At 46.8% G+C, this 57,671-nt stretch carries 55 protein-coding genes and 1 pseudogene (1 of these 56 running past the window's edge); 44 read left to right on the top strand and 12 right to left on the bottom strand.

Annotated features, from left to right (window positions below):
- Positions 1-139: 139 nt before the first annotated feature.
- Complete coding sequence (locus OGH69_RS16450; protein WP_265175585.1) at positions 140-1,723, bottom strand: hypothetical protein; 1,584 nt, start codon at positions 1,721-1,723, stop codon at positions 140-142.
- A 206-nt stretch (positions 1,724-1,929) separates the two neighbouring features.
- Here OGH69_RS16450 and OGH69_RS16455 point away from each other — a divergent pair, with 206 nt between their 5' ends.
- From OGH69_RS16455 to OGH69_RS16475, 5 genes are all read left to right on the top strand, one after another.
- Positions 1,930-2,355: a hotdog fold thioesterase gene (locus OGH69_RS16455; protein ID WP_265175586.1), complete on the top strand. Its 426-nt coding sequence runs from the start codon at positions 1,930-1,932 to the stop codon at positions 2,353-2,355.
- A gap of 71 nt (positions 2,356-2,426) precedes the next feature.
- Positions 2,427-3,470 carry an isochorismate synthase gene (locus OGH69_RS16460; RefSeq protein WP_265175587.1) on the top strand — a complete coding sequence of 348 codons (1,044 nt, stop codon included), beginning with the start codon at positions 2,427-2,429 and terminating at the stop codon, positions 3,468-3,470.
- Between the two features lie 71 nt (positions 3,471-3,541).
- Positions 3,542-4,063 carry a C40 family peptidase gene (locus tag OGH69_RS16465; protein WP_265175588.1) on the top strand — a complete coding sequence of 174 codons (522 nt, stop codon included), beginning with the start codon at positions 3,542-3,544 and terminating at the stop codon, positions 4,061-4,063.
- A 54-nt stretch (positions 4,064-4,117) separates the two neighbouring features.
- The gene (locus tag OGH69_RS16470; protein ID WP_265175589.1) at positions 4,118-5,011 is read left to right on the top strand and encodes an OmpA family protein; all 894 of its coding nucleotides are present in this window, start codon (positions 4,118-4,120) and stop codon (positions 5,009-5,011) included.
- 66 nt (positions 5,012-5,077) lie between these two features.
- Positions 5,078-6,220 (top strand): M23 family metallopeptidase, encoded by a 1,143-nt coding sequence (locus OGH69_RS16475; RefSeq protein WP_265175590.1) that lies wholly within the window; start codon positions 5,078-5,080, stop codon positions 6,218-6,220.
- Between the two features lie 2 nt (positions 6,221-6,222).
- On the opposite strand, the gene OGH69_RS16480 is transcribed toward OGH69_RS16475, so the two are convergent.
- Positions 6,223-6,639, bottom strand: coding sequence for a hypothetical protein (locus tag OGH69_RS16480; RefSeq protein WP_265175591.1), 417 nt, complete (start codon positions 6,637-6,639; stop codon positions 6,223-6,225).
- Positions 6,640-6,786: 147 nt separating this feature from the next.
- On the opposite strand from OGH69_RS16480, the gene OGH69_RS16485 reads away from it, so the two are divergent.
- From OGH69_RS16485 to OGH69_RS16510, 6 genes are read left to right on the top strand one after another with little or no spacing between them, the layout of a single operon-like run.
- The gene (locus tag OGH69_RS16485) at positions 6,787-7,410 is read left to right on the top strand and encodes a tetratricopeptide repeat protein (protein WP_265175592.1); all 624 of its coding nucleotides are present in this window, start codon (positions 6,787-6,789) and stop codon (positions 7,408-7,410) included.
- A gap of 6 nt (positions 7,411-7,416) precedes the next feature.
- Positions 7,417-8,754 (top strand): 2TM domain-containing protein, encoded by a 1,338-nt coding sequence (locus OGH69_RS16490; RefSeq protein ID WP_265175593.1) that lies wholly within the window; start codon positions 7,417-7,419, stop codon positions 8,752-8,754.
- 51 nt (positions 8,755-8,805) lie between these two features.
- Positions 8,806-9,114, top strand: coding sequence for a 2TM domain-containing protein (locus OGH69_RS16495; RefSeq protein ID WP_265175594.1), 309 nt, complete (start codon positions 8,806-8,808; stop codon positions 9,112-9,114).
- Positions 9,098-9,421 carry a 2TM domain-containing protein gene (locus OGH69_RS16500; protein WP_265175595.1) on the top strand — a complete coding sequence of 108 codons (324 nt, stop codon included), beginning with the start codon at positions 9,098-9,100 and terminating at the stop codon, positions 9,419-9,421. Before OGH69_RS16495 ends, OGH69_RS16500 begins: the two co-directional genes overlap by 17 nt.
- Before the next feature lie 3 nt (positions 9,422-9,424).
- Entirely contained in the window at positions 9,425-9,745 is a 321-nt protein-coding gene (locus tag OGH69_RS16505) for a 2TM domain-containing protein (protein WP_265175596.1), read from the top strand.
- A 6-nt stretch (positions 9,746-9,751) separates the two neighbouring features.
- Positions 9,752-10,072 (top strand): 2TM domain-containing protein, encoded by a 321-nt coding sequence (locus OGH69_RS16510; protein WP_265175597.1) that lies wholly within the window; start codon positions 9,752-9,754, stop codon positions 10,070-10,072.
- 39 nt (positions 10,073-10,111) lie between these two features.
- Here the strand turns inward: OGH69_RS16510 and OGH69_RS16515 are convergent, their stop codons facing one another.
- The 6 genes from OGH69_RS16515 to OGH69_RS16540 all read right to left on the bottom strand — a co-directional run bounded on the left by OGH69_RS16515 (position 10,112) and on the right by OGH69_RS16540 (position 15,149).
- Positions 10,112-11,044: a transglutaminase-like domain-containing protein gene (locus OGH69_RS16515; RefSeq protein WP_265175598.1), complete on the bottom strand. Its 933-nt coding sequence runs from the start codon at positions 11,042-11,044 to the stop codon at positions 10,112-10,114.
- Between the two features lie 26 nt (positions 11,045-11,070).
- A complete protein-coding gene (locus tag OGH69_RS16520; protein ID WP_265175599.1) occupies positions 11,071-11,916 on the bottom strand; it encodes a substrate-binding domain-containing protein in 846 nt (281 codons plus the stop codon).
- Positions 11,916-12,788, bottom strand: coding sequence for a nucleoside phosphorylase (locus OGH69_RS16525; protein WP_265175600.1), 873 nt, complete (start codon positions 12,786-12,788; stop codon positions 11,916-11,918). Before OGH69_RS16525 ends, OGH69_RS16520 begins: the two co-directional genes overlap by 1 nt.
- A 91-nt stretch (positions 12,789-12,879) precedes the next feature.
- Positions 12,880-13,230 carry a translation initiation factor gene (locus tag OGH69_RS16530; RefSeq protein WP_265175601.1) on the bottom strand — a complete coding sequence of 117 codons (351 nt, stop codon included), beginning with the start codon at positions 13,228-13,230 and terminating at the stop codon, positions 12,880-12,882.
- Positions 13,231-13,413: 183 nt separating this feature from the next.
- A complete protein-coding gene (locus OGH69_RS16535) occupies positions 13,414-14,364 on the bottom strand; it encodes an isopenicillin N synthase family dioxygenase (protein ID WP_265175602.1) in 951 nt (316 codons plus the stop codon).
- Between the two features lie 548 nt (positions 14,365-14,912).
- The gene (locus OGH69_RS16540) at positions 14,913-15,149 is read right to left on the bottom strand and encodes a hypothetical protein (protein WP_265175603.1); all 237 of its coding nucleotides are present in this window, start codon (positions 15,147-15,149) and stop codon (positions 14,913-14,915) included.
- Between OGH69_RS16540 and OGH69_RS18260 the strand changes: the two are divergent.
- From OGH69_RS18260 to OGH69_RS16575, 8 genes and pseudogenes are all read left to right on the top strand, one after another.
- A pseudogene (locus OGH69_RS18260) lies at positions 15,106-15,462 on the top strand (PKD domain-containing protein); the annotation flags it as partial. The gene OGH69_RS16540 and the pseudogene OGH69_RS18260 overlap by 44 nt on opposite strands.
- A 915-nt stretch (positions 15,463-16,377) precedes the next feature.
- Complete coding sequence (locus OGH69_RS16545; protein WP_265175604.1) at positions 16,378-24,921, top strand: PKD-like domain-containing protein; 8,544 nt, start codon at positions 16,378-16,380, stop codon at positions 24,919-24,921.
- A gap of 11 nt (positions 24,922-24,932) precedes the next feature.
- Positions 24,933-25,919: a PorP/SprF family type IX secretion system membrane protein gene (locus OGH69_RS16550; RefSeq protein WP_265175605.1), complete on the top strand. Its 987-nt coding sequence runs from the start codon at positions 24,933-24,935 to the stop codon at positions 25,917-25,919.
- Positions 25,920-26,150: 231 nt separating this feature from the next.
- Positions 26,151-27,356 (top strand): sensor histidine kinase, encoded by a 1,206-nt coding sequence (locus tag OGH69_RS16555; RefSeq protein WP_265175606.1) that lies wholly within the window; start codon positions 26,151-26,153, stop codon positions 27,354-27,356.
- A gap of 27 nt (positions 27,357-27,383) precedes the next feature.
- A complete protein-coding gene (locus OGH69_RS16560; protein WP_265175607.1) occupies positions 27,384-30,959 on the top strand; it encodes a response regulator in 3,576 nt (1,191 codons plus the stop codon).
- A 3-nt stretch (positions 30,960-30,962) separates the two neighbouring features.
- A complete protein-coding gene (locus OGH69_RS16565; protein ID WP_265175608.1) occupies positions 30,963-31,325 on the top strand; it encodes a response regulator in 363 nt (120 codons plus the stop codon).
- Positions 31,326-31,344: 19 nt separating this feature from the next.
- Positions 31,345-32,154, top strand: a complete 810-nt coding sequence (locus tag OGH69_RS16570; protein WP_265175609.1) for a CheR family methyltransferase — start codon at positions 31,345-31,347, stop codon at positions 32,152-32,154.
- Positions 32,136-32,711, top strand: coding sequence for a chemotaxis protein CheB (locus OGH69_RS16575; RefSeq protein ID WP_265175610.1), 576 nt, complete (start codon positions 32,136-32,138; stop codon positions 32,709-32,711). Before OGH69_RS16570 ends, OGH69_RS16575 begins: the two co-directional genes overlap by 19 nt.
- A gap of 93 nt (positions 32,712-32,804) precedes the next feature.
- On the opposite strand, the gene OGH69_RS16580 is transcribed toward OGH69_RS16575, so the two are convergent.
- On the bottom strand, positions 32,805-33,533 hold the full coding sequence (locus OGH69_RS16580) for a helix-turn-helix domain-containing protein (protein ID WP_265175611.1): 729 nt from the start codon (positions 33,531-33,533) through the stop codon (positions 32,805-32,807).
- A 454-nt stretch (positions 33,534-33,987) separates the two neighbouring features.
- On the opposite strand from OGH69_RS16580, the gene OGH69_RS16585 reads away from it, so the two are divergent.
- From OGH69_RS16585 to OGH69_RS16620, 8 genes are all read left to right on the top strand, one after another.
- On the top strand, positions 33,988-34,203 hold the full coding sequence (locus OGH69_RS16585; RefSeq protein WP_265175612.1) for a hypothetical protein: 216 nt from the start codon (positions 33,988-33,990) through the stop codon (positions 34,201-34,203).
- Positions 34,203-34,454: a hypothetical protein gene (locus OGH69_RS16590; RefSeq protein WP_265175613.1), complete on the top strand. Its 252-nt coding sequence runs from the start codon at positions 34,203-34,205 to the stop codon at positions 34,452-34,454. The genes OGH69_RS16585 and OGH69_RS16590 overlap by 1 nt, the downstream gene beginning before the upstream one ends.
- Positions 34,455-34,782: 328 nt before the next feature.
- On the top strand, positions 34,783-35,235 hold the full coding sequence (locus OGH69_RS16595) for a sigma-70 RNA polymerase sigma factor region 4 domain-containing protein (protein WP_265175614.1): 453 nt from the start codon (positions 34,783-34,785) through the stop codon (positions 35,233-35,235).
- Positions 35,236-35,571: 336 nt separating this feature from the next.
- Positions 35,572-35,922, top strand: coding sequence for a hypothetical protein (locus OGH69_RS16600; RefSeq protein ID WP_265175615.1), 351 nt, complete (start codon positions 35,572-35,574; stop codon positions 35,920-35,922).
- Between the two features lie 496 nt (positions 35,923-36,418).
- Entirely contained in the window at positions 36,419-36,769 is a 351-nt protein-coding gene (locus tag OGH69_RS16605; RefSeq protein ID WP_265175615.1) for a hypothetical protein, read from the top strand.
- A 291-nt stretch (positions 36,770-37,060) separates the two neighbouring features.
- Positions 37,061-37,609, top strand: coding sequence for a terminase small subunit (locus OGH69_RS16610; protein WP_265175616.1), 549 nt, complete (start codon positions 37,061-37,063; stop codon positions 37,607-37,609).
- Between the two features lie 361 nt (positions 37,610-37,970).
- Positions 37,971-38,837, top strand: a complete 867-nt coding sequence (locus OGH69_RS16615; RefSeq protein ID WP_265175617.1) for a phage terminase large subunit — start codon at positions 37,971-37,973, stop codon at positions 38,835-38,837.
- A gap of 1 nt (position 38,838) precedes the next feature.
- Positions 38,839-39,330, top strand: coding sequence for a hypothetical protein (locus tag OGH69_RS16620; protein ID WP_265175618.1), 492 nt, complete (start codon positions 38,839-38,841; stop codon positions 39,328-39,330).
- 154 nt (positions 39,331-39,484) lie between these two features.
- On the opposite strand, the gene OGH69_RS16625 is transcribed toward OGH69_RS16620, so the two are convergent.
- Complete coding sequence (locus tag OGH69_RS16625) at positions 39,485-40,213, bottom strand: DUF3307 domain-containing protein (protein WP_265175619.1); 729 nt, start codon at positions 40,211-40,213, stop codon at positions 39,485-39,487.
- Positions 40,203-40,826 (bottom strand): sigma-70 RNA polymerase sigma factor region 4 domain-containing protein, encoded by a 624-nt coding sequence (locus OGH69_RS16630; RefSeq protein WP_265175620.1) that lies wholly within the window; start codon positions 40,824-40,826, stop codon positions 40,203-40,205. The genes OGH69_RS16625 and OGH69_RS16630 overlap by 11 nt, the downstream gene beginning before the upstream one ends.
- A gap of 197 nt (positions 40,827-41,023) precedes the next feature.
- Here OGH69_RS16630 and OGH69_RS16635 point away from each other — a divergent pair, with 197 nt between their 5' ends.
- The 4 genes from OGH69_RS16635 (at position 41,024) to OGH69_RS16650 (ending at position 43,626) form a co-directional block, all read left to right on the top strand.
- Entirely contained in the window at positions 41,024-41,668 is a 645-nt protein-coding gene (locus OGH69_RS16635) for a hypothetical protein (RefSeq protein ID WP_265175621.1), read from the top strand.
- 112 nt (positions 41,669-41,780) lie between these two features.
- Entirely contained in the window at positions 41,781-42,236 is a 456-nt protein-coding gene (locus OGH69_RS16640) for a hypothetical protein (RefSeq protein WP_265175622.1), read from the top strand.
- Positions 42,237-42,441: 205 nt separating this feature from the next.
- Positions 42,442-43,452, top strand: coding sequence for a hypothetical protein (locus OGH69_RS16645; RefSeq protein WP_265175623.1), 1,011 nt, complete (start codon positions 42,442-42,444; stop codon positions 43,450-43,452).
- Between the two features lie 3 nt (positions 43,453-43,455).
- On the top strand, positions 43,456-43,626 hold the full coding sequence (locus tag OGH69_RS16650) for a hypothetical protein (RefSeq protein WP_265175624.1): 171 nt from the start codon (positions 43,456-43,458) through the stop codon (positions 43,624-43,626).
- Positions 43,627-43,642: 16 nt separating this feature from the next.
- On the opposite strand, the gene OGH69_RS16655 is transcribed toward OGH69_RS16650, so the two are convergent.
- On the bottom strand, positions 43,643-43,783 hold the full coding sequence (locus OGH69_RS16655) for a hypothetical protein (RefSeq protein ID WP_265175625.1): 141 nt from the start codon (positions 43,781-43,783) through the stop codon (positions 43,643-43,645).
- Positions 43,784-43,793: 10 nt separating this feature from the next.
- Here OGH69_RS16655 and OGH69_RS16660 point away from each other — a divergent pair, with 10 nt between their 5' ends.
- From OGH69_RS16660 to OGH69_RS16720, 13 genes are all read left to right on the top strand, one after another.
- Positions 43,794-44,024, top strand: a complete 231-nt coding sequence (locus OGH69_RS16660) for a hypothetical protein (RefSeq protein ID WP_265175626.1) — start codon at positions 43,794-43,796, stop codon at positions 44,022-44,024.
- A gap of 671 nt (positions 44,025-44,695) precedes the next feature.
- A complete protein-coding gene (locus OGH69_RS16665; RefSeq protein WP_265175627.1) occupies positions 44,696-46,978 on the top strand; it encodes a hypothetical protein in 2,283 nt (760 codons plus the stop codon).
- Complete coding sequence (locus OGH69_RS16670) at positions 46,975-47,190, top strand: hypothetical protein (RefSeq protein ID WP_265175628.1); 216 nt, start codon at positions 46,975-46,977, stop codon at positions 47,188-47,190. The genes OGH69_RS16665 and OGH69_RS16670 overlap by 4 nt, the downstream gene beginning before the upstream one ends.
- Positions 47,169-49,328, top strand: coding sequence for a hypothetical protein (locus OGH69_RS16675; RefSeq protein WP_265175629.1), 2,160 nt, complete (start codon positions 47,169-47,171; stop codon positions 49,326-49,328). Before OGH69_RS16670 ends, OGH69_RS16675 begins: the two co-directional genes overlap by 22 nt.
- Before the next feature lie 153 nt (positions 49,329-49,481).
- Positions 49,482-50,513 carry an XkdF-like putative serine protease domain-containing protein gene (locus OGH69_RS16680; RefSeq protein WP_265175630.1) on the top strand — a complete coding sequence of 344 codons (1,032 nt, stop codon included), beginning with the start codon at positions 49,482-49,484 and terminating at the stop codon, positions 50,511-50,513.
- Between the two features lie 6 nt (positions 50,514-50,519).
- The gene (locus tag OGH69_RS16685; RefSeq protein WP_265175631.1) at positions 50,520-51,440 is read left to right on the top strand and encodes a hypothetical protein; all 921 of its coding nucleotides are present in this window, start codon (positions 50,520-50,522) and stop codon (positions 51,438-51,440) included.
- Between the two features lie 120 nt (positions 51,441-51,560).
- Positions 51,561-52,088, top strand: coding sequence for a hypothetical protein (locus tag OGH69_RS16690; RefSeq protein ID WP_265175632.1), 528 nt, complete (start codon positions 51,561-51,563; stop codon positions 52,086-52,088).
- Positions 52,089-52,203: 115 nt separating this feature from the next.
- Complete coding sequence (locus tag OGH69_RS16695) at positions 52,204-52,512, top strand: hypothetical protein (RefSeq protein ID WP_265175633.1); 309 nt, start codon at positions 52,204-52,206, stop codon at positions 52,510-52,512.
- Positions 52,509-53,717, top strand: a complete 1,209-nt coding sequence (locus OGH69_RS16700; protein WP_265175634.1) for a phage portal family protein — start codon at positions 52,509-52,511, stop codon at positions 53,715-53,717. Before OGH69_RS16695 ends, OGH69_RS16700 begins: the two co-directional genes overlap by 4 nt.
- Complete coding sequence (locus OGH69_RS16705) at positions 53,702-54,067, top strand: DUF6712 family protein (RefSeq protein WP_265175635.1); 366 nt, start codon at positions 53,702-53,704, stop codon at positions 54,065-54,067. The genes OGH69_RS16700 and OGH69_RS16705 overlap by 16 nt, the downstream gene beginning before the upstream one ends.
- A gap of 98 nt (positions 54,068-54,165) precedes the next feature.
- On the top strand, positions 54,166-54,717 hold the full coding sequence (locus OGH69_RS16710) for a hypothetical protein (RefSeq protein WP_265175636.1): 552 nt from the start codon (positions 54,166-54,168) through the stop codon (positions 54,715-54,717).
- On the top strand, positions 54,717-56,777 hold the full coding sequence (locus OGH69_RS16715) for a hypothetical protein (protein ID WP_265175637.1): 2,061 nt from the start codon (positions 54,717-54,719) through the stop codon (positions 56,775-56,777). Before OGH69_RS16710 ends, OGH69_RS16715 begins: the two co-directional genes overlap by 1 nt.
- Before the next feature lie 14 nt (positions 56,778-56,791).
- A protein-coding gene (locus OGH69_RS16720; RefSeq protein WP_265175638.1) for a hypothetical protein crosses the window boundary here: on the top strand, positions 56,792-57,671 show its 5' portion. The gene runs 242 nt beyond the window's last position; 880 of the gene's 1,122 nt are visible here — the first part of the coding sequence; the start codon lies at positions 56,792-56,794; its stop codon lies off the right edge, out of view.

The following is a 57,671-nucleotide window of genomic DNA, read 5'->3' on the forward strand; positions in this document are numbered from 1 at the left end:
TTTTAAAACGTATAACCTTTTATGGGCTAAAAAGGAGACTTTAAAATGTCAAAATCAGCATGCAAAGAAAAGTAAACTTAATTAAAATGAAAAAGGGGCTATCCTTTTGAGACAGCCCCATTAATTTATAAATCCGGCATTACTCCGGCATCACTGTGCTTTCATAAGCCCCAATATCCGGTGCATTCGTACGGCTTACACCATTAATGTCAAACGGTACTGAGTTGGCTACAGCCTGCCCGGCTACACCCTCTGCGGCCGATTCGCCCTGTATGATGTTGAGATTGTTCCTGTTTGGAGCGAAAAATTCAGGGTTATTTTCTGTTGAAGTTTTCGCATACAGGCATTGGTTATAGAATACCATATCGAATTCTGTGCTGTTTTCAAATTTGTATAATTCCTTACCGGTAAACTGGTTGCTGTAATCGCTGAACTTGATGAGGCAATGGTCAAGGTCTACATTAAATGAGGTCGGCGGGTTTGTATCGGCACCCTTCCTGTCAAAAAGGATTCCGTAGTTTGATGATCCGTAAAGAATGCAGTTTTCAAACTTTGCATCCACATCGGCTACCAGTGTGCCCTGTTCGGTATCAAGATAGTCTACTACCAAAACGGGCACCTGGTTGAAAGTACTGTAATGATTTCCAAAAGTACAGTGCCTGAACCTGTACGTTCCGCCAAGCGAGCAGGCGAGCCCGGCTTCCCCTGCGTTATTGATTACAAGGTTATCGCCATTAACCACGGAGCGTTGCGCAAGCATGCCATATACCGAACTGTTATATATCTGAGAATTGGTAATATTCAATTTTGGAGTTGCCGGCTGGTCTTCATTGGCACGTTCTACCAACAGCCCAATGACTGCATTTTTTATAGTAAGGTGATTGATTTGGTTATCGTTGCCGGACATGAGGAAAACGGTCCCCCATTGCCCCGGTACATCGGCAAAACCCGGTTCAAGCCTGTCGCCTTCAAAAATTACTTCATTTTCAAGAGTTTCTGGATCAGAGGACAAAGTGCCGTTCACATTCAGTGTGCCGCTACTATCTACGATCAATCCCGAATCGGCATGGAAATGTACCCGCGTTCCCGGGTCGATGCTGAGGGTGCGGCCGTTGGGCACAAGGGCATATCCGTAGACCACATACGGTTTATCATTGGTCCAGTGCAGTTCTTCAGGTGTAGTGAGTTCGTGGCCCAAAATATCATCATCCAGCCCGTTGACATTCAGTGTTTCCTTGGCGTCGGTAGGCAGCGGCCTGTCGGGCTTTATAAATATGGCATCCTGTACCAGGGTTACAAGTTCCACTTTTTGCTCGTTAGCCCCATTGTCAAAATAGATCTTATCGTTATACAGGAAAGTGGTAGTGTTGTTTGCATATTCATTGTAATCGATAGTAGTTTCAATGAATACGAACATACTGTCCTTTGCCAACAGTTCGATGTTGTTGAACACCTTGCCGGGAATGCCGTCGACCATCAGGCGGTATTTTGATGCTTCGCCTTCGCCAAGCCTTATGCTTGGGATATTGATGTTTTTATTACTTCGGTTGTAAACTTTAAGAGTATAGGTGCTCGAGCCTATATTAGTGAAAACAGTATCCAGGTACACAGTGTCCTTAGAGAAACGGAGGTCGCCCGTGCTGGGTTCAAACTCAAAGTCGTTACGGCAGGAAGTAAGCGATACGGCAAAGCCTATGAAAAGCAATAGTAAAATTCGGCGCATGCGAAACAATTTTTTGTAAAAGTAGCTATTAATTTGAAATTTATGAAAGCGATTTAACGTATAACGCAGCATTGGTTTATTTAGTTTATCGGTTTATCTGTTGATATGTTTATTTTGGTTTGAGTGAAGCTCCGTTTGTTATTTGGGATTTGTCTTTTGGAATTTGTATCAGACTCTTTGTACTTTTACAAACCTAAATCATACTTATGCCTTTCGATAGAGAAAAAGCACTGAAAATGTGCAACGACTTTGCCAAAAATACCCTGATGGAAACCCTCGAAATAGTCTATACCGATGCCGGTGAAGGCTTCCTGGAAGCTAAAATGCCGGTCAATCCGCGCGTACACCAACCCATGGGGCTATTGCACGGCGGGGCTACAGTGGCATTGGCCGAAAGTGTGGGCAGTGCGGCATCGCTCATGTTTGTCAACCCTGAACTGCAGGAAGTGCGAGGTATCGAGATATCGGCCAACCACCTGCGCAGTAAGCGTGAAGGCGTTGTCACAGGCACTGCAAGAATAATACACCAGGGGAGGAGCCTGCACCTGTGGGAAATAAAAGTAACCGATGAGCAGGGAAGATTGATATCGCTTTGCAAGATTACCAATATGGTGCTTCCCAGAAAGCGTTAAATCGGTGATTTGTTGATTTGATTGTTCTGAGTTACAAATAACCAAATTAGCGTATCCACAAATCCACAGAAATGAAAGAACTTTTTTCCAAAATAACATCGCACCTCAGCCTGCAGCTGCCTTTTGCGGTTTTTTGCAAGCCTGGACAAATGGAAGTTACCGGGTTTTTCCAAAGAGAACCGGGAGTGCATTATGTTGAAAGTTATGAAGATGCCGGATTTGTATTCGCGCCATTCTCGGGAGAAAAGCGTATGTTTATCCCGTTGGACAAGGCCGATACCATCGCTGCTGTTTATAACGGAAATCCGGACGTGCAGCCGGCAAACCAACCGGAAATCGACCTAAGTGCCAAAAGAGCTTTTGAGGCGCTAGTAGCTAAAAGCGTAGCCGAAATACACTCGGGTGAATTTGAGAAACTGGTATGCTCGCGTACGGAAAAGGTGCCGTGTGATGCAGATGTAACGGCGATTTATGAAAGGCTGCTTGCTACGTACCCGAATGCCTGCCGCTACTGCTTTTATACGCCCGAAACGGGATTATGGATGGGCGCAACGCCCGAGCAATTGCTAAGATTTGATGGTAAAACACTACATACTGTTGCCCTCGCCGGTACACAGTCGTATGCTGGAGGGGAAGTTGTTTGGGAGGACAAGGAAAAACAGGAACAAAAATTTGTTACCGATTACATATTAAGCGAACTGGATAGCCTAGCAACCGATGTACAAATTACCGGGCCGTACACCTTCAGGGCAGGCAACATTGTGCATATAAAGACCGACATCAAGGCGACAGTAGAGGCCTCCGGCTTAAAAGAAATTATCGATACACTGCATCCGACGCCGGCAGTATGCGGCTTGCCAAAGCACGAAGCCATGCAGTTCCTTTTGCATAATGAAGGTTATGACAGGGAGTATTATTCGGGTTTTTTGGGTGAAATGAATATGCATGATGCGGACGGAAAACAAACTGACCTGTTTGTCAATCTACGTTGCATGAAAGTAAAGGATAGTACAGCACAGCTCTTCATAGGCTGCGGCATTACCAAAGACAGCAACCCACAAAAGGAATTTATAGAGACAGTCAATAAGAGCATGACGATGCGCAGGGTGCTGTAATCCTGTTAATGTGCGTTAAAAAGTGGTAGGCACGGCATGGTAATTGTTAACTTGTCCTTTAAATCTGAGATATGAAGATAATATCCATACCTTTTTTAGCGCTGTTTTTTCTTGCATGTGGTAAAGAGAAGCCGGGGCCGGCGGTTGCAGTACAGACACCCGTTATTGAAACCCCGGTAACGGGTAGCGATGAAATTAAGCGCGCCGAAATTATCGCTTTTGCCAAAAAATACCTCGGTACCGCCTATTGCTATGCCTCTTCCGATCCAAAAAAAGGTTTCGATTGTTCCGGATTTGTAAATTTTGTCTTCAATAATTTCGAAATTGAACTGCCACGCAGCTCTTCGGGTTTTGCCAATATTGGTAAAACGCTGAAACCCGATGAGTTCAGGGTTGGCGATGTGCTTGTATTCTATGGCTACCGTGACCGTAATTCCATTGGTCATGTAGGCATCATCTGCGAAGCCAATGGGATGAAATCCAAATTCATACATTCTTCATCGGGCAAAGAAATGGCGGTCATTATCAGCGACCTGGATTCTGACCAATATACAAAGCGCTTCTACAAATGTGTCGATGTGATAAGCGAGTAGCATTTTGCGGTCATAATAAAAAATCCCTATTTTCGTTTACCTAAACAAAAAACCATGAAAAAGCTGTTTTTATTTATAGCGTTCACCTTATTGCCCTTAGCCACTTCAGCTCAGGAACAGTTCTCTATTTTTTTTGACACCAATAAGCACGAACTTACCAAAATCCAGCAGGACAGGCTTGCCGAATGGATTGCAGCGAATAAAACCTCCAAGATACTTGCCATTAATGGCTATACTGATGAAGACGGAAGCATCGGCCTGAACGATACACTCGCCCAACGCCGTGTGACGCATGTGTTTGGCATGGTAAAAGGCAAAGTGAATACCCGTGAAGATTTCAAGACACGCAGCTTTGGGAAACTTCATAAAATGTCGCCGGTAAAAGCTGAGAATCGTAAGGTTACGCTGTACTATCTGCAGCAGAAGGATCTTGCATTGGAAAATGAAATACTCGGCATTGCCGAAGCGCCAAAACCTGCGCCGAAAGTAAAAAAAGCGGCTGAATATCCTTCAGAAATTACTGTACGCAATCCTGATGGAAAAGACGAAACCCTCAAGTTGGATGTAGCTTTCATGAAAAAAGTAGGTAATGCCAAAAAAGGTGATGTCATAATTATCAACAACCTCAACTTTTACGAAAATACCTTTGGGGTCGTAAAGGAATCACGCAACCGTATGCATGAGCTGCTTGAGATCATGAATGCCAATCCCGACCTGAAAATAAAACTCCAGGGCCACGTATGCTGCATGAAGGCCGATCGCCAGGACCTTTCTACTAAAAGGGCTAAGGCCATTATGCAATTCCTCAATACCAATGGAATAGAGAAGGATCGCCTGTCATTTGAGGGCTTTGGCGTTTCCAGGCCGCTTCACCCAATACCTGAAAAAACTAAAGAACAAGCAGCCGAAAACAGGAGGGTAGAAATACTGATCGTGGAAAATCCGTAATTCTCGATTTTTACCAGTATCATTTTTGGCATAGTTACTGCATAAGTATCTGTGGAGAAAATGATTATGAAGAAGAGATATATACTGGTTATATCAGTCACAACCACATTATTATTGCTGACATTCACCTGCAACAGCTGTTCCGGTTTGTCAACGGGCCTGAATAAAATTACTGATGCAATCACCAATCCGACGGCCCGTGAAGTATATGCCCGTGAACTCAGGCACAACCAGGCCCTTTACGATGCGTGGGATTCAGCTTACCTGGCTTCATTGAATGATAGCCTGGAGGTAGCATTACCTTACGGTGAAAGAGGTAATTTTAACGGCAGGGATAACAGGGTATATTCGTATTTGATCGACATGCAGGAAGGCGAAGTACTGTCGTCTTCGGTCACTTTCGATTCGGTACACCAGCGCATCTTCATGGATGTCTATAAATGGGATGGCCTGGCCTGGCAAAAAGCTGACAGTAGCGACCCTTCGCATCCCATTATAGAATTGCCAATAGAAACATCGGGAAGTTATAAGCTTATTATTCAGCCTGAAATAGAGGTGATTAGTGATTTTTTTATTGGCATCAGCAAAAAACCAAGGTATGGATTTCCCGTAGCGGGAAAGGGGAATTCAGTTGTCATGAGTTTTTGGGGTGTAGACCGCGATGGCGGCAAACGCAGGCACGAGGGCATTGATATATTTGCGAAAAAAGGCACGCCTGTTGTCGCTGCCACTGATGGTACAGTAGGATTTACCGGAGAACGCGGCATTGGAGGCAAACAGGTCTGGCTGCGTGAGGGGTTATTAGGCAACTCACTATATTACGCCCATCTGGATAGTATAGCGGTTGAAGGTGGCACACGCGTAAAGGCAGGCGATACACTTGGATTTGTAGGCAATACAGGAAATGCGCAATTTACGCCCCCGCATTTACACTTCGGTATATATAAAAACGGCGCTGTAAATCCACTCCCTTTCGTTTACAAAACAGAAAATATTTCCGAAATGCAGTTTCCAAAGACCTTTAATTCAGGCATTCAAAAAGTAAAGGGCAGGGCTAATCTGCGCAAAGGACCAGCCACAACGTTTGCTGCTATAGGATCGCTTGGTACAAACGATAGTGTATATATATTAGGCCAGGCTAAGGATTGGCTTCACATTGAAACGTTAACAGGGCAAAAGGCATTTTTGCACAAAAGCCTTCTCAGATAGGTTTACATCTCTCCAAGGCGGCTGTCAATAAATTCATAGTTTTCCACTTCAAGAGGGAATGCCATTTTATGGGCCCTGAATTTTACATGGTCAGCATCGAGCACCTCATAGGTATAGATGTCCGTTTGCCCCGAATTGTAGTGAAGTTCGTGGAATTTGCCGCCTTCAATCCACCATTCTCCCTTTTCGGTGAATTTATCCACTTCACCATCTTCAGTAACCGACATAAACAGTAATACAAAGGTACCGTCAGCAAAACGGTGCATTACCCAGTGCTTCTGCATGCCCTGTACCTGCTGGTCTTTTTCGGAACCTTCCCATGTGCCTGCAAGCTTCGGATCTATTGGTTTGGCATTTTTCTTCTGAGCAGCTACTGACAGAGAAAACAATATTGTAATAACTAGTATCAACTTCTTCATTACCGGTGGTTTTCGGCAAAGCTAGCAAAAATTATCTATTACAACTCATCCTCTAAATTCTACAATTCGGTAAAAGACTTTTTTCAGGGAAAGTAAAACAATGCACCTTTGCTTCATCAAAATACAACAACCTAAAAATTATAAATTATGGTACGAGTTATTTCAGCATTAGTCCTTTTGGTTTGCACAACGCTAAGTGCACAGTCAAAATTTGAAACCGGCATGCAAAAAGCATTTGCCCTTTGGGGAGAAAACAAGAGCACCGAAGCAGCAGCAATGTTCGAGAGGATTGCGGCCGCAGAGAAAACCAACTGGCTTCCGTATTATTATGTTGCTTTGGTAAATACCACCGATGCTTTCCAGACGCAGGATAAAGAAAAAATTGCCGCCCTTTTGGCAAAAGCACAGGAAGCGACAGACAATGCTCTTGACCTTTCGCCTGATAATGCAGAGCTCCTGGTGATGCAGGCTATGATACACACTGCATGGATCGTGGCCGACCCGATGACCAACGGTATGAAGCTTTCAGGTACGGTAAACGAAATTTACGCTAAAGCCATGAAAATTGCGCCCGACAATCCAAGGGTCGTATTCCAAAAAGCTGAGTTTGAGATAGGCGGTGCGCGATATTTTGGTAAAGACATTAAGCCTATGTGCGCCGAAATTGAAAGAGCTGTAGGACTTTTTGCTAACTTTAAGCCGGAAACACAGTTCCACCCGAATTGGGGAAAGGAAAGGGCTGAGCAGGCGCTCGCCGAATGTAAAAAATAACAGGCAATGAATATTTATAAGGAATTAGCAAAGGCAGCGGGAATAGGTGTAATCATTTACCTGGTATTGCTGTTCGGGGTGTGGGGAGGCAGGTTTGAATGGAGCTATCTGTACCTGATACAATTCCTTTATGTGGTTGTCGGCTACTCAATGAGCCTGTATATGGCCAATAAGCTGGTTTTTGTGTGGCTGGACAGGAAGTATGGGCCGGCAGGTCTGAGGCCAAAACGTCTCATAGCGGGTTTTCTGATGTCCTTCGCTGTGTCACTTTTCATCATTTTCCTGCTGAGGATTTTTGAGGATGTTGTGATTGAAGGGGAGACCTTTATAAAGTTCTTTGAGGAAGAGAAAATAGAGAACTATTACGTTGCAACAATCATAACGCTTACCATAAGCCTGTTGGGTCATGCCATTGCTTTTTACAAGCGTTACCAGGAGAATAGGGTTAAGGAACAGAAAATCATTGCCGGTACTGCATCGGCTAAGTTTGAAACGCTTAAAAACCAGATTGACCCGCATTTCCTCTTTAACAGCCTGAATGTACTAAGCTCATTGATAGAAGAAAACCCCGACAGCGCCCAGCGGTTTACCACATCGCTCTCAAAAGTATACCGTTATGTGCTGGAGCAGAAGGATAAGGAATTGGTGAGCATACAGGAAGAACTGGACTTTGCCAAAACTTATATGAACCTGCTCAAAATGCGGTTTGAGAATAGTGTTTTTTACGAATTGCCGGCAACCATTTCAAGTGCTGATGCCCGCGTGGTTCCGTTGTCGCTCCAGCTATTGCTGGAGAATACGGTAAAGCACAATATAGTGAGCCAGCAGAAACCCCTATATATCAGGATATTTGAGCAGGATGGATATCTCGTTGTGCAGAACGACTATCAAAAGAAAGAGGTTTTGCAGGACAGGAAGGGAGTGGGGCTGCAAAATATTGTGAGCCGGTACGCCATCATTACTGCACGCAAAGTGCTTATAGAGCAGACAGAACAACACTTTACGGTGAAATTACCGGTATTGACAAAACAGGTTACCATAATGGAAACAAGTTATAACGAAACAGAAAGCAGCTACCTTAAGGCACAGAAAAAGGTAGAGGACATAAAAGGGTTTTACGGCAACCTGATGTCATATGTTATTGTAATTACAGGATTGGCGGTGCTCAACCTGGTTACATCGGCGGAGCACCTGTGGTTCCTTTATCCGGCAATAGGCTGGGGGATTGGGGTAGTAATCCACTTTTGCAGCGTATTCAATTACATACCTTTTCTTGGCCGTGACTGGGAGGAACGCAAACTCAATGAGCTTATGGAGCGGGAACGAAGCAGCAAATGGAAATAATTTATTTAAGGAGGTTCAATCATCAATCAAAATCATCTAACAATAAAAGTCATGGAACCTAATTTCGAAGAACGCAGTTACATCAGGGCAAAGAAGAGGGTAAAAGAACTTAAGGCCTTTTACGACCATGTTACCAGTTATATCATAACTGTGCCTGTACTGGCAATGATAAATTATTACATCACTCCCGGACATTTTTGGTTTTGGTCAACTGCAGGAGGCTGGGCTATTGCCATTGTAATACATGCACTTATGACATTTACGCCACCCTTTTTAGGCACTGATTGGGAAGAGCGAAAAATTAAGGAAATCATGAGTAAGGACAATAGTAAAATATATAGCCATGAAAAGCAGATTTGAAAACAGTGATATTGAGCGTGCCCGCAAAAGGGTTAAGGAAATAAAGTCATTTTATATAAACCTTGCCCTTTATTGTACCATTATACCCATCCTGATCATCATCAACCTCACTTTTACACCGGGGTTTTACTGGTTCTTTTTTTCGATGGCCGGATGGGGGCTGGGGCTGCTTTTTCATGGTATGGCTGCTTTTAACTATGTACCTTTCCTTAGTAAAGACTGGGAAGAGCGAAAACTGCAGCAGTTTATGGAAGAGGACCGAAAGGCAAGGGAGAAATTCAGGAATAATGATAATCAAAACCTCTGATTTATGGAAGAGTTATTTGAAAAGGCCAGTTATGACAGGGCGAGAAAGAGAATCAATATGCTCAAGGACTTTTACAGGCACATCCTGACATTTATTACAGTAAATGTATTGACATTCGTAGCCGGCCTCATTGGTTTTGGCCTGCATCCTGCGGTTTGGTACAATTGCCTTATCGGGACGCTCCTGGTAGGCTCATTGACGGTTTTTGCCAACGCAGTAGTACTATTTGGACCCCAACTTATCTATAAGAAAGGCTGGGAGCAACAAAAAATGCTGGAAATCATTGAGGAAGAGGAACGTAAAAACAAAACCAACAAAAAATAAACCATCATGGAAGATTTATTTGAAGAACAGCAGCGGCTCGACAAAGCCCGTAAGAAGGTGGAAGACATCAAAGGTTTTTACAAACATCTTGCAGCCTATGTGCTCGTAAATATTTTCCTGCTCGTAATACACGCTATCAATCTAGGACCGGACGAGAGCTTTTGGTCATGGGGCAGCTTCATAACACCGCTTTCATGGGGAATAGGACTTTTGGCGCATTGGCTTACCGTATATAATCGACATGTCTTTTTCAGCAGGGACTGGGAAGAGCGCAAAATACGTGAGTATATGGAGAAAGAGAAGAGCCGTGCGAACAAATGGGAATAGCCCATCATATTTAGGAACTAATCAATTGAAGTAAAAATCTCAATTAAAAGTAAGTGCCCCCAAAATTTCTTCGCTCATGAATGGCCCGCCCGGAAACCTTGCAGTATAATCCAGGTTTAACCATATCTGCCCGCGTTCATCAATATGGTAATGAATTTCTTTTCCGCGGCTCTCCTCCACAAAAAGCACTTCCTTTATCAGGTAGTTTGCTGTTTCAAGATCCGTTTTGTCGCCTATAAGCATTTCAGGATATAAATGCCCACCGGTGTGTATGATCCTTGGGATGCCGCCTACAGCCCTTATGCATGCCGACATAAGTATCGCATGGTCATCGCAATCGCCCGAAAAATGCTGAACCGATTCGCTGGCGTTAGCTATGTATTCCCTGTGCCTGGGGTCATCTACATAGTTCCAACGGTTCCTTATTTCCTTGAATACTGCAAAGCACTGTATCATTTGCCGCTCTTTTTTGTATCCGGGCACATTCCTAAAGTATTTTGTGGTGGCCATAAGGGCAAAATTCCTGACATCAGGATTGTTGTAATCTACAGCATCGATGATTAGTGATTTATTAGGGAAAGGAAGGAGTTTGGATATGATTATATCCTGCGGGTTGGGGTCATCAGCCATGGTATAGACCATTGAACGATAGTCTTCATAAACGGCATTAAATCCATAATTGCCGAATAATGTACCCCATACCAATGCCAAGAGGTAAAGTGCTATGCATACAATCAGTATAGTCTTCATTAAGCGCAGCACAAGCTGTATCCCAACTATAAGAACAATCCCGATCAATATCCTGTCAAGATGGAAAGGCCATTCAGGATCTATCAGGTTTTGGTGTATGATGATGAAAAGCGGAATAGCGATCAGAACATTCAGCGCAAAAATGATAATAGAATCCCATGGCTTCTTTACCTGAAGCTTAGCTTTTATCCTTTGTATTTTTGCGAGGTACGGCTTTATCATCGTGCATAAAAATAAAACAAAATGTTTTATTCAACTGCACTCTCAAATGCAGCCTTTTTTTCAATAATGTTTAATTCAAACAACTGTTCCTGTACTTTGTCAAACGTATTTTCATCCAGTTTCTTTTGTGACCATTCTGTCAGCGCCAGCCATTCATTAATGTCTTCCTCCTTTTGTCCGTAAGAGTAGGCAAGCTTAGTATTAATCCCCGCAATGTCTTTAAATCGGGCAGTCATGTTATTGATGATATCCAAAAGCGTACCGATTTCATCAGGGTGCGCTTCAAGCACTTCATTTCTTACAGCAATCACAAAGCATGGCCATGGGGTAGGGCAGTCGCCAATGCGGCGGAATATGCCTGCATCAACAATGGGTTTGGTCATGAAGCGCTCCCACATGAAATAATCGGCTTTGCCTTCTGTAAGTGACTCAACCGCTCCGTCGAGCGTATTTACAATTTCAAATTGGAGGTTTCCGGTATCCCAGCCCTGCTGTTTAGCATTCACAATTGCCATAAGGTGCGATCCTGATCCGTAACGGCTTATGGCAATTTTACCACTCCTTACATCTTCAAGGTTTTGGAAACCCGATCCGGCCGCAACATGTATCCCCCATATCAACGGCGATTCTACATATACCTGTACTATTTTGCTATCGTTGCCCGCAGTAATATCTTTTATGATTCCCTCTGTCAGTATAACGGCAATATCGGTACTGCCGTCACGAAGCATCTGGCAAAGCTTGCCGGTACCTTCCGGCACATTTGTCCATTGGGCATCAATGCCGGACTGTTCAAACCTTCCTTCTTCAATGCATAAGTGCCAGGGCAGGTTAAAATGCTCCGGCACACCGGCTATCTTTAATGTTGTCATTAGCTGTTGGCAATTTTATCAAGCGTATATTCAATCAGTTTGTTCACTGCTGCATAAGGGTCTTCGCTAAAGGTACCGTTGGCGCGGTTGGCTATGATGGCATTCAGCGAAAGCGCCTCGTGTCCCAGCAGTGCCGAAAGCCCATAGATGGCAGCTGTTTCCATTTCAAGGTTGGTTATCCTGTCGCTTTTGTATGTAAAGCTGTCCATTTTGGAGTTCAGTTCTGTGTCCTGTAAGGCAAGCCTCAAAACGCGTCCCTGTGGGCCATAAAACCCTCCCGATGTTGCTGTTATGCCCTTGTGCATTTCATTGCTAAAGATTATGTCTTCAAGTTTTTTACTGCAACGCACCACGTATGGATGGCCTTTACGTAAGTCCCAGCCGGTATGTTTTATAAAGGCTTCTTCCACAGCGTGGTCGCTAATGGTGTCTACGGCATACGAACGCATCATGTTATCCAGCCCCAGGCCATATTCCGAAAGGACAAAGCTGTTTACAGGGATGTCAGGCTGCAACGCACCGGAGGTGCCTATGCGGATAATGTTGAGCGAAGTATGCTGCTCTTTTATTTTCCTTGTCTCCAGATCTATATTTACAAGTGCATCCAGTTCGTTGATAACGATGTCAATGTTATCCGGCCCAATACCGGTAGACATAACTGTCATGCGTCGGCCTTTATATTGGCCTGTTTGCGTTTTGAATTCCCTTTTTTGTTTGGTGAATTCGATGCTGTCAAAATGTTTTGTGATTTTTTCCACACGGTCCTGGTCACCTACAAATATGATATCATGCGCAATGTCTTCCGGTCTCAGGTTGAGGTGGTAAATGCTCCCGTCGGGATTGAGTATAAGCTCTGATTCTTTTATTTTCATTGGTTTATGTATGTCGGAGGTTCGATTTCCGAAGCCGGATGCACGTTTCCCCGATGTTGGTAATTTGTGATTTGTCTTTTGGGGTTTAAAGCTATCCGCCAACACGTTTTACTTTATATCCTTCTTTGCTCAGGAAATCCATTATCTTATCCCTGAAGTTACCCTGAATGATGATTTCGCCATCTTTGGCTGAACCACCGACTCCGCAAAGGGTTTTCAACTGCTTTGCCAGGGCTTTCAGGTCATCGTCGCTTCCCTCAAACCCTTTGATTACCGTTGCGATTTTTCCGCCGCGGTTCTTTTTATCAAGGTGTGCCTCCAGCCGCTGTTCGTTGTTAGGCAGGGTTTCCTGTTGTTCCTCATTATTTTCAAACTCGAAGTCTTTATTTGTAGAAAACACAAATCCTCCGAGGTCTTCCAGGCTGTTTGATTTTTTTGCCATAGTTTATCCATCATGTTTTTATGCGGACTGTCATTGCGAGCGGAGAGAAACGGAGCGCGGCAATCTCAGGAAAGATTGCTTCGCCGTGCCTCCTCGCAATAACGGACCGCGGGAATGTTCCCATCAATAAAAAAAGCATCAGGCTTTTACACCCAATGCCTTTAAACGGTATAAAAATAATGATTATTTCTTTATCAACCCCAAATCTACCAAACGTTCGTGAAGGAAATCGCCGGCCGTGATGTCATCATACAATTTCGGGTGGTTTTCATCGATGCAATTCTCCAGGCAGTCCAGCTTCATTTCGCTTACGGGGTGCATGAAAAAAGGTATGGAATAGCGGGAAGTGCCCCACAGTTCCCTTGGCGGGTTTACCACCTGGTGTATGGTGCTTTTCAGCTTGTTGTTAGTATGCCGCGACAGCATATCGCCTACATTAATTACCAGTTCATCAGGCTCGGCAATAGCGTCAATCCATTCGCCGTTATGGTTTTGCACCTGCAGTCCTTTACCCTGTGCACCCATCAGGAGGGTTATCAGGTTGATGTCTCCATGCGCTGCCGCACGTACCGCATCTTTAGGTTCTTCAGTAATGGGAGGGTAGTGGATCGGCCGGAGAATGCTGTTGCCCTCTTTGGCATAGTTGTCAAAATAAAATTCGTCCAGGCCAAGGTACAGGGCGAGTGCCCTAAGTACATAAATCCCCGTTTTTTCAAGCATTTGGTAGGCTTTTTTACCTACTTCGTTGAACTTAGGGAGTTCTTTTACCTCCACATTGTCAGGGTACTCTCCCTTGCGTTTTGAGCCCTCTTCAAGATACTGTCCAAAATGCCAGAACTCTTTAAGGTCGCCCGCCTTACGGCCTTTGGCGTGCTCCTTGCCAAACGACACATAGCCGCGCTGGCCGCCTATGCCGGGAATTTCATATTGCTCCTTCACCTCAAGCGGGAGGCTAAAGAAGTTTTTAACTTCGGCATACAGGTCGTCAACAAGCTTGTCGTCGAGAAAATGCCCTTTTAATGCTACAAAGCCAATATCTTCGTAGGCTTTACCGATTTCATTTACAAATTTCTGTTTGCGTTCCGGGTCACCCGAAAGGAAATCACGCAGGTCCACACTTGGGATGTTTTGCATAAAAATTGGTTTTTGTTACTGCCCCGCGGGGCTGTCACAAAGGTAAAAATTAATTTTCACCCGTAGTTACCTAAACGTTACCAACTGATACGTTGCAGATAGGTAGCGGTACGATTAAAATTATTTGCCGATAGATGAATGTTAATAAAATAGAGTAGACTTTATTAAGAATTTACAAAAAATTAGTAGGTTTACACTCTTTATCAAACCACTACCAACTTACTAATCAATTATATGAGAAAAATTTATTTTCCTCTGGTTTTTTTGTTATTTCTTGTGAATTTCAGTGCCTTTGCAAAGAAGTCGTGCTCGAGCTTACTTTTTGAAGCCACGGCTTGGGTTCCCTCGGCAACGATATCGGGTACCACAGAAGTTTGTCAGGGAAGCGGCCCACAGCAGATTACTTTTACAGGTTCCGGGGGTACAGCGCCTTATACTTTTACGTATAAAATCAATGATGGCGCCAATCATACTGTTACGACTACAAATGGTAATACAGTAACTGTGGATGCTCCCTCAAATATTGCGGGCACTTTTGTTTATACACTTCAAAGCGTCATGGATTCATCAGCTGATGCTATTGAGGAAACGGCTTCAGGGAGTGCGACAATAACCGTAAATGCCCTGCCGGTTATAACAGGTGCCAGTGCACTCTGTGTAGGTACCACTATAGATTTAGATGGTTCCGGACAGCAGGCGCCAAACCCGGCGTGGTCGTCTTCCAACCCGGCAGTAGCAACAGTGAATAATGCTGGTATTGTAGATGCACAGGCACCGGGAACCACGACAATAACCTATACCAATAGTAATGGTTGCCAGGAAACCAAAGTAATTACGGTTCACGCATTGCCGGTTGCAAATTTTACTTTTAACCCTTCTGTAACCTGCGCTAGTCAGGCCAAAGCATTTACAAATACTTCAACAGGAGCGAACCTTTCCTATCTTTGGAACTTTGGCAACCCTGAATCAGGCAGTCTGAATACATCTACAGTTCAAAATCCACAACATATTTTTGAAGCACCGGGTAATGGGACTCAAACATTTAATGTAACATTAACAGTAACCAATACAGTAACGAATTGTCAAGATGTTCAAACACATTTAGTAACAGTCAATCAGGTACCTAATACTAATTTGTTTGGTACAGGGTCAACTGTTTTCAATAGCATAACAACTTTTCGTGTATGTCAGAATGCCCCATCTCCACTTAGTTTTGGTAATTTGTCTACAACTCAACCAACTAATACACATTATCATATTGATTGGGGTGACAATTCTACGGCATATGATTCTGCAACTTTCACGGGTACTATTCAACACACTTATGCAGTTGGTTTATGGACATTGACCTATACTATTACTGGGCAAAATGGCTGTACAGCGACTAAAGAATATAAAGTTTTCGTTGGGTCGAATCCTGCTGTTGCACTTGGAAACCCAGGCAATACAGATATTTGTATAACAGGGAATATCGCAGATGATACGCTCACATTTCCTATAACTGGAACCTCGAACAATGCGCCAGGCACGACCTACACCGTTACATTTAGCGATGATCCTTCAAATCCACAAGTATTTAATCACCCTCCGCCTGCATCGGTTTCACACCGATTTTTAGATACCTCATGTGGTGAAAATCTACCGAATTTTCCAAATTCCTTTTCAGCGACTATCGTTGCAAGAAATCCATGTTCACAATCAGTTGTTTCAGTAGTTCCAATTTATATTTCAACGAAGCCTGAGGGAGACTTTTCAGTACCTACAGAAAATGAATGTGTAAATGAAACAGTTTGTTTTACAAATACCACAGAAAACTCAAATAGTATTGACAGCTCTAATGGATCATGCTCAACAGGGGCGCCTATTTTGTGGACAATCATCCCTGCTACGGGTCATGTTTTAATGAGCGGCAATATGGGTTTTGCCTTTGATATGACAGACACTTCAAGTTGGAGTTCTGGGTCTGATGAGTTATGTGTTAAATTTACTGTTCCGGGTACATACACGATAAAAATGCTCGTTGGAAATAAATGCGATATTGATGATGAAGTTGTTAAAACAATCTGCATAGAAGCACCACTTTCCGCACCCTCATTTACCCTTAGCAGTACTACAGGCTGTGCACCTTTTGCAGCAACAGCGACTAATACCAGTAATGTTTCGGGTAGTTGCGATCCAATTTATCAGTGGAGTGTAATTAACTATAATGCGACCAATTGCGGTACGGCACCGGCAAACAATTATAATTATTTTACAAACGGCACTACAGCATCTTCCGAAAATCCGTCATTTAATTTTCCCAATGCAGGTACCTATACCATACGCCTGCGCGTAACCAACAGCTGTGGCACAGTTGCTACAACACAAAATGTAATAGTAAAGCAGCCGCCAACAGTTAACATTAGCCCTATAGCTGACCTATGCGGAGCCGACCAGGTAACCTTTACACCACAGCTTAATGTCACTAACTGCGGTGGCGACCCGCTTACTTACCTGTGGAGTTTTCCCGGTGGCACACCTTCAACGTCAACAGATCCGCAGCCATCTGTTATCTATACTACATCCGGCAGCCATACTTTTAGTGTCGAAGTGACTAACGAATGCGGGAGCACGAGCGATAGCGAGACCTTCAGCATATCGCCAACAGTTATCGCCGATGCGGGTGATGATATTACCATCTGCAATGGCACTTCAACGCAACTTAATGGACAGGCATCCGGGGGAGTACCGGGATATACCTACCAATGGTCGCCTACACAGGGACTTAGCAGCCCGTCAATTGCCAATCCTGTGGCCAGCCCCACAGTTACCACCACATATACCCTTACGGTGCGCGATTCCCAAAACTGCCCGAAAACGAGCCAGGTTACAGTGTATGTAAATACGATTAACCAAGGTTCTATAGGTAATGGACAAACGATATGCAGTGGTGGCGACCCGGTAGCCTTTACCTCCGGGGCAGCCAGTGGAACCGGAACCATTACCTACCAATGGGAAGTATCAACAACGGGCGCTACCGGTACTTATACAGACATTCCGGGTGCCACAGATGCCATATACGATTCGCCGCCGCTTACAGAAAACACCTGGTTCAGGCGAAAGGTAATCAGCACACTTAACGGCCTTGAGTGCATTAAAACTACCAACTTTGTCGAAATTATAATTAATGATGTAGAGCCGGGCGAGGTTTCAGCTGACCAGCAGATATGCCCGGGAGGCATCCCGGTTGCCTTTAACCAGGTAACTGCCGCCTCGGGGACCGGAACGCTTACTTACCAATGGCAAAGTTCGACCGACAACAGTAACTGGAATAACATAAGCAGTTCGCCAAACCCAACGTATAGCTCAGGGCCGTTAACGCAAACCACTTATTTCCGCCGCAGGGTAACAAGCAGCCTCAATAATGTTTTCTGTACTGAATACAGCAATGTGGTTACCGTTACTGTTGTACCCGATCCGGTAGTTGACGTACAGCCGCTTCCTACGCAAACAGTATGCCTTGGCGCACCGGTTTCAGAACTTACTGTTACTGCTTCGGGAGGCATTGGTACGTATAGCTATCAATGGTATAGCAATAGTATCAACAGCACAACAGGAGGTATACCGGTGTCGGGCCAGGTGAATGATAATTTTACACCTGTACCTTCAGTAGCGGGCACTTATTATTACTATGTAGTGGTTACTGCAACCGGTCCGGGCTGTAGCGTAACGAGCAACATAGCCCAGGTTATTGTTATGCCTGCACCAACCATTACCACCCAGCCGGTTTCGAGCTCGGTGTGTGTTGGAGGGACTCCGGCATTGCTGAATGTTTCTTATGCTAACGGTATTGGCACGCCTGCCTATCAATGGTATTCCAATACTACAAACAGCACTGTTGGAGGAACAGCCATACCATCGGCCACAGGCACATCATATCAACCATCAGCCACAGCGGCAGGGATTACTTATTATTATGCCGAACTTACATTTGCCTCAGGAGGTTGTAATGCCATCGTTTCAAATGTTGCAACGGTTGAGGTAAACCCTGCGCCATCTATAACTACTCAGCCCGAACCGGTACAGGAGATTTGTGTTGGCGGATCGTCAGTCGCATTGTCTGTTGCCTACACAGGAGGATCGGGAATGGCATCCTACCAATGGTATAGCAATGCTACGGCAAGTAATTCCGGAGGTACACTCCTTCCGTCTGCTACATCTGCTACCTATACTCCGCCTGTTTTTGCCATTCCCGGAACTTATTACTATTATGTGGTAGTAACGCTTAGTGCCGGTGGCTGTGATCCTGTAGAAAGCGAAGTAGCCCAGATAAATGTTGTGGCGGACCCTGTAGTTGACACCCAACCGCTTGCCACCCAAACCGCCTGCCAGAATGGTACACCGCTTGATCTTGAAGTGACCGCATCGGGTGGGGTGGGAGCATTGTCCTACCAATGGTACAGCAATGCAACAAACAGCAATACAGGAGGAACTTTGCTGCCGGGACAGACTGCTTCTGTCTATGAGCCATCTACAGCTACTTTAGGTACAGTCTATTATTATGCAGTAATTACGGCCCAAGGTTCGGGATGTTCGGTTACCAGCGCTGTTGCAAGGGTAATTACCGTAGAAGCACCTTATGTAACCACGCAGCCCGCTTCAGGTTCAGTATGTTTAGGCGGTACCCCGGTACTTCTTAATGTGGCCTATGCTAACGGAACGGGTACTCCATCATACCAATGGTTCAGCAATGCCACCAACAGCAACTCGGGCGGCACTGCCATAGCAACGGCCACAAGTGCAAGCTACCAGCCAATGGCCAGTGCTGTAGGCACAACCTATTATTATGCAGAAATAACCTTCTCATCGGGCGGATGCAGCCTGATAAAGTCGAATACGGCAGCAGTAGAGGTAGTGCCAATGCCCACCATAACTACACAGCCAACAGCATTACAGGAAATATGCGCAGGAGGTTCAGTTCCTGCCTTTACGGTTGCCTCGAGTGGAGGAACTGGATCAGTTTCCTACCAATGGTACAGCAACAGCACAGATGCCAATAGTGGTGGTACCATTATCCCGTCAGCAACATCTGCAACCTATGCCCCGCCTGTTTTTGCAACAGTGGGCACCTATTACTACTACGCTGTGATAACCATTAGCGGAAGCGGCTGCGGTACGCTGTCCAGCGAAGTGGCACAGGTAAATGTAGTGGCAGACCCAATTGTAGACACACAGCCTTTAGCAACCCAAACGCTTTGCGAGGGCAGCACACCTGCCGTACTTAGCGTGGCAGTATCGGGTGGTTCAGGTACGCCGCAATACCAATGGTATTCAAACACTGCAAACAATACTACAACGGGCACTATGCTCACCGGCCAGACAAATTCTACATATACGCCATCTACCGCGACGGTAGGTACCATATATTATTATGTAGTAGTAACCACGCCTGTTTCGGGCTGTTCTGTTACCAGTAGCACAGCCGCGGTAGTGGTTATAGAATCGCCGGTGTTCACAGCCCAGCCCCAAGATGAAACGCTTTGCCATGGCGAAAATCCTGCGCAGCTTTCTGTAGCCTACGCCAACGGGACCGGTACAGCATCGTACCAATGGTATTCCAATACTGTAGATAATGCTGACACAGGTGCTGCCACACTCATATCCGGTGCACAATCGGCTACTTATCAGCCCTCCGGCGCAGATGCCGGTACATTGTACTATTTTGCTACCATCAGTTTCACTTCCGGAGGATGCCTTGTTATCACCTCGGATACAGCCCGGATTACTATAAATGAGCTTCCGCAAATAAACTCCCCACAAGCAACAGAGGTATGTAATAATGAAGCGATGAGTTTTGCTCCCGCTGACGGAGGAGGTAACACCATACCTACAGGAACTAAATATACCTGGACATTGCCCACAGGTACCGGGTTTACGGGAGCTACATCGCAGGCTGTTCCCCAGAATGAGGTAATGCAGACATTGATCAATACAACTAACGCTTCTGTGACGGCAACCTATACAGTGACTCCTGTTTCTAATGGGTGCCCCGGCACAGCGTTCACTTTGGAACTAACGGTAAAACCGGAACCTCAAATTCCTGCCATAACACAAACTATATGCAGTGGGCAGGCCTTTACAATAAATCCGGAAACGGTTGCAGGTGCAATTGTACCTGCCGGTATAACCTACAGTTGGAGCGCTCCTACAGTAACGGGAGGCATTACGGGCGGTACGGCAGGAACAGGCGAAACATCTATCGGCGGCACTCTTGTGAACCCAACCAACATAGCCCAAACCGCAACCTATACTGTAAACATAGTATCGCCTGAAGGTGTATGTGCAGGTGATGCATTTGTAATTACCATTACTGTTAATCCAAAACCATACGTCGACGCTTCACAAACGGTAACCATCTGTAGCGGCGCATCTTTTAGTGTAATACCAACAGATGGAGGTGGAAACAGCATTCCTGCGAATACAACCTATACATGGACCATACCGGCAATAAACCCGGCGGGATCCATAACAGGAGGCACGGCTCAGAATTCACCACAAACTGCCATTTCACAGGCATTGAACAACACAACAAGCGATGTGGCGACAGCTACTTATACAGTAACGCCAACATCGGGTAACTGTGCAGGCGAAACCTTTGAGATTATAGTAACCGTCAACCCTGTGCCTACTGTAGATGATATAGCTGCACAAACGCTTTGCGGCGGTTCGCCAACCGATGCAATAACCTTTACTGGCGCTACCGGTGGTACGGTTTACAGCTGGACTAACAACACGCCTTCAATAGGGCTGGCAACAAATGGTGTTGGCAATATACCACCTTTTATTGCTGTAAACAGCGGTACAGCACCGGTTACAGCAACCATTACGGTTACTCCTGTTTATGCCGGCTGTCCGGGTGCGGCCAAGACATTTACCATAACAGTAAACCCGGCACCAACAGTGAGCTTTTCACAAGCTTCGCAGTCCATATGTTCGGGTACTGCAAGTACGTCTGTGACGCTTTCCAGCGCTACGGTGGGGGCATCCATAAGCTGGACGGCTGTACAGCCTGCAGGGCTTACAGGTGTGGCGACAAGTGGCACCAATACCATTCCGGCACAAACGCTGACAAATGCTACCAGCAGCCCTATAACGGTGACTTATACTGCTGTGGCTGCCACGTCGGATGCTTCGGCATGTCCCGGGCCGTTGGCAATCTATACCATAGTGGTGAATCCGGTACCGTTTGTAGGGGCACCAATCGCCGAAGCGATATGCAGTGGCGGTACGGTTACGGTTACTCCTCCGGATGGCGGATCGAACAATATTCCGGCAGGCACAACATTTACATGGACAGCGCCAACCGGCACAGGCTTTACAGGTGGGACAGCGCAGCCTGCACCGCAGCCGTCGTTTAGCCAGACACTTGTTAATACAACAGTATCTCCGGTAACTGCAAACTATATGGTTACACCATCGGCTAATGGCTGTACAGGCGTACCGTTCCAGATAACGGTAATCGTAAACCCAACTGCGGTTATAGGCAATGCCGCGCAAACAATATGTACAGGCGGCACATTCTCTGTCAACCCTGCGGGCAATGCTTCTTTACTTCCTGCAGGTACAGTTTACAATTGGAATGCACCAACCGTAACAGGGGGCATAACCGGCGGCGCTGCCGGAAACGGCCAAACGCTGGTGACAGGGACATTGGTAAACCCATCGGGTGTAATGCAGACTGCAACTTATGTGGTTACTCCCGTATCGCCGGATGGCAACTGTGCGGGCGCACCTTTTAATGTTGTCGTGACGGTTAGTCCTGCATTTACAGTGACATCGGTAGTTTCAGATTATAATGGATTTGAAATAAGCGTGGCAGGAGGTACTGACGGCTCGATAGATCTTACGCCCGCCGGAGGCTCTGGAACTTATACTTATAACTGGAGCGGATCCGGAGGATTTGCCGCTACAACACAGGATATCTCTAACCTTGGTCAGGGTAACTATACGGTAACCGTAAGTGACGGCCTTTGCGCTGATGTGGTATTGCAATTCCAGATGGTAGAACCGCTGCCACTGGTTATAGCGGAAGTTGCAGGCAGCCATGTGAACGTAAATTGCTCTGGTGAAAGCACAGGTGTTATCGAAGTTGAAATTACCGAAGTTTCGGTAGGGCCTTTTGATTATGCCATACTCCTGCCAAACGGGACGATTATAGAAGAAGTGCTGAATATCATGGCCGAAAATTACGTGTTTGATAACCTGCCGGCAGGAAACTATAACATACGGGTGACAGATGCTAACGGAACTATCAAGTTCATCAACGGTGTCGCCATTACACAGCCTGTTGCGCCACTGGCAATAAGCAATGCGGTGGTATCTGACTTCAACGGTTTCAGCATAAGCTGTAACGGCGCCAACAACGGCAGTATTGACCTTACTGTAGCTGGGGGTACTCCTGCCTATAATTACCTGTGGGCCGGGCCAAACGGTTTTGCGGCCACTACCCAGGACATTAACTCACTTCCACCGGGCAACTATGCTGTAACCATTACCGATGCCACCGGCCTTTGTACCGTGACTCAAACCTATACCATAACAGAACCGCTGCCACTGGCCTTAAACAGCGTAGTATCGGACTTTAATGGCTTTGAAATAGCCTGCTTTGGAGGTACATCTGGAAGCATCAATGTCACGCCATCGGGTGGCACAGGTACATACAGTTATCAATGGACGGGGCCAAATGGCTTTGTTGCCGCGACGCAGGATGTGGCCAACCTTGCTGTTGGCACCTACACTCTTACCATGAAAGATAGTAATAACTGTGCGCTGGCGGTACAAACCTATACACTGAACCAACCTGCAGCCATTACAGTTACCGAAACCCATGTGAATGTACTTTGCTTTGGCGCTGCCACCGGCTCAATAGATGTTACGGTTTCCGGAGGTGTTACCTCGGTCTCAGGCGGATACTCCTTTGCCTGGACGGGCCCTAACAGCTTCCTCGCAACTACTGAAGACCTTAACAATATTGGAGCAGGCACCTATAACCTGACTATAACTGATGATTCAGGATGTACCCGTACGCTTGTTGTCGTGGTGACACAGCAGCCGGAAATCATCATAACACCAGCAACTACGCCTATAAGCTGTTATGGTGCCAATGATGCGACAATAACCCTGAACATTACGGGCGGCGACGCACCTTATGTAGCCGAATGGAACAACCTGGCTACAGGTACCTTTCAGGATAACCTCGCTGCGGGTAACTATGTGATAACTGTTACCGATGATTCCGGATGCCAGAAGCAAATAACGGTAGTCATCAACGAAGCACCGATATTTACAGTAAACCCGGTGGTAACCCAAATTACCTGCAATGGTGCCAATGATGGCAGCATTGCTTTAAACCTTGTAGGAGGACAGGCCCCGGTTACCATGACCTGGAGTGATGGCTCTACAGCGGGTACAACACGCAACAACCTGGGGCCGGGTACATACATAGCCACCATTTTTGACGGGACGCCATGCCAGATTGTGCGCACCTTTACCATTGTTGAACCATTGGCCCTAAACATTGGTGCCAACGTGACCCATGCTATTGTATGTGACGATGCCCAAAGCGGCGCAATAAACCTGCACCCTGCCGGCGGAGTTCCACCATACACTTTTGCATGGTCTAACGGTGCGAGCACAGAGGATCTGACCGGGCTGACATCGGGCAATTATGCGGTGACAGTAACTGATGCCAATGGATGCAGCAAAACCTTGCAGTATGCTGTAACAAGGCCGGATGCGCTGTCGCTTACTGTCAACCAGAATGTGCAGTTCAATTGCGATGCGCATACCGTAACCCAAACCAATATTGCAACAGCTTCGGGTGGTGTGCCACCGTTTAACTACACCTGGAGTGCCGGCACTGTAAGCGCTGGAAACGGCCAGATGATGACTACCAATGTGAACGGTACTTACATCGTAACTGCTACTGATGCAATGGGCTGTACGACCAACTTTACATTTGAGGTAAACACCCAGCAACTTGGTGAGGCTGATTTTTATATAGAATCGTATGCCCATACCACATTTGACGTGTATTCGATATTCGACCCGATACAGTTTACCAATACCTCAACAGGCGATTATACCGGTGTATCATGGAACTTTGGTGATGGCAGCGTATCGGATGAGGAAAACCCTCAGCACACTTATGTTCGGGAAGGGGTTTATACTGTAGTGCAGACGGTTACTTATCCATATGGTTGCGTCGACAAAAAAGTCATGGTCATCAATGTAGGCAAGGGCTATGATGTTATGATTCCGAATGCCTTTACTCCGAATGCCGATGGTACAAATGATACTTTTGCGGCAGTATTCAAAGGGCTTAAGAGTATTGAGCTTGCTGTATACGACACTTGGGGATCGATGATATACTATGAAAAAGGCGACGTGATACAGGGGTGGAACGGCATGATAAAAGGTGTTCCTGCCGAAAATGGGAACTATGTGTATCGTATTACTGCCGAAACCTTCTACGGACAGTTGGTGAATTATGAAGGGCCGTTTGCCTTAATTAAATAATGGAATTTACAATGAAACTAAAAATAGCGATTATCGCAACATTTCTGGGTATAACGGCCAACGCGCAGGATCCCATATTTACACAATTCTTTATGGCGCCGCAGGCCATAAACCCAGGCTATACCGGCTTTATGGAAACCACGACAGTAGGAGTGCTGCATCGCTCGCAGTGGCCCGATAACCAGCTAAAGATAAATACGGACTATGCCTATCTTAATACCTGGTCACCCAGTATGAATAGTGGTTTTGGGCTCAATGTACTGAGCCAGCGTGAATCATTTACTGATTATAGCCTTACGCAGATAAACGGAAGCTATTCCTACAAGGTGCAGCTTGATAATGATTGGTATTTTATTCCGGCGATAGAGGCAGGATGGGGTACCAAGTCGTATGGCTTCCAGAATCTTGTGCTTGAAGACCAACTAAACATTGGATCGGGTACAATTGACCCTACGAGCATCGACCCGCTTGCGGCCAATAATAAGGTAAATTTCATGGATATATCTGCAGGTATGGTGGTACACAATGAAAAGCTATGGTTGGGCCTTTCGCTAAAGCACCTTAACAAGCCGAATATTTCGTTTACACAGGCAGGCAATATACCGCTTGATATGTTCATGGCAATCAATGCGGGTTATGAAATGAGATTGTCCGACACCTTTAGTACCTCATTTCTTCCGCATAATACGAAGATGCTTTTCTTTTCCAATTTCATGAAGCAGGCTGAATATAACAGGCTGGATGCCGGCCTGGGCTTTATTTTTGATAAAGTGATGATAGGGGCCATAGCGGCTACCAATCCTTCCGGGAACAGTTCTGAAAGCCATATGCTGACTTCGCTTAACCTTTATGGCGGATTGCAATATGAGCACTTTAAGTTTGGATATTCTTATGACTTCAATACGTCAGGCATTGGCAGAACGGGTGGCATACATGAGTTTTCCATAAGCTACCAGTTTGATTTGGAGGCTGATTGTTTCGGGTGTCCCGATTATTAGCAATAAATGCCTGCTTTATTACACTAATGCATAATCGTTCATGATATTTATATGCTTGATAAGGAGAAGTGGATGAAATGATTGTTATAAATCCATACGTTTTATTAACAACTCTTTAACATTTAAATTGTTAATTTTGAAACAGCCGCAGCTTGCGGCTTCTTTTTTGTTGCATCTAACTAAAACCCGGGCAAGCGTTGCATCTTTCCCCCGTATCGCCGCCCACACATTATGATATTAATCGTTGACGACATAAGGGCTAACATAATTGCCCTTCAAAAAATACTGGAGCTCCATGGTCTGGTCGCTGATGCCGCGGAATCAGGCGAGGAAGCCTTGTTGAAGATACTTAAGTCAGATTATTCTCTCATTATCCTTGATGTGCAGATGCCGGGAATGGATGGCTTTGAAGTAGCCGAAGCGCTGTCAGGCAGTAACAGGACAAAGGACATTCCGGTAATATTCCTTTCGGCGGTGAATAAGCAGAAAAAATTCATATCAAAGGGCTATGAGACCGGAGGGGTGGATTATGTAACCAAGCCTGTAGATCCGGACCTTTTGATATTAAAAGTGAAAACATTCCTGAAGCTTTACGAACAGAAAAAGGAACTAAAAGATATACGTGACCTGCTGGCAAAGGAAATTGAAATACGCAAAGAAGCACAGGGAAACCTGGAACTTAAGGTGGCCGAGCGAACCAGTGAGCTTGTAGAAAAGAACGAAGAGCTGGAAATGCGGAATCACGAGCTTCAGCAATTTTCCTGGGTTGTATCGCACGACCTCAAGGAGCCTATCAGGAAAATTGAACTCTTCATAAAGATCATACGCGAGAAATACCTTATTGAGGACCCTACTGCCCTGGATTATGTTCGTCGTACCATCAAGTCAGCTGAGAGGATGTCGGCACTTATTACCGACCTGCTCGACTACTCAAGGCTTTCGGCTAATGTGTCGGCTACAAAAACCAGTCTAAGTGTGGTTTTACATGAGGTTGTCTCGGATTTTGACTACATGATTGAGCAAAAAGGCGCAACCGTAAACATAGGCCCCATGCCTGTGCTGGAATGTGTGGGCAGCCAAATGCGGCAGGTATTCCAGAATCTGGTAAGCAACTCATTGAAATTTGCCAAAGCGGATGTGCCACCGGTAATAGAGATATGGGCTGAGACAGTTGAAATAAAAGATTTTGACAGCCCTGTTTCGCCTGATGGTGCATTTACAAGAATTATGGTTCGTGACAACGGCATAGGTTTCGACGAAAAGTTTCTTGATAAGATATTCATAATATTCCAAAGCCTTAATGACCGTAGCGCTTATGACGGTACCGGCATAGGCCTCGCGATAGCAAAAAAGATAATTGAAAGGCATAATGGCATTATTACAGCCAAAAGCGAGCCGGGCAAAGGCTCCTGCTTTATAATGGTGCTACCAATATAAATAACCAAAACAGAAAAACGAATACGCATGAACGGAAATTTCAGAAGGAATTTATTAGTAAGCACAGGGGTTTCCATGCTTATACTGATTGTAAGTTCGGTTGCCTCATACCTTAGTATCAGCAATCTGATGGAAAGCAACAGGCTGGTAAACCACACACAGGATGTTATTTTTAACATTAATGAAAGCAATTCCATAATGGTCGAAGCACAGTCGAGCATGCGGGCCTATCTTGTAACAGGGAGGGAAGATTTTCTGGAACGTTACAATAATTCTGAAAATCAGATGGATGCTACATTGCAAAAGCTTGAAGCACTGGTGTCTGACAACGAGGATCAGCAAAAGTCCCTGCAATATATAAAAAAGCTGAAAGACGAGTTTTTTGATTATTTACGTGTAAGGATACTGGAAAAGAAAAGTGGCAGGGTCACCGAGGCTACCGATCTTGACAGTGGCAGGCGTATTTCGGGAAAGATACGCTCGGAGTTTAAGACTATGGAGCTGCGTGAACAGGGACTTTTGAAGGAGCGTACCGATAATTCGGACAAGTACGGAGTATATAGCACCATACTTATAGTGGTAGCAGCTATATTGGCGCTGCTTATAAGCGCTATTTTCTTTGTAAGGATATTACGCGATTATAATGAACGCCTTAAGCTTCAGTTGGAACTGCAAAAAAGCGAAAAAGAAACTGCTGAAAGAATACGTGTCATTAGCAATATAGCATCGGCTATATCGTCAGGTGACTACTCAGTGCGCGTAGACGACAATGAAAGCGATGCTCTTGGGAGCATGGGTGGATCACTTAATAATATGGCAGTTGCGCTTGATTCGTCATTTACATCATTGTCAGAAAAGGAGTGGCTGCAAACAGGAATTGCCGAGCTAAATAAGGTAATGATTGGAGAGAAGACACCGGAACAGCTTACCCGCGATGTAATCACATATATTGCTAATTATACCGGCAGTAGTGCAGGCATAGTGTACCTTCCGGAAGGTGAACTATTATATCCCGTTGGCGGCTTCAGTTACATGGCCGACAGAAACAGGGAAAGTATACCGTTTGGAGAAGGACTTACAGGACAGGCTGCTTTATCAGGAAAAATACTGGAGCTGAAAGGCGTAGCTCCTGAAGATGTAAAGATATCCTATGCATTAGGGGAAGTAAAACCTAAACACATAGTCGCCGTACCATTGATTGACGATAAGCTGGCAGGCGTGGCAGAACTATTATCCGTAACTGAATTTACGCCACTTCAAATTGAGTTTTTGTCATCTGCAGCCCACAACATAGCTGTTGCCATAACTACTGCCCAAAATCGCAGGCGTGTACAGGAACTGCTTGAAGAGACCGAAGCTCAGTCGGAAGAGTTAAAGATGCAGCATAGTGAATTGGAAAGCATCAATGCTGAGCTGGAAACTCAAACAGAAAAGTTGCAGGCTTCGGAAGAGGAGCTGCGTGTGCAGCAGGAAGAGTTGCAGCAAACGAATGAAGAATTAGCTGAGCGCAGCGTATTGCTGGAAGAACGCAACATGGAGATACAGAAAAAGTCGGAAGATCTGGAACTAAGTACACGTTACAAGTCAGAGTTTCTTGCCAATATGTCGCATGAGCTTCGTACGCCGCTCAACTCGATACTCCTGCTTAGCCGTTTGTTATCGGAAAATAACGATAATAACATGAACGACGAGCAGATTGAATTTGCAAAAGTGATACAGAGCTCCGGCACCGGATTATTAGGGCTAATAGATGAAATACTCGACCTTTCGAAAATTGAGGCAGGTAAAATGGATCTTGAGTTTCTTGACGTATCGGTAAAAGAAATAACAGATAATCTGAAAAATCTTTTTACTGAGGTCGCAAGGCAGAAGGGTATCGAATTCAGGATTGTGGCCGACAATGCACCGGTGGTAATAAGGACCGATAAAATGAGGCTTGAACAGATACTCAAAAACCTGATTTCTAATGCTATAAAGTTCACTTCGAATGGCTCGGTAACACTTGAGGTTACAAAGAAAGACGACAAACAGGTATGTTTCACGGTAAAAGATACCGGTATAGGCATACCACCCGAAAAGCAACCCCTAATTTTTGAAGCTTTCCAGCAGGCTGACGGTTCCACCAAGCGCAAGTATGGCGGAACGGGGCTTGGGCTTTCTATAAGCAGGGAATTGTCCAAACTGCTTAAAGGCGACATTAGCCTGAAGAGCGCAGTAAATGAAGGTAGTGAATTTACGTTATGCATACCTATCATAGGAATGGCTGTTCCTGTACAGGTAAATGTACCGCGTGAAGAACCGCCTATGCAGAGTAGCGGTACAGCACAATCTGAAGTGGAAGCTAAAGCAACGGAAGAAAGAAATAAATACCTGAGCCCTGTAATACCTGAAGATGTACCTGATGACAGGGATGCAATAGGTGAACAGGATAAGGTAATCCTGATTGTGGAAGATGATGTAAGCTTTGCCAAATCGTTGCTCGATTTTACACGCAAACGGGGATATAAGGGCATAGTAAGTGTGCGTGGTGACCATGCATTGAATATAGCTCTGGCTTACAGGCCTGTAGGTGTGTTGTTAGATATTCAGTTGCCAATAAAGAGCGGCTGGGAAGTAATGGAAGACCTTAAAGGCAATCCACAGACAAGGCATATACCGGTACACATGATGTCGTCGCACAAAATGAAGCAGGAAAGCTTGCTGAAAGGTGCTGTAAACTTCCTCGATAAGCCCGTAGCGTATGAGCAGATGCCGGAAATATTCAGGCGTATCGAACATATTGTCAACAGGGAATCGCAAAAGGTTCTCATCATTGAAGACAATCCTAAACATGCCCAGGCACTGGCGTATTTCCTTGAAACTTTTAATATCAATTCTGAAATAAAAAGTGAGGTATCCGAAGGGGTGGAAACCCTGAAAAATTCTCCTGTTGAATGCGTGATCCTGGATATGGGTATCCCGGACAGGCAGGCCTATGATATACTTGAAAACATCAAAAAGGACAGTGGCCTCGAGAATCTCCCCGTTATTGTATTTACAGGAAAGAGCCTTTCGCTGAAGGAGGAACTGAAGATTAAGAAATATGCCGACTCCATTGTGGTAAAAACGGCGCATTCCTACCAAAGGATGCTGGATGAGGTATCACTGTTCCTGCACCTGGTGGAAGAAAATAAAAAAGCCAACAGCACCGGACAGAAAAAGCCCAACATGCTGAACAATATATTGAATGACAAGACGGTGCTCGTTGTAGACGACGATGTGCGCAACATCTACTCGCTTACAAAAGCGCTTGAGGCGATGAAAATGAATGTGATTACAGCTATAGATGGCAAAGAGGCACTGAAAATGCTGGAGCGGCACCCCGAGACCGATGTAGTGCTGCTCGATATGATGATGCCTAACATGGATGGCTATGAAACCGCTGCGCGCATACGCGAAAACCGTGCTTTGAAAAACCTGCCTGTAATAGCCGTGACGGCGAAGGCCATGACTGGCGACCGCGAAAAGTGCATTAATGCAGGTGCATCCGATTATATTACCAAGCCGGTAGATGTGGATCAGTTGCTATCACTGCTTCGTGTATGGCTATATGACAAAAATTAAGGCATGAAAAAGAAGATACTGATAATAGACGACGACCCCCGTAACATATTTGCACTGAGCGCTACTTTGCGTGCCAAAGGGTATGATTGCGTTTCGTGCGCCGGAGCACGCGAGGCTATTAAGCTTTTGGAAGGTGAGGCAGGCATAGATGCTATACTCATAGATATGATGATGCCCGAAATGGATGGCTATGAGGCCATACCACTGATAAAGGCCATGCCTAAAATGCAGGGGATTCCCGTAATTTCGGTTACGGCACAGGCGATGGTGGGCGACCGCGAAAAATGCCTCGACGCAGGTGCCGACGGGTACATATCCAAACCCATTGATGTGGACAGGCTGCTGCAAATGCTGGAGCGTATTTAGGGTACAATAATATGATATTATGGTTAATGACAGGGAACTTGAGGTACTCATCAATGAGATATATGAATACTACGGCTATGATTTTAGCGGATATTCTGCTGCATCGTTTAAAAGACGCATAGACAGGCTGTATAATCTCGACGGGTATAAAAATTTTACCGAACTGCTTTCCCGCATCCGGTCGGATGAAGACTACTTCAACAGGGTAGTGGAGGAGATCACCGTGAACGTTACGGAAATGTTCCGCGACCCACAATTCTATAAGGTGCTCCGTACCGAAATCCTTCCCGTGCTGGCCACCAAACCATTCATAAGGATATGGCATGCAGGCTGTTCTACCGGCGAGGAGGTATATTCGCTCGCAATCCTGCTGAAGGAGGCCAACCTGCTGCACAAATCGCTGCTGTATGCCACCGACCTGAACCCTTCGGTTTTGGCCTCGGCGCGCAAAGGCGTATTCCCGTTGCGCATGATGAAGCAGTATTCTGAAAATTACATTGCCTCGGGAGGTAAGCTCGATTTTTCGGACTACTATACCGCCCATTACGGTTTTGCCAAATTTGGGGAAGACCTGGTTGAAAAAATGGTTTTTTCACAGCATAACCTGGTGTCGGACAGATCATTCAATGAGTTTGACATGATACTTTGCCGCAATGTCATGATATACTTCGACAAGGATTTGCAGGACAGGGTATTGGAGCTGTTTGACGACAGCCTGGCCAGGTTGGGCTACCTCGCGTTAGGCACCAAGGAAACCATTAAATTCTCACAATTGAAAAAACGCTATGAGCAACTAAACAGGGATAAGATATGGAAGAAGCTACTATAAAGGATTGCCGCCTGCTCATCATCGGCGGTTCGGCGGGGAGCCTCGAGGTATTGCTTCAGGTGCTGCCTCATGTCACCGCCATACCCTTTGCCATGGTTATCGTTTTGCACCGCAGGAGCGCCGAAGACTCTACGCTGGAAGAGCTGATTGCCGTAAAGACATCGGTGCCTGTAGTAGAGGTGGAGGACAAAACCCCGGTTGTAGCAGGAAGCATACATATAGCGCCGTCTGACTACCACCTGCTTTTTGAAAATGACGGTACCCTTTCGCTCGATATTTCTGAAAAAGTAAACTACAGCAGGCCCAGCATTGACGTGGCATTTGAATCGGCTGCCGACGTGTATGGCGCTTCCATGGCTGCCATTTTGCTTTCCGGCGCCAATGCCGACGGTACCAATGGCCTCATTGCCGTAAAGAACGCGGGGGGCATGGTCATAGTCCAGGATCCTGATACGGCCGAGATGCCTTTCATGCCGCGTAATGCCGTTGAAAACCTAACTCCCGACTTTATACTGGATGCAAAGGGGCTTACGGAGTTCATCATCGGTTCTGCATAGTTTAAGTTTAAGGCATAAAAAAAGTCCGGAAATGCTTCCGGACCCACCCAGGGCTCAGGCCCTTTTTTTTATAGCTACACTTCTGCTGCATTTCTAATAATAGTCCTTCGCCACATCCCTTTGCACATTGATGACATAAAACAGCGCCTGCACATCGTTCAGGGAAAGCTGGAAGTCGCGGTACTCGGGGCTGTCGTTGAGTGAATGGCAGGTTATGATGCCCTTTTCGGTGTCATGGTCAATGATCTGCTTTAACAGCGGGTATTTCGATTCGGTAGTATATATGACCCAAAACCTGAAATCCTTATAGCGTATGGGGCTTGTCCAGTGCTGGCGCTGCAGCTCGCGGGTGGCTACCACATAGTTTTGCGGTATGGCATCGCTGGTGCCGTCGTCCATGCTGTCGCCCTTTACGCGGAAAGCCAGGTAGCGGCCCTTGGCGGGCTTATCTACGATCATGCCGTGCTGCGACATGCCGTTGAGCGCTTCTATATCCTGGTAGCTGTCCAGGAACCCTGCCTGTATGTTATGCTCGGCAAGGGGCATCGACATATAATATTGCCCGTTGGGTAGGCGGGTAAAATGATTCGCATTCTTGTTTTTGGTGAATTGCAGCTCATACGGGTCCACCGTAGCGATATCATTCAATTCTGTGTGCCTTTGTGATACTTCTTCCAGCTTCCTTAATTGAATATCATCCGGCGAACGCTCCCCGCTTTCCCATTTCTGGACAGACGATTTGGATACATTGAGAAGGTCTGCAAAGTCCTGTTGCTTTAGCTTCAGGCTTATACGTAACTCTTTTATCTCTAAATTATTCATACTCAAAGCTGTAATAAAGTTATTAACTAAAGTGTGTTTTTGTGTGTTTTATTTTTGCAAAAATGAAACAATGTGTGTATATTTGCATTATTAAAATGAGTTAATAGTAACACATAATGGTACAAAGATATGAATATTGTTGATAAGTTTTCCAAAAATGTAGTAAAAATTTTAAAAACACCCATCGAGCTAACGCAGGCTATCACTAACCTTTCGGCTCAAAACACACATGGGCAGCATGACGAGCGCATATCATTATACATAACAGCGCTTGAAAAATACAAAAACACACATAAGTTTACCGCGAGTAATGAACGCCCCCGGTCATCCGGCACAGATTGCGCCGCCATAATGCACTTTAACCGTGACACCAGGTTTTCGATAACGGAATGACTGCCCGCAAAATAACAACCCATCATTACACAGTACATATCAAATCATAAACCGCAATATCATGGAAGAAAAATTAAGAACACTGGAACAGATCGTAAAAGAAACCTCCAACTGCGACCACCGCCTGTCCTTTGACGGGGCCGAGTGGAAACTCTACCTCGTAGCATCGGAAACAACTTTCCGGGGTACACTGGAGGAGGTGGTAGACTGCGCTACAGAGGAGTTCCTCTGCTACCGTAAAGAAGAAAAACAGGACAACTACCAATACGCGTACTGATGAACTACAGGATTAAAGGCATCATCACCGCGGTGGGAGGGATAAAGACCACCAAGCTGGGTACGGCAGTGCAGCAGATACACTTTGAGCAGGAGGGCAGCGGCAGGATATTTTATCCTTCGGCGCTGGGCACAAAAATAGAACTCCTCGATGACATTTTACCGGGCGACGTGGCCGAACTCGAGTTCCACATTTCCGGATCCAAAGGCACCTACAACAATGTGGTAATCGACAGCCTCGTAAGGGTGTAACGGATTACCGCATTGGATTGCGACGGAAAGGACCGTCGGTTTAACACACTTCAGTTAGCAGCCACGCTGCATTTTACACCAATATATTCAGGATAAAGCATTTACTGCATCGCTTAGCCGTTGCGGAACGGGATTGCTGTCCCATTTACGATCCTGAATCAGGTGATAACGCTGCATCATTTTAACCAGATAAGTACATACCCATAACGGAAGGAGCGGAATGGCGGCATGATGGTGCCTCCCTAATGTGCCCGTACATCTTTCAAAGAATGGTATAAGTTATCCGGGCTGTGTACTTACGAATTACTATAACCTGAAAGTCAATACCATGATACAACAACTTGCCCAAAAACACGCCACATGGGTACGCATGGCGCGCGGTATATGCCGCAACGCCTATGTGGCCGACGACCTTGTAAGCGAAATGTACGTAAAGCTCCACGGCATTGCCGAACGCGGCAAAAACACGGCCTTCAACGACCCGTATGTATACCACACCATGAAGCACATATACATCAACGATTACATACGCACCAGGGGCCTGCACGCCGACCTGAATGAAAATTCGCCCATAGCCGATGCCGAAGAGGAGCTGCAGGATTATGCCGGAATGGATCTGCCCGACTGCATCACCTGGGTAGAAAAACAGATACTGCTGCTGCGGCAGGAAATAAGCGGCCGCGAGATAGAGCGGGAGTACAACATCAACTACCAAAAGGTGCACCGCATCGAGAAAAAAGCCACCGAAAAACTGGCGCAGTGGGCGAAGCTTCAGGCTTAAAAGTTTAAAGTTTACCTGCAGACCTCACCCCCGACCCCTCTCCAAAGGAGAGGGGAGCGAGCTTCACTCGGATGGATATTGCTCTATTAATCATTTACATTCCAATATAGCAGCAATAAATGGTAGTGTTGGCACGTCCTGGCCCCCCTCTCCTTTGGAGAGGGGCCGGGGGTGAGGTCTTAGCACGCCCTCTCGGCACGTCCCGTCACCCTCTCCTCTGGAGAGGGCCGGGGAGAGGACCACAAGAGTAAGCACGCCCTCTCGGCACGTCCCGACACCCTCTCCTCCGGAGAGGGCCGGGGAGAGGACTTTCAAGAGTAAAAAATAAAAAACACCATGCTAAAAAACATCCACGGCGCCGGCGACGTTGTTGCGGCGATAACCAAACTGGCAGGTATCGAACCCTGCGAACCCTGCCAAAAAAGGCGCGAAAAATGGAATAAGATGTTCCCTTTGCGCGTCCGTAAAAACATCCGCGAAATGACGCAGGAAGAACTCGACACCTGGCGGGAATTCCAACAGGTGCGCACGCTAAGGCTAAGTGCCGGACAGCGTATTTACATCTGCCAGATCTATTCGGAAGTATTCAACGTGCCCTATTATGAACCCTGTGCTACCTGCGACCCGTCGCCCTACCTCGCCATGATCGAAAAAATGGACGCCGTGGTAAAAACGTATGAAGTTTAAAGTTTCAAAGTTTCAGGTTTGGAACATGGGAACAGTTACGTTAAACGACTTTGAATGACTACACAAGAGTAAGCACGTACCCCTCCGTCGTCGCTCCCCTCTCCTTTGGAGAGGGGCTGGGGGTGAGGACTACAAGAGTTGCCCGCCCCGTTGGCACGTCCCGGCTCCCCTCTCCTTTGGAGAGGGGTCGGGGGTGAGGTCTTAGCACGCCCTCTCGGCACGTCCCGTCACCCTCTCCTCTGGAGAGGGCCGGGGAGAGGAGCACAAGAGTAAGCACGCCCTCTCGGCACGTCCCGTCATCCTCTCCTCTGGAGAGGGCCGGGGAGAGGACTACAAGAGTAAGCACGCCCTCTCGGCACGTCCCGTCACCCTCTCCTCTGGAGAGGGCCGGGGAGAGTACTACAAGAGTAAGCACGCCCTCTCGGCACATCCCGTCACCCTCTCCTCCGGAGGGGGCCGGGGAGAGGACTTTCAAGAGTAAAAAATAAAAAACACCATGCTAAAAAACATCCACGGCGCCGGCGACGTAGTAGCGGCAATAACCAAACTGGCAGGTATAGAACCCTGCGAACCCTGCCAAAAGAGGCGCGAAAAATGGAATAAGATGTTCCCTTTGCGCGTCCGTAAAAACATCCGCGAAATGACGCAGGAAGAACTCGACACCTGGCGGGAATTCCAACAGGTGCGCACGCTAAGGCTAAGTGCCGGACAGCGTATTTACATCTGCCAGATCTATTCTGAAGTATTCAACGTGCCCTATTATGAACCCTGTGCTACCTGCGACCCGTCGCCCTACCTTGCCATGATCGAAAAAATGGACGCGGTTGTGAAGACGTATGAAGTTTAAAGTTTCAAAGTTTCAGGTTTTGAACACGAGAACAGTTGCTTTAAACGACTTTGAATGACTACACAAGAGTAAGCACGTACCCTCCGTCGTCGCTTCCCTCTCCTTTGGAGAGGGGTCGGGGGAGAGGACTACAAGAGTGAGCACGCCCCCGTTGGCACGTCCTGGCCCCCCTCTCCTTCGGAGAGGGGTCGGGGGTGAGGTCCTAGCACGCTCTCCCGGCACATCCCGGCTCCCCTCTCTTTCGGAGAGGTGCCGGGCAGAGGACAGCATGAGTAAGCAAAACAAAATCCTATGAAAAAACTAAAACCACTCAACATCCGGCAGGAAAACTTCTGCCATGCTTATGTCCGCCTGGGGAGCAAATCGCAGGCTTATCAGGAGGCATACAGCCTTACCGGCGAAAATATAGCGCAGCGGGCAGGCAAATATGGCTTTAGGCTGGCTAAATATCCTGCGGCGGCAGCCCGTATAGCGGAGCTGCAGCAGGAGAAATTCCAACGGGAAGTCAGCATAGACCACCTGCTCCACAGCCTTGCCGCCATGCTGCGCTTCGACATAGCCGACCTGTATGACGAGAATGGCTGCCTGAAAAACCTGAAGGACCTGCCCAAAGAGACCCGCCTGATGATACAGCAGTTTGAGGTGAACGAAGTGTTTACCCGTACCGGCAGCGAACGCACCCTGGCAGGCTTTACCAAAAAAGTGAAGACCTACAGCAAGACCGATGCCATCGAAAAGCTGATGAAGCACCTGGGCGGCTATGAAAAGGACAATCGGCAGTCGCAATCCAACCCAACCCTTGTGATGATCAACCTGGGCGATGGGGAGGGGGAAGTGTAATGGGAGCTGTAGATGATAGATGAAAGATGATAGACTGTAGAAAATAAAAAATAAAAAATAGTAAAGAGTAACCACACCCTATCGGCACGTCCTGGCTCCCCTCTCCTTTGGAGAGGGGCCGGGGGTGAGGTCTTAGCACGCTCTCTCGGCACGTTCCGTCACCCTCTCCTCTGGAGAGGGCCGGGGAGAGGACTACAAGAGTGAGCACCCCCCCTCGGCACGTCCCGGCTCCCCTCTCCTTCGGAGAGGGGTTGGGGGTGAGGTCTTAGCACGCTCTCTCGGCACATCCCATCACCCTCTCCAAAGGAGAGGGCTGGGGAGAGGACTTCTCCCTTTTCCCTCTATTTCCAAAACCCACACCATGAAACTCCTTCCCAAACAAAAGAACGCCATATACTACCTAAAGGATGCTGTTACAGAAGAAATCCTGTATGGCGGCGCGGCAGGCGGTGGCAAGAGCAGGCTCGGCTGCCTGTGGCTCATGGAAATGTGCCAGAAATACCCCGGCACGCGTTGGCTCATGGGGCGCTCCAAGCTGAAGCACCTCAGGGAAACCACATTAAAGACTTTTTTGGAAACGGCGGGTGAGTTAGGGCTGGCGGTACAGTTCCGCTATAACGCGCAGGAACACGTCATTTACTGGAACAACGGTAGCGAAATATTGCTGAAGGACCTGCACCTGTACCCCAGCGATCCCAACTTCGACAGCCTGGGTTCGCTTGAGATCACGGGTGCATTTATCGACGAGTGCAACCAGGTGAGCTATGCCGCCTGGCAGGTGGTCAAGTCGCGTATCCGGTACAGGCTTACGCAGTATAAACTGATGCCAAAAATGCTGGGTACCTGCAACCCGGCCAAAAACTGGGTGTACAAGGAATTTTACAAGCCGTACCGCGACAAGGCGCTCGACCCGTACAGGTGCTTCATCAAATCATTGCCTGCCGATAACCCGTTCCTGCCAAAAAGCACAGTGGCCGCGATGCTGCGTTTTGACACGGTAAAAAGGGAGCGTCTCTATCATGGCAACTGGGAATATGACGACGACCCGGCAACGCTCATCGATGCCGACAGCATTGCCGATTACTTCAACCCCGTCCATATCGCTCCCGAAGGCAGGAAGTACATGACCATCGACGTGGCGCGCAAGGGCAGGGGACAAAACGGTGTTCCGCGTCTGGCACGGTTGGGTGTGCACACACCGAGAGGCGCTGGACGTATCGCCGATTGATATGATCGTCGAAAAAGCTGTCGCATTGCAAAAGCGGCACGGCATTCCGCGTACGCACATCATTGCCGATGAAGATGGCGTAGGCGGCGGCGTGGTAGACTACCTCAAATGCAAAGGCTTCATCAACAACGCCAGGCCACTGGCAATAAAGGACGGCACAGGCTACATGACGCCCAATTTCGACAACCTTAAGAGCCAGTGTTCCGTTAAAATGGCAGAAAAGATAGTAAACCGTGAAGCAGTGGAGGTGTGCCATGACGACAGCATCCGCGACATAGTTACCGAAGAAATGGAGCAGGTGAAGCTAAGGGACATCGACAGGGACGGCAGGCAGGGTATCATCCCTAAAGACCGTGTTAAGGAACTCATAGGCCGCTCCCCCGACGAGTGGGACAGCATCATGATGCGCTACTGGTTCGAACTCAAAAAGCCGGGGAAATTGGATGTGAGGTTTGTGGGGATTCAGAACAATTTTAACCACATAGGGACATAGGATTTTTAGGCTTAATTGTAAAGAGAACATATTTTCGCATAGATGAAGCAAAGCTTCATTCTATATGCTACTTCAACTATTGCTTATTGAAAAATTAAGCCTATGTCCCTATTTGGTTAATTTTTAATTTGTTATACAAGGCGGCTTTCATCTTTTACATTCGCACCCCCAGCAACCACTTCAACAGCAACCCCACCGCAAAGGCAATGAATATGCTTATGAGCGTGCCTACCAGCAGGTATTCGGTTTTGATTTCCTCGTTTGAGGAATTATAGCGCAGTATGCTTTTGCCGGTAATCAGCAGGCCGATGGCTTCATACTGCCCCAGGCACACCAGCAGGCAGATGATGAGCCGCTCGGTAATGCCGATGTATTTCCCCGCGCTTATCAGTCCCGTACCGGCCCTGCCTTCGGAGGCAACCACCTGGTCCGACCATGGCTTGGTGGCCCTCGCGATTATGAATCCCGCAGGGTAGGTGAGGAACACCACACACGCCGCCACGATCCAGAAGCTGTCATTATTATAGAAATCGGCAATCGCTTCCCACGACGGCACCAGCCCGGCCACCGACAGCCAGCAGGCGAGTATCACCGCGATATGGGCCATCTGGTCCAGCAGGAACGTGCGGAAATTTTGCGGCAGGTAGGATTTTCCCAAATCAATGAGGTAGTGGGTTGCCGTAACGACAAGCACCGTTTTCCAGTATTTCGGACCGATGAGCAGCAGCGCCGTTATTCCGGTAATGAGGATGTGCACGTACAAAAACCGCGACTTTACTTTATAGCGGTTGCGGTCTTCGATCCAGCTGCTTTTTTGCAGGAAAAAATCGCTGGTGAAGTGCGCGAGCAGCAGCTTGCACAGCCATATTAAATTATTTTCCATGGGCAATGCGCTTTGTCAGGTTTTCAAAATCGTCCAGTAGGTTTTTCAATTCATCAAAGCGGGCTTTTTTGATGTGCTCGCTTATGGTAGGTTCGGATTTTTCCAGTAATGCTGCGATTTCTTTCTGGCTTTTCCCCGATAACAAATGATACATCGCGAATGCCTGTTTTGCAGATATGCGTCCCAACAGGCTGTCGGTATAGCGTGCAATGAGCCCATAACTGAAGTCGGCTGCCTCCTCGCCGCAGTTTATCAGCAACAACTGTGATCCCTGCTTGCCGAATTTTTCAAACGTGCGCCCCGAGCTGATGAAAATTTCTTCCAAATTGCTGCCCAGGTGCCCTGTTTCGGTATTTACAGTTCCCAGGCTTATGCCCATGCGTATGTCGGTGCGCTCTTTTGCGCTGTAGGTAATCGCCTTCAGCCGGGCAAGGAGCATAAGCCTGTAAGCATCCGCACCCTCGGCAATCAATGCCTGGAAACTGTCGCCACGGTAAAATTCCACCCGGTTGGGCGCTTCAAACATATTTTCAATGTCATTCACCAAACCTTTAAAATCTTTCGGTTTTAATTTGGTGGAATTGACGATATCTGCGGTGATGACTGCCTGCATTTTTTATAATTCATCCAAATGTACTGTTTTTTTAAATAGGTTGTATACCCTAATTTTGTATAAATTAGGTTAAATGGCCTAATTTTAATATAATTAGGTTAAATACCCTAATTCCATAAAAGTTAGCCTGTTTACCCTATCCAGGGATGGCCGGTTGCAATTTTAAAACAAAACCTGCCACCTTCCATTACTGTAGTATGAACATGCAAATCATACTACCCGAAAACATCAGCGAGATCACGCTGGGCCAGTTCATTAAATACGATGAGCTGCTGCAGCGTGAGCTGGACACCAAAAACTTCAACAGGCGCAAGATCGCCCTGTTTACAGGAATCCCCTTTAAAGACACAGCACGCCTGCGCCAGGCCGACTACGACCGCCTGCTGCTGCAGATTGACACTGCGCTCAACACCGATGCGCAGTTTACCGAACGGTTTACCATGCACGGCATCGAGTTTGGCTTTATCCCGGATTTCGACAAAATTACCATTGGCGAGTTTGCCGACCTCTCGCAGCACGGCCTGAGTGCCGACACGCTGCACAGGCTCATGGCAGTGCTGTTTCGCCCGGTCATAAAAAGCACCGACAGCAGCTACGCCATCATGCCCTATGACGGCACCGAAGAATATGCCGAAATGATGAAAGACATGCCGCTGAACTGCGTAAACGGCGCGCTGGTTTTTTTTTACAGTTTAGCGAGCGAATTGCAGGAAGCTACCCGGAAGTCTTTGACGGCGGAACTTCTGAGGGAAAATCCGCCGCCGAATTTTTCAGCCATTTCGGTTGGTACCCGACGATTAAAAAACTGGCTAAGAACGACATTCTCAAAATCCCGAAAATAGAAAAGCTCAACCTGCACGAATGCCTCATTTTCCCCGCCTGCGAAATGGTCGAGGCCAAAGTGAAGGCCGCCATACGCAAAGGAAGCCTTAACGCCATGACAACCCAATTATAATGAACGGATATACACAGCTGCTTCGGCACATAAAACAAACCGGCCAGCCCCTGGTAAGCACCATTACGCAGGGCGACATAGCCGCACTGGACACTAATGACACCACCCTTTTCCCGCTGCTGCACGTATCGGTGGGCAATGCCACATTTCCTGCCGACGGCGTGGTGCGCTTCAGCGTAAAGATAGGGTGCTTCGACATTCGCGACAGCACCGGCGAACCCAATCCCGATGCCTACTATGACAATGACAACGAGATTGACAACCTGAACGCCACGCTGGCCATACTCAACAGGATATGGCTGCTGCTAAAGCGCGATACGGATGAAACCAACATATCAGTGTCAGGGATACCCGGACTGGAACAGTGCACCGAGTTTTCGCAAAACCTGCTTGACGGCTGGATCATGGCATTTGAGGTGGATACACCCAACATACTGATCAACCTGTGCGAATAAAGTAGCGGCTTAGTAATATCTAAAAAATTATTTACCACATAGGAACATAGGGTTCATAGCAATAAGCCCAGGAGGCATAATCGCACATAGATGAAGCGACGCTTCAACTATATGTGATTCGAACAGGGCTATAATCATCGTCCTGCCGGCTATGTACCTACGTGGTTAAATTCATTTGGACAGCAAGTTAAAAAACTAAAAAAATATGAGTATAAAAACACTATCACCGCATTATGTCGCCATACCCCTCACCAACCCGCTTACGGGCACTGTGTGCAGCAGCTACGAAATGCGCCTGTACATTTGGGAGGGCAGCAAGACCGCCGTGCCTGCCCAGCCCGCCTATACGATGACCAAGATCAATGCGGCGGGGGCACCGGGTACGGATAAAGTGAACATTGCCCGCATTGTAAACGATTTTATAGAATTTGCCTGTGTACCGCAGGCAGGGACCGTATTGGCTGACGGCAACAACCAGGTATGGGTAAAGCACGTGTGCTACTATGACGATGCCCCACAAACCCCTGCCCACCAGGAGGTAAATCTTGCCGTAAAAGGCTACGGCTATTTTGCCGAGGGCGAAAACCCGCAGCTGCCTGCCAATAAGGTACTGCTTTCGGGTGATGAGTTTAAAGTGAGCCGCAACGGACGCTTTGTATTCCCGGTTATGGTGGATGAGCCACCGGTACCCGAAAGGGTGCTTGTGGTGCAGGATTTTGTAAGGACATCGGGAATAAAATATACGGCTACGGTTACGGCTAATTTTCCGTATAACGATTCAGCGCTGTTTGTGAGGCCAGTAGGGAGTACGGAATGGGTTGCCGCAGGAAGTGCCGCTGCACCCGTTGTCCCCGCCACTATCGCTGCCCATGTTTTTGAGGTGATGGCTACGGCTTTCGATCCGGTAACATCAACCATTATCGAATCAAATATCTTTACCATAACAGCCTTAAAGATATATCTGGTAGACCCGGGAGACAACGGGCATTCCATCGCCGTATTCTTTCAGGCGAACATCCATGCTGCAAATTATGGACTTGAGATCTTCGGGCTTTCCGGGCCGGGATGGACCAATGTGTTTTCACAGCCCAATTCGCCGCTTCCGCATTCCTTTACCCCCACAGGCGCCTTTAAGGCGAGGGTGACGGCCAATGGCCATTATTCGAATGAAGCATCTTTTTCAATACCTCTTGCAGGCAATCTTTACATCCCTTAAGACATGAACATAACCGTAATATCCTATCCGCTACAACAGATAAATTATACCATAGAAGCCGAAAGGAGCTACCACGCCGGAAAAATGGTGAAATACCTGTGGGTGGATGTGGCCCAGGCCGTATCGGACGAATACATTGAAATAACATATAACGGTGTGGTAAAACGCTGCTGATTACGGATGAATGCCGCTATACGCCTATAGACATTGCCTTCCAAAACAGGGAAGGCGCGCTGCAGCTGTTCACCTTTTTCAAGGCGAAGAAAGATTCGGTAAGCATCGAGAGCGAAAATTTCGAGTCCAACCGTGCCATCGGCAGCCACCAGTTCATAAAATACAATGTGAACGCCAAAACGAAATTCACCGTAAACAGCGGCTTTGTAACCGAAGACAAGAACGAGGCCATCCGGCAGCTATTGTTGTCCGAAAGGGTATGGATGCTCAACGGAAATGAAGCCATCCCACTAAACGTTGCCACCAGCAGCCAGGAATTCAAAACCCGCCAAAACGACCGCCTGATCAATTACGCCATCGAGTTTGAGCACGCGTTTTATGAGAATAATACGGTGTAAAAGTCATAAAGTCATAAAGTCGGAAAGTTGCAAAGTAATAAAGTTTCGCTGCAGACCTCACCCCAAGTGTCACTCTTTCCAGTTAGTCCCCTCCCCGGCCCTCCCCCAAGGGGAGGGTGACGGGACGTAACACTCCTGCTGCAAATCAGATTGTCTTTAACGTATGGGTAAGTATGTTTGAGTGGTTGTCCATTCCTTTGTTTTGCCATTTTGGCTTTTATTCCCATGCCGAGAGATACTGGGGTGAGGTCTACAACAATAAGCACGTTCCCTCGGCACATTCCGTCACCCTCTCCTTTGGAGAGGGCCGGGGGAGAGGACTGAGTAGAGTAAGCACATAATCTCGGCACATCCTGGCTCCCCTCTCCTTTGGAGAGGGGTTGGGGGTGAGGTCTACAACCATAAGCACGTTCCCTCGGCGCATTCCGTCACCCTCTCCTTTGGAGAGGGCCGGGGAGAGGACTGACCAGAGTAAGCACGTTTCCTCGGCACATCCCGGCTCCCCTCTCCTTTGGAGAGGGGCTGGGGGTGAGGTCTACAGCATAAGCGCGTTCCTTCGGCACATTCCGTCCCCCCTCTCCTTTGGAGAGGGCCGGGGGAGAGGACTGACCAGAGTAAGCACGTTCCCTGTAAGCAATTCGTAACCAACGAAAGGATAAAAAATAAACCCAATGCTCAAAATATACATCGAAAACCAGCTCCTCGACCTGTACAAGGACGAACCCATAGAGCTCAACAGTTCCGTTGCCAATTCGGAGGACGTATCCAAACTGAATACCGACTATACCAAAACGTTTACCGTACCGGCCAGTGACAGGAACAATTACATTTTCAAGCACTTTTATAATGCCGACATCGACAATACCTTTGATGCCCGCACGAAAAAGGACTGTCGAATAGAACTGGACGGCATGCCTTTCCGTACCGGAAAAATGCGCCTGGAGAAAGTGGCGGTAAAAAACGGCCTGGCCAGTTCGTATACCATCAACTTTTGGGGCAACCTGGTCAACTTTAAGACACTGCTGAAGGAAGATACAATCAACAAGCTGCCGCTGTCGGGCCTCGACCATGTTTACAACTATACCAATGTAAGGGATGGCCTTATTAACGGGCTTTATGGCCGCGACATCATTTATACCTTATTAAGCCAGCGCAGGCAGTTCCTGTATAATTCGGACGATGGGGATGATACCGATACCGACAAGCTGGTTAACATCGCTTACAACAGCGAAGACAGGGGGATTGTGTGGAGCGACCTGAAACCGTCGGTACGCCTTATGGCCCTGATTGAAGCCATTGAGGCGAAATACGGCATTGCATTCAGCCGCGATTTCTTTGGGCGTAATGAGTTTAAGGAACTGTACCTGTGGCTTAACAATACCGAAGGCGAAGCGTATACCGAACAGGCGGTGAACTGGACATCGGGCAACGGCGAGACTTTTGGCTTCAGAAAGGCTACCGATAAATGGGAAGTGGAGGAATACGCCTCGTATGACAATATGCGCTACCGCATAAAAATTACCCCGCAGCCGGGTTATGAAAATGTGCCGTACCGCATCATCGTGAAAAACGGCAGTACCATACACCAGCAGGTTGATGCCACGGGAACATTTACCACATCGCTTACCGATGTGCCCGAGCCGCCCTTCAGCCTGCAGGTTTTTGTAGCCGCCGCTGCCATGTTTGAGTATGATGCCTATATACTGCTTCGCGGTGACCATACCGTGTTTGGCGGCCATTTGGACCGAGACCTCGATGCGAATATAAGTACCATCATCGATATGTTTACGGTTGCCCCTGCGCTTCCGGAAATGAAGGTGGTCGACTTCCTGAAAGGGTTGTTCAACATGTTCAAGCTGGTAGCCATACCTGATGAGCGCGGGAACATTTATGTGAACACCATTGACGATTATTACCGGCAGGGTACGGTGCACGACATTACCAAATGGGTGGATTGGGAAAAGTATGATGTGGAGAGGGCAAAGATATTCAGCACCATCAATTTTAAATACCAGGCGCCCACGACGATACTGAACATGCAGTTCCTGAAAAATACGGGCATAGCCTATGGCGATGAGCTGATGAGCCTTGCCGACGACGAGGGCGAACCATTGGACGGTGACGCGCTGGAACTGGAAATGCCCTTTGAAACCATTGTATTTGAAAGGCTGAAGGATCTTGCCACCAACGAGCAGGTGCCGGTACAGTACGGCCTGGTGCTGAACGATACCCTGGCCCCGGCCAACCCGAAAGGCGTGCTGTATTACAACAACAGGGTATCGGTAGCGGCCAGCCCCATATCAGTGATGGACAATGATGGCGACACGAACCGTATCAACACAACCATCAATACGCCGGGGCATACCCTGGGGCTGGATAACCCGTCGTTTTCCCTTCTTTGGGGCGTGGAATATTCTACGTGGAATGCCGCGGCGGTACAGGGCACGCTCTTTAAAAATTACTGGCAGTCGTACATCACCTCGATATTCAACATCAAGCGGCGCAACTTTAAGTTCAGGGCGATATTGCCGGCGTGGCTGCTCACGAAGCTGAAGCTGAATGATGTACTGTTCATAAAGGACCGGTACTACCGCGTGAATGATTTTACGGTAAACCTCACTACCCGCGAGACGAGCCTGAACCTGATCAATACCTTCGAGAACAACTTCGGGCTGTTTGCGCCGTCGCAGGATAAGGTTACGCTAAGCCATTTGGAACAGACGTATGGGCTTTATGTGTCCAACGGGGCGGTAATGAACATTGCTAAGGAAGACACCGGATACGGCACGGCATGGGCCGATGTGCACCAGGAGGGCTACAACCTCAGCATTTTTGTGAACGCGAATGCCACCGGCGAAACGCGGGCGATGTTCATAAATGTAAACAACGGGGCAGGCAGGGACTTCCAGGTTTACCTGGTACAAAACAGAAACGAAACCACACCAACAGAATGATAGCAGAAACCATAAAACTGCTGCAGTCGGCCAAATGGTACGGCTGTGGCCACACGATAGAGCGCGCCAAAGGCAAACACGCCCTGCCGGAGTCGTGGAAGGAAACAAAGGAAAAGATCCGGAGGTCGGCACACATGCAGGCCGCAGATGCAAAGGAGGAGAACAGGGAAAAATCTAAAAAAGTGATGAAATGGCTATCAGGGAGGAAATAAATTTTAGTGAATATAACACCAACATAAATCTTGCGATAAGCCAGACTACGATTTTTGCCCAGGCATCAGAACAGGCAGAAGACAAGAACAAAAATTTAGGACAGACACTTACAAAATTCGGCAATGATGTTTTAAAGACCGAATCGGTAATGAAAAGCCTTAATGAGCATACCCACGGTTATGCCACAAAGGTTAAGGAGGTAGTGGATGTTACCAAGCTGTTCATATCGGAACAAAAAACGGCGGCGTATGTACAAGGCTTTTTCAATGCTATAGTTGGTACTTCTACAGGCACATTAAAGCTTTTCAGGATGGCATTGGCAGGAACGGGTGTAGGTGCCATAGTCCTGGCCATAGGCTACCTGATTGGCAACTTTGAAAAAGTAAAGAATGCCGTACTGAACTTTATTCCGGGGCTTAGCATACTAGGAGATATTTTTGGTGGGATGATTAATTGGGTTACAGATTTTGTAGGAGCGACATCCGATGCATCGCGCGCCCTTGATGAACTTGAGGAGCAGGCACAGAAAGGGCTTAAAAGAGATGAGTTGGCATTTGAAAGCAATAGTGACCAATACGATGAATTCACAAAGCGAAAAATTAAGGCGAGCCTTGATTATCGTAATAAAGTGGGTGAGATAAACCGTGAGGAGAAGTTGTCAGTTGAAGAAAAAGAGCAGGCCATATCCGATGCGCATGCCAGAATGCTCAGGGATATTAATCAGGCCGATAAGGACAGCAAGGCAGAGCTAAACAACTTTCTTGACGGCTACAGGAAAAAGCAGGAAGAAGATGATGCTGATACCGCAATCAAGAGGATTGCGCTCGAAGAGAAAAGGGCATTGGCAGAATTGGACAGGATGAAAGCTACCGAAGCCCAAAAACAGGCAATAAGAGATTACTACCAGAGCAAGATAAATGACGAACAGGCAAACATAGATGCTGAAGAAAAACGAAAAGCGGCAGAAAAAGTAAAGGCAGCAAGGGAACAGGCCCGCCAGCGTAGTGAGGCTGTGAAAAAGATACTTGAAGACTATGATAAAAAGCAAAAGGACGCAGCTGCAAAGTCTGATATTGATAAAATTAACCTTGAGGAGACAAGGGCCCGTGATGAACTGAAAAGGCTGGGGGCGAAGAAAGACCAGGAGGCTAAAATCATTGCTTATTATGAAGGTTTGCGTACGCAGGCTTTGGAAAAAAGCAGAGATGAAGAACTGAAGATCCAAAAAGAAAAAGACGATGCGCTCAATGCACTTTCACTTACCAAAAAGAAATGGGAGATAGATAACAAAACAGACGTTTTTGAAAGACTGGCTGAGCAAAGGAAGTTTTTGGAAGAACAGTCTGCGCTTGAAATTAAAAAGCTGGAAAGCGACATTATGAATGCCCAACTGTCGTCTAAAGAACGTGCTGATGCTGAAATCAGGCTCGAAACTGTAAGGCAGGAACTTGAAAAGGGCAGGAAGGAAAATGATGATCAAAAAACTGAAGCGGAAAAAGCGGCGGAAGAAAATAAGAAAAAAGAGGAAGACGCCCAGCTAAAACGCGAAGAAGAACTCGCCCAAAAACGCATGGACTTTGGCTTTAGGGCATCGTCCTACTTGGCAGAACTTACGCACAAGAAGGCAGAGGGTGAAGACAAGCGTACCGATGAGGAGATAGAACGCGACCGTGCCAAGGCGCAGAACCAGATAAACATTGCAGGAAATACAGCCAAAATGCTCGCCGACATGGGGGGCAAAGGCGCGGAGTTTGCCAAGGGCGTGGCAGTATCGCAGGCCATTCAGGATACTTACAAGGGTGCCAATGCCGCCTACTCGAGCATGGCCACCATTCCGGTAGTGGGGCCTGCCCTGGGTGTTGCCGCAGCGGGTGTTGCCGTGGCATCGGGCCTCATGAACGTGAAGAAGATCCTCGCTACAAAATCCGTAGAGAAAAGTGCGCCCGGCGGTGGGGGCGGAGGTGCGGGTGCAGCCCCGGCAGCGCCATCATTCAACCTGGTGCAGGGTACCGGCGCCAACCAGATTGCCGAAGCCATAGGTGGGCAGAATACTCCCATACAGGCCTATGTGGTAAGCAGCAATGTGACCACCGCCCAAAGCCTGGACCGCAACATTGTAGAGCAGAGCAGCTTGTAGTTTTTAGTCGCAGTCACAGTCACAGTCGCAGATTTCAGTCACAGTTTTCAGACTTAGAGAATTTGTGTAATTCGTGTAATTGGTGGCAAAAAACCTTTCCCGTACAAAATCAAAACAAAATAGAACATTTCCATTATTACTAAAAGCATGACAATGAAAACCTACGAAGCACTATACGACCCTAAGACAGCCAAAGGCGTGTTCGGCATTTCGCTGGTAGAGCAGCCCGCCATGGAAGGCAATTTCATCGCGCTGTCTGATACCGAAGTGAAACTGAGCGTGGCCAATGAGGAGGAACGTATCCTGATCGGGCTGGTACTCGAACCTAACAAGCCCATTTACCGCAGCCAGGACGGGGAAGAGTTTTATGTAAACTTTTCGGAACGCACAATTAAGGATTTGGCCTTCGGTTTTTATAAGGGCGGTCACCAGCAGAGCAGCAGCCTGGAACACAGTGGTAAAATTGAGGGCGTAACCTTTGTGGAGAGCTGGATCATTGAGGACAGCGAAAACGACAAGTCGAAAGCGCTGGGGTTGTCATACCCCAAAGGAAGCTGGATGGCGACCATGAAGGTGGACAGCGACGAGATATGGAACAGGTATGTAAAGACCGGCAAGGTAAAAGGCTTTTCGATTGACGCATTGGTTTCCCTGAAAGAAGTGAATTTTAAAACCAATATAAAAATGAGTGATACAAAGAGAATTGCAGAGGCAATTAGGGACGTTTTCGAATCGGCGCTTGCCTTCGTAAAAAAAGGGCTGACCATTACCCTTGGTTCGGTAAAGACAACTGACGATGTGGTTATACATTATGATGGCGATACGCTGCAACCGGGCACAAATGTCTGGACGATTGAGAAAGTCGATACCGAAGTTCCGCTGCCGCCCGGCGAGTACATGCTGGAGGACAACAGGGTGCTCATCGTTACCAAAGCAGGCAAGGCCGGTGAGCTAAAGGCGGCTGAACCAACAGAAGAGAAAGAACCTGCAGCAGCCGTTGAAAGCGCCATAAGGGCGGCCATGCTGAAATACCATGCCGAACACAAAAAAGAGATCGATGCACTTAAGGCACAGATTATGGCGCTTTCGGCGGCACCGGCAGCAAAACCGATCAGGGCTACGCCGGAACAGGCTAAACCCAAAACAGCAAAACAGAGAATTTTTCAAGCAATCCAAAACCAGTAACAACGAATGGCTACAACAGTAACATCGACATCCAACTACTCCGGCAAAGACGCCGGGGCAATCATGGGCAAGGCATTTAAGGAAGCCGTTACCCTCGAATCGGGGTTTGTAACCCTTAACGAAAATGTAAATTATAAACTTAACCTGCGCAAAATAGAGCTCACCGGAGGCCGCAGGGAGTACACGTGCGGATTTGTACCGGCGGGTTCGATAGTGCTTTCTGAAAAAGTGCTGGAACCGAAGAAATTCAAGGACGACTTTGAGGTGTGCCTTGAGGACTTCCGCAACCAGTGGAACGACGGCGACCTGGGTGATTCAGCCTTTAACGACGGCGACATGAAAGTGGTGATGGATGCCATACTGGCCGAAAAGCTGGCACAGGAGGCAGAGGCCATCGATACCATGATATGGCAGGGTGATGCCACTAATGCCGATGAGTTTGACGGCTACCTGAAGCTGTTTGCCGATGATGCCGACATCATTACCGTAGACGGTATTGCCATTACCAAAGACAACGTGGAAGCCCAGCTGATGAGGGCGCTTAGCGAAGTGCCGACGGCCTTGCAGAAAAAGCCGATCAAGGTAGGCGTGGCTTCGAACATCGCGATCGCTTATTCGTTCCTGCTCATTTCCAAAGCGATTACCAATGGTGTAGCGAGCAATGCGAATACCGGCAGTGAGACAACGGAAATTAAGTTTGGCAAGTTTACCCTTGTGGAGCTTCCCGGCCTTCCGGACAACCACATGGTCATTGCCGAACCGAAGAACGTAGTATTTGGCACTGGCCTGAAAGCCGACTTCAACCATGTACACGTGGTGAATACCAACGAGACATTGCTTGACGGAAAAGTACGCGGTTCGCTGGTATACAATGCCGGCGTGGAGTATTATAACGGTGAGGAGATCGTTTGGTACAGGCCTGAATAGTTTCAGGAGGATTTAACCATATAGGTTCATAGCCATGCTTCTATGTGGTTAGATCAAATCTCAGAAAATCATTTTTAAAACAACAGCCGGATATCGGCACAAAAACCAAAATAAGCAATTATGGCATGTGACATCACATCAGGGAGGAAAGTACCGTGTAAAAACTCATTGGCCGGTACCTCAAAAGTATTTTTCATTAACCATGTAGAAAAACCATTTACCGTGGTTGACGGTGTAGCTACGGCAATCAACCCTTCAATCGATGCCGTATTCCAGTATGACCTTTCGGGCGAGGGTAATAGCCTGGCACAATCGATGGTGTCGGACAAGACTGCCGGGACTACCGTAAACACCCAAACGCTCACCCTTGCGTTGCAAAGGATAAGTAAGGAGGACAACCACCAGTTCAACCTGCTGGCCTATGGATTCCCAACGGTAGTAGTTAAGGACCGTAACGGCCTGTACCATGCCATTGGTACCTCTGAAGGTGTTGATTTTACCGTAGCCCCAACCACGGGCGCTGCCAAGGCCGACTTTAATGGCTACAACCTTACCGGTACGGCTACTGAAGGCGCATTGGCTCCTATACTAAGCGAAACTGCAGTAACGGCATTGCTGGCGCTGGTTTCGGAGGGTGAGGAAGAGTAGTCAGGCGACCCGACTACTTCAGGCCTGTAGGATCATCTGATCCTGCAGGTTTGTTTTTTGCAGCATGACCATCATGCAAAATTGAAACAAACTCCCTCTTCTTCATTATTATAATATGAACATACTAAACCCCAACCACACGACGCATAACCTGAAGATCATTCCCAGGTTTTATCCTGAAGGTGATGCCCTACTGGAACTCAACAATCCGGAGACAAAGACGACCGATACTTTCGCAGTCATCCCGGTAATGTCCGGAGGGTATATGTACCTCAGTTTTGAAGGTGTTTTGAAGGAAGGATCATTTCTCCGGGTAAAGCTTATGGCGGATGGTGAGGTAGTTTACCGCGGCAGGATATTCGTAACCGGGCAGGCTGACGATACACAGAATTATAAGACCACCAAAGACCTATTCATACTATGAGCGACGTAAAATTTTTATACCTCTCGGGTTACATCAGGCCCAAGCTTGAGGAAAACAAAACAAAGAACTGGGTGCTGAACGGCCGCGAAAACTCTTTTTACCAGTATATAATCGACAGGAATAACGGGAGTGTTACCAATGCCGCCATCAACAAATCGTATATCGACCTTATGTATGGGCATGGGCTTACTGCGACAGATTCGGAACAGAAAGAAAGCCAGTGGGCAGAAATCCAAAACCTGATAAAACCACAGGAACTAAAGAAAATCATAACCGATTTTCAGGTGTTTGGTGAAGCGGCACTGCAGGTGGTAAAGACACGGGACCGCAAAAAGGTGGCTGGCATATTCCACCTCCCCAAGCAGCTTGTAGTACCATCACTTGAGAATGAAGACGGTGAGATTGAGAGCTACTGGTACAGCAATAACTGGAAGCAGGTGTACAAAAACCCGCCGCAGGAGTTCAGCGCTTTTGGCACGTCTGAAGACGATATTGAAATTTATGTGATAAAGCCCTACACACCCGGCTGCAATTATTTTGGCGCGCCCGATTATATGGCAGGGCTTCAATATGCCGAAATGGAGGAAGAGATTTCCAATTTTTGCATCAACTCCATCAGGCAGGGGCTTACGGCGGGCTACATCATCAACTTTCCCGATGGCGAAGGGCTTACACCCGAGGAAAAGCTTGAGTTTGAGAGAAAGGTAAAGGAACAACTGACCGGTTCAACAAACGCACAAAAGTTTGTCGTATCCTTCCAAAGCAAAGATGCTGAAATTACGGTTGTTCCTTTTCCGGTAAACCAGCAACAGCACAAGCAATGGGACTTTTTGACAGAAGAAAGCCGCCAGCAAATCATGACAGCGCACAGGGTTGTGTCGCCAATGCTTTTCGGGATAAAGGACAACACAGGCTTTGGCAACAATGCCGATGAGCTCGATACTGCCGAGGTGCAATTGGTAAAAAGGGTGATTGCACCGAAACAGCAGTATATACTTGAGGCGCTGAAGAACATTCTGTTGGTTAACGGCATAACGCTGGACCTTCGCTTCAGGCCTCTGACAGAACCGCCTGCGGAAAAACAGGCGGTAACGTCGCCTGAGAAGAAAACGTTAACGATGGCACTTTCTGCACAAGCTCCTAAAACAGATGAAGCAGCGGCACCTATCAACTCAATAAATGAAGCCTTATGGAAATACTTTTAATACGTCCTTCGGAAATTGCGGCCTATACGCCCATGGGTGGCAATGTTGATGTGGACAAATACATTCCGTGCATTCTTGATGTTCAGGTTACGGTGCTTGAGCCGCTACTGGGCACAAAGCTTTATGAGAAAATAAAACAGGATTTTGCCGGTGAAAGCCTTCAAGGTAATTACGAAATGTTGTTCAACAGTTACATAAAGCCAATATTGCGTCACCAGGTATTTGCGGAATATGTAGAAATTGGCGGCTATACCGTGGCAAACGGCGGGATTTTTAAACATGCCCCTGATAATACGCAACCGGTAACAAGGGCAGATGTGCAATACCTCGCACAGACACAACGGGCCTAGGCACAAATGTACATTGAAAGGGCAGAAAAATGGTTAAGGGAAAACCCCTTGCCTGAATATCAGGGGAAATGTAGTAATCACATTAAAGTTTCCGGCGGATGGTTCCTATAACAGCAAACAGGAAAAGGCTGTGCAAAGCCACATTGGGCGGAATAAAAGCGGTTTACCTGGCACCTTACAGGAAGTTGCAACGCAGTGAAATAGTTTATGACGGCGTGAGCCTGCTGGAGTTTCCGGAAATGTTCTTTTACAAATTTGAACTTGCAGGCGGAGCGGCATTTACCCAGCAGCAGCTACAGAATGAAGGCGGTAAATACTATGAGATATCCTTATCGCTCACTTTCAACAGAATCACGGCTTTTGACAACATGCAGTTCCAAAAGCTTTTAAGGAAGGATTATTTCCTTGTAATACAGGATAGCAATGATAACTATTTCTTTGCCGGCTTCAGGAACGGGCTGACCGCTGAAAGCCTGAAAACCAGCAACACCCAATACACGATTGAATTTGCAGGGCAGGAGGAAGAATTGGCTCCCTTTGTGAATGCAATCATGGAGGATGCCATCAAGCCTGTAGAAGGTGTCAATTACATCTTCCAGGACGGGAAGGACTTTATATTTCAGGACGATAAAAATTACATATTTCAGTAATGGAAAATCAAAAACTTACACAACGGCCACAGGCCCCGGCCCTAACAGAGAATGCACTCATACACGTTGTAGAGCCATTCGATATATCGCAGGGCGCAGACGGCAGCAGCTATAAATTCCCTGCGGCCAACCTGTTCATGGCAGGTCAGGACAATATTGACATCAGGAAGTATGTCACGATTGGGGAGCAGGACAATCTAAATATCATTGTATCGAAAATAAATGCACTGCCACAATATGCAGTTAGCGAAAAGCAATCGGTATGGTTCATTGCAACGCAGGGCAACCGCTCGATCCCGGGCTTGTATTCGCCGGAAAGGGTGCTGAAGTTCAAGATGATGAACAAGGGTAAAGGTATTTACGGCCTTGGCGCTACCCAACTTACCGGCAATGATATTGAACTGGTGTATTCCAATGAGGAGGGATTGTCGGACATTGAAACGGATCCGGTAACAGACATTGTGAATTTCGGGGAACTCGACAGTGAGGAGCAGCATGTTTCGCAATGGCTCAACAGCCAGGCTTCAGAAATTGTGATACAGCCTCAAAATGAAGGGTATACGCTGTTTCAGGGAATGGTAGATATGCTGCCAACATCCTATCTGTGGATTGGGTCTCCGGGTGTATATGGCCTTGGTGAGCAGCAATCATCTTACGAGGATTTCCAGACACTTGATGACACGATTCCCCAGTATGATAACAATGCACCTTTCATCAGGAATGTAGGATTAATTGAAACACTGCCGGTTGCACAGGGATTGCGGGAAAAGTTAAACAGCCTTACTACCATTATTACTCCGATAGATACCCCGGTTTTGTTCACCTGCTATACGCTTGGCGAAACAGGAGCCGGTACGGCACACACTTTTCTTTTTCTCGGAGGGAAAGGGACTTGGGGGGCAGGCGGCAGCCATGTTTTTGGCGCAATGCTGTACCCTCTACTGGAAAAACCCATCAATACAGGTGAGATTGAAGATGATGACAGTACACAAATCATTCCGCTGGGTGAAGTTGAGGAAGGTGGTTTTTTAGAGGCAGCGAATGCCGAAGAGCATGACCTTACAGATATTGAGCATCAGTATTACTTCAGTTATTATGTAGGTGACGTGTTGTATTTGGCACTATTCACAAGTGCTCCGGGAATTTATGGCGGGGAGACAGGTGCTGACTTTATAGAATCGGACTTTGCGCAGGTTACTAATGGGAACATTACGGGCGTACCAACATTGCAGCAAGTTAATGCCGATGGAGGAGGTACTATTGACCCTCTTGTAGTGACAGGAGTAAATGGCAAGCTTGCCCATTTTTCTGACGGCATGGAGTTTTCCGGGACCGGAATGCATACACAGAAATCGACTTTTAAAGAAACAGCGCATGATTCTGTTTACAACCATCCGACTGATAAGGCGGGAGAGCAAACCTATGCGATGGTATCGGATTTAAGCTTGCAAAAAGTGCTTGAAGGGGGAAGTATTTCGGATATAAACAAAAATTTCAGTGTCCAAGTTAATCAATCCGGAGGAATTGGGGGTGGTTTTTCAATTATAGACGGCCTCATTACTATAGGTTCATCGGGAAATATTCAGATAGGTACAGGTGCTGACATCTATTTATCCTGTGTAGGAAACATAACATTAAGTTCTAGTGGTAATGTAAACGTTTCTAACCAACTTATCTTGAATTCCCCGCCATATAATGAAAATTCTGCAGTTACAAAATCATACGTCGACACTAATGCCGCTGCAAAAGCGGATCTTGAAGATGGAAAAGTACCTGATAATCAGTTGCCAACCAATATGGCACCCTGTAATTTCGGAAAAATCATTAAAATAGGTAAGGGGTTTACCATAAGCACTGAAGGAGTTGTAACGCCAAATTCAGGTTCTATGTCTTCGCACGAAAAGGGCGACCTTTTCAGGGGAGTTTCAGCCGGTGGGAAGTACATTCCTTACATGAGATACAACGGAATTGGCGATGTAAATGATTTTGCCAACCATCATTATGATCTTGAAATAAATGCACTGCTCCCGGATGAGCCGGGATATTTACTAATTGAATAATTAAATAATAATAAATGAAACAATTTTATTTCTATGTATTACTGCTAATAGGTAATATATGCATAGCGCAATCGGAAGTGACCAATTTAAAGATTAAAAGTGAGCCTGTAACACTTGACAACACCGAAACTGTTGATGTTTTGGTTCGTGAAAATACAGGGTCACAAAAAGGCACAGTGCGAAAAGTAAGCTGGCCTTATCTGACAAGTGTTTTAAGCAGTAACCTTATTCCTCTTACAGGCACAACAGCCGGAAATCCCATAACTGGAGATATAGAGTTTTCGGGATCGAGAAATCTTAAATGTAGTGTTGGTTCTTTGCTTTCAAAAATAAACATTTCAAATAATACTTTAGGGTTAACTGTACTTAATGGCTCAATGTATTCTGGTTTATATATGTTTCCTGAATCTTTACATCAGACAGTTTACAGTAGTGCTGGTTATACAACATTCACAATGGTAGGAAATGGTTTTAGTGTTTCCTCTAATGATTCATCAATTGGTTCAGGAGGAACTCTACAAATAAATTCTGATGGTGTCTCGTTTGGGTCGAATAATATTATAAGTAGAGGATTAATGGGAATTCAAGACTTTACAGCTAACATTACAGACTTGGATTTTACACAAAAAAAGTATGTAGATACAGCGTTACAGTCAGGGCTGTCCACAAGAATATCTAACGGAGGAAATTCATGGGGCATGCCAATAGTAATGGGAAGTAATGATGCCCAATCTGTATCGTTGAAGTTTAACAATTCAACTGTATTCATCATTACATCCACCAATACCTTAACGATTCCAAATGGTGGCGTTTTAGGTAATTCTGCAAGCGGTACAAGAGGTAATTTGGTTATGAGCACATCAACAGAAGGGGTAAGCATAAGGAGGAACAGCA

Source organism: Flavobacterium sp. MFBS3-15 (genome assembly GCF_026107645.2).
Lineage (GTDB): Bacteria > Bacteroidota > Bacteroidia > Flavobacteriales > Flavobacteriaceae > Flavobacterium.

Excerpts from the sequence above, each read along its gene's own strand:
- OGH69_RS16670 (WP_265175628.1), top strand. The coding sequence starts at position 46,975 with ATGATAGCAGAAACCATAAAACTGCTGCAGTCGGCCAAATGGTACGGC.
- OGH69_RS16480 (WP_265175591.1), bottom strand. The coding sequence starts at position 6,639 with ATGAAGAAGTTGATACTAGTTATTACAATATTGTTTTCTCTGTCAGTA.
- OGH69_RS16475 (WP_265175590.1), top strand. The coding sequence starts at position 5,078 with ATGAAGAAGAGATATATACTGGTTATATCAGTCACAACCACATTATTA.
- OGH69_RS16580 (WP_265175611.1), bottom strand. The coding sequence starts at position 33,533 with ATGAATAATTTAGAGATAAAAGAGTTACGTATAAGCCTGAAGCTAAAG.
- OGH69_RS16630 (WP_265175620.1), bottom strand. The coding sequence starts at position 40,826 with ATGCAGGCAGTCATCACCGCAGATATCGTCAATTCCACCAAATTAAAA.
- OGH69_RS16460 (WP_265175587.1), top strand. The coding sequence starts at position 2,427 with ATGAAAGAACTTTTTTCCAAAATAACATCGCACCTCAGCCTGCAGCTG.
- OGH69_RS16635 (WP_265175621.1), top strand. The coding sequence starts at position 41,024 with ATGAACATGCAAATCATACTACCCGAAAACATCAGCGAGATCACGCTG.
- OGH69_RS16695 (WP_265175633.1), top strand. The coding sequence starts at position 52,204 with ATGAACATACTAAACCCCAACCACACGACGCATAACCTGAAGATCATT.
- OGH69_RS16690 (WP_265175632.1), top strand. The coding sequence starts at position 51,561 with ATGGCATGTGACATCACATCAGGGAGGAAAGTACCGTGTAAAAACTCA.
- OGH69_RS16655 (WP_265175625.1), bottom strand. The coding sequence starts at position 43,783 with ATGAACTGGTGGCTGCCGATGGCACGGTTGGACTCGAAATTTTCGCTC.
- OGH69_RS16565 (WP_265175608.1), top strand. The coding sequence starts at position 30,963 with ATGAAAAAGAAGATACTGATAATAGACGACGACCCCCGTAACATATTT.
- OGH69_RS16640 (WP_265175622.1), top strand. The coding sequence starts at position 41,781 with ATGAACGGATATACACAGCTGCTTCGGCACATAAAACAAACCGGCCAG.
- OGH69_RS16590 (WP_265175613.1), top strand. The coding sequence starts at position 34,203 with ATGAACTACAGGATTAAAGGCATCATCACCGCGGTGGGAGGGATAAAG.
- OGH69_RS16485 (WP_265175592.1), top strand. The coding sequence starts at position 6,787 with ATGGTACGAGTTATTTCAGCATTAGTCCTTTTGGTTTGCACAACGCTA.
- OGH69_RS16545 (WP_265175604.1), top strand. The coding sequence starts at position 16,378 with ATGCTCGTTGGAAATAAATGCGATATTGATGATGAAGTTGTTAAAACA.
- OGH69_RS16645 (WP_265175623.1), top strand. The coding sequence starts at position 42,442 with ATGAGTATAAAAACACTATCACCGCATTATGTCGCCATACCCCTCACC.
- OGH69_RS16600 (WP_265175615.1), top strand. The coding sequence starts at position 35,572 with ATGCTAAAAAACATCCACGGCGCCGGCGACGTTGTTGCGGCGATAACC.
- OGH69_RS16605 (WP_265175615.1), top strand. The coding sequence starts at position 36,419 with ATGCTAAAAAACATCCACGGCGCCGGCGACGTAGTAGCGGCAATAACC.
- OGH69_RS16700 (WP_265175634.1), top strand. The coding sequence starts at position 52,509 with ATGAGCGACGTAAAATTTTTATACCTCTCGGGTTACATCAGGCCCAAG.
- OGH69_RS16550 (WP_265175605.1), top strand. The coding sequence starts at position 24,933 with ATGAAACTAAAAATAGCGATTATCGCAACATTTCTGGGTATAACGGCC.
- OGH69_RS16465 (WP_265175588.1), top strand. The coding sequence starts at position 3,542 with ATGAAGATAATATCCATACCTTTTTTAGCGCTGTTTTTTCTTGCATGT.
- OGH69_RS16515 (WP_265175598.1), bottom strand. The coding sequence starts at position 11,044 with ATGATAAAGCCGTACCTCGCAAAAATACAAAGGATAAAAGCTAAGCTT.
- OGH69_RS16510 (WP_265175597.1), top strand. The coding sequence starts at position 9,752 with ATGGAAGATTTATTTGAAGAACAGCAGCGGCTCGACAAAGCCCGTAAG.
- OGH69_RS16705 (WP_265175635.1), top strand. The coding sequence starts at position 53,702 with ATGGAAATACTTTTAATACGTCCTTCGGAAATTGCGGCCTATACGCCC.
- OGH69_RS16525 (WP_265175600.1), bottom strand. The coding sequence starts at position 12,788 with ATGAAAATAAAAGAATCAGAGCTTATACTCAATCCCGACGGGAGCATT.
- OGH69_RS16570 (WP_265175609.1), top strand. The coding sequence starts at position 31,345 with ATGGTTAATGACAGGGAACTTGAGGTACTCATCAATGAGATATATGAA.
- OGH69_RS16620 (WP_265175618.1), top strand. The coding sequence starts at position 38,839 with ATGATCGTCGAAAAAGCTGTCGCATTGCAAAAGCGGCACGGCATTCCG.
- OGH69_RS16675 (WP_265175629.1), top strand. The coding sequence starts at position 47,169 with ATGGCTATCAGGGAGGAAATAAATTTTAGTGAATATAACACCAACATA.
- OGH69_RS16665 (WP_265175627.1), top strand. The coding sequence starts at position 44,696 with ATGCTCAAAATATACATCGAAAACCAGCTCCTCGACCTGTACAAGGAC.
- OGH69_RS16650 (WP_265175624.1), top strand. The coding sequence starts at position 43,456 with ATGAACATAACCGTAATATCCTATCCGCTACAACAGATAAATTATACC.
- OGH69_RS16505 (WP_265175596.1), top strand. The coding sequence starts at position 9,425 with ATGGAAGAGTTATTTGAAAAGGCCAGTTATGACAGGGCGAGAAAGAGA.
- OGH69_RS16680 (WP_265175630.1), top strand. The coding sequence starts at position 49,482 with ATGAAAACCTACGAAGCACTATACGACCCTAAGACAGCCAAAGGCGTG.
- OGH69_RS16710 (WP_265175636.1), top strand. The coding sequence starts at position 54,166 with ATGGTTCCTATAACAGCAAACAGGAAAAGGCTGTGCAAAGCCACATTG.
- OGH69_RS16500 (WP_265175595.1), top strand. The coding sequence starts at position 9,098 with ATGAAAAGCAGATTTGAAAACAGTGATATTGAGCGTGCCCGCAAAAGG.
- OGH69_RS16715 (WP_265175637.1), top strand. The coding sequence starts at position 54,717 with ATGGAAAATCAAAAACTTACACAACGGCCACAGGCCCCGGCCCTAACA.
- OGH69_RS16595 (WP_265175614.1), top strand. The coding sequence starts at position 34,783 with ATGATACAACAACTTGCCCAAAAACACGCCACATGGGTACGCATGGCG.
- OGH69_RS16625 (WP_265175619.1), bottom strand. The coding sequence starts at position 40,213 with ATGGAAAATAATTTAATATGGCTGTGCAAGCTGCTGCTCGCGCACTTC.
- OGH69_RS16455 (WP_265175586.1), top strand. The coding sequence starts at position 1,930 with ATGCCTTTCGATAGAGAAAAAGCACTGAAAATGTGCAACGACTTTGCC.
- OGH69_RS16495 (WP_265175594.1), top strand. The coding sequence starts at position 8,806 with ATGGAACCTAATTTCGAAGAACGCAGTTACATCAGGGCAAAGAAGAGG.
- OGH69_RS16530 (WP_265175601.1), bottom strand. The coding sequence starts at position 13,230 with ATGGCAAAAAAATCAAACAGCCTGGAAGACCTCGGAGGATTTGTGTTT.
- OGH69_RS16520 (WP_265175599.1), bottom strand. The coding sequence starts at position 11,916 with ATGACAACATTAAAGATAGCCGGTGTGCCGGAGCATTTTAACCTGCCC.
- OGH69_RS16685 (WP_265175631.1), top strand. The coding sequence starts at position 50,520 with ATGGCTACAACAGTAACATCGACATCCAACTACTCCGGCAAAGACGCC.
- OGH69_RS16585 (WP_265175612.1), top strand. The coding sequence starts at position 33,988 with ATGGAAGAAAAATTAAGAACACTGGAACAGATCGTAAAAGAAACCTCC.
- OGH69_RS16555 (WP_265175606.1), top strand. The coding sequence starts at position 26,151 with ATGATATTAATCGTTGACGACATAAGGGCTAACATAATTGCCCTTCAA.
- OGH69_RS16615 (WP_265175617.1), top strand. The coding sequence starts at position 37,971 with ATGAAACTCCTTCCCAAACAAAAGAACGCCATATACTACCTAAAGGAT.
- OGH69_RS16490 (WP_265175593.1), top strand. The coding sequence starts at position 7,417 with ATGAATATTTATAAGGAATTAGCAAAGGCAGCGGGAATAGGTGTAATC.
- OGH69_RS16610 (WP_265175616.1), top strand. The coding sequence starts at position 37,061 with ATGAAAAAACTAAAACCACTCAACATCCGGCAGGAAAACTTCTGCCAT.
- OGH69_RS16560 (WP_265175607.1), top strand. The coding sequence starts at position 27,384 with ATGAACGGAAATTTCAGAAGGAATTTATTAGTAAGCACAGGGGTTTCC.
- OGH69_RS16535 (WP_265175602.1), bottom strand. The coding sequence starts at position 14,364 with ATGCAAAACATCCCAAGTGTGGACCTGCGTGATTTCCTTTCGGGTGAC.
- OGH69_RS16575 (WP_265175610.1), top strand. The coding sequence starts at position 32,136 with ATGGAAGAAGCTACTATAAAGGATTGCCGCCTGCTCATCATCGGCGGT.
- OGH69_RS16450 (WP_265175585.1), bottom strand. The coding sequence starts at position 1,723 with ATGCGCCGAATTTTACTATTGCTTTTCATAGGCTTTGCCGTATCGCTT.
- OGH69_RS16470 (WP_265175589.1), top strand. The coding sequence starts at position 4,118 with ATGAAAAAGCTGTTTTTATTTATAGCGTTCACCTTATTGCCCTTAGCC.